We start from the raw sequence: 57,323 nt of genomic DNA, 5'->3' as shown, positions 1-57,323 counted from the left end.
CCAGCTTTCTCACCTTTCCCAAGTACTACATAAAGCGCGGAGGCATCAGCGCCGATGATATAAATAACTTCCCCTCTAAACTTAAACGCACATTGGTGGTCTTGCACAAAATCGGACTAGTACTCCTATTCGTAATGTTTGGAATTGGAGTGATAGCCGAGTTCGATCTTCTCTAAACGACCACCAGACCTTATATAGCGCTCGGCTGCGTTTGAAGGAGCTGAAGGGAAAACAGCCCAATGGGGCTTTTAGCCATGGCTATCGATAATTATGGCAAGCATGTTAATGAGAGGACATTTAGAAAGCTAATAAGAAATAGTCTATGGGCTGGCATCGCTTTATATTTAGTTGCTGCTTTTATTGGTCACAGGGTTAGATAAAAGTTGCTTCATGCTCGCTGCTGCCCAACCCCACAACTTTCCAAGACCTTTCCGACAACGTACTCTGTTGCCGCGCTTCAGCATCGCTCCTATAGTTTGAGCTCGCGGCAAAATCCGCGAATGACCTTGGCCGGTCGAGTGTAGGTAGGCGTCAGCGCTAATAACGTCGTTTCAGAGTCTTTTATCTGAATATCGTTTGCGGTGGCTGTGCGTGGGACACCTTCGGGTGTGCCGGTTCTCCTACCCGGTCGGCCAACCCGCGTACAGCTGCCACCTCTTTCGCTTGGCCGCGAAAGGTGGAAGCTCTTTCAGTAGGAGCTGCACCCATGAACGAACAAGTCATGCCTCGTTATCTCCCCGTCGATACCTACGACTCTGCAACCCCCGTGCTCTTCATCAACACCCACAAAGAACTCAGCGACCTGGCCGCGTGCGCCGCGCACCGGTTCACGGTGGTGCGCGACCTGATGGACACCTTGACCAGCCTGTCCCTCAAAGGCATCTCCGATTGCGACCTGACCCGCGTCACCCGTGGCGTGCATTTGCTCACCCGCGAAGGTTGCGCGGTGCTGGAGGTGATTCAGTTGCGGATGGGGCAGATGGAGGCGGGGTATAAAGCCAAGGGTTAGCGCTTCTGCACCTTCTGGCAAATCCGGCGCACGCTTCATGTGCTCGTGGGATACCGAGGTAGAGCGGGTACGGGAGTTGGCGGCGGATATTCGGGAAGTGATGAGCGCCTGAGCCTGACCCTGTAGGAGCTGCCGAAGGCTGCGATCCTTTGATCTTGAAAAGCAAAGTCAAAAGATCGCAGCCTTCGGCAGCTCCTACGCGGTTATTCGGCAGCTATCAAAGATAGTGGTCGATTCGACCGTGCTAGAACTCGATCCGCACATCCCCCTTCGGCACGCTGCAGCACGACAGGATGTAACCCTCGGCTTCATCTTCTTCGGTGATCCCGCCGTTGTGCTCCATCTCGACCTCCCCGCCCAGCTTCATCACCTTGCACGTTCCGCAGATCCCCATCCCGCAGGCTTTCGGAATCAGCAGACCAAGCTTGGAGGCGGCGGCGTGGACGGTTTCGCCCGGCGCCACGCGGATGCTTTTGCCGGAGGCGGTGAATTCCACCTCATGCAGGTCAGCGGCGTCGATTGCCGGCGCGTCGGCCGCTTGTTCGGCGTGTTCCACGGCGTCGGCGCGAGCCTCGGGTGGCGTGGCACCGAAAGACTCCTCATGGTAGCGCTTCATATTGAAGCCGGCGTTCTCCAGCAAGCGCTTGACCGCGTTCATGTAAGGCGTCGGGCCGCAGCAGAACACTTCGCGCTCAAGGAAGTCCGGGACCATCAGTTCGAGCATCTTGTGGTTCAGGTAACCGCGATACCCGGCCCATGGCTCACCGAAACCATGTTTTTCGCAGATCAGGTGCAGGCTGAAGTTTTCGATCCGCGACGCCATGTGTTCCAGCTCGCGGTGATAGATGATGTCTTTTGGCGAGCGGGCGCTGTGGATGAACGCCATATCGACATTGCCGTTGGTGTCGAAGAACCAGCGGGCCATGGACATGCACGGGGTGATCCCGACGCCACCGCTGAGGTACAGCACTTTCGGGTTCGGGAAGTCGATGGCGTTGAACAGCCCGACCGGCCCGTGCACCGCCAGCTCCTGGCCTTCGTGCAGGGTGTCGTGCAGCCAGTTCGAAACCTTGCCGCCCGGTACGCGCTTGATGGTTACCGAAAAGCTGTAAGGCACCGACGGCGAACTGGAAATGGTGTACGAGCGCATGATCGGCACACCGTCGATTTCCAGCTCCAGGGTGACGAACTGCCCCGGCTTGAAGAAGAACATGATCGGCTGGTCGGCCATAAAGCAGAAGGTCCGCACATCCCAGGTTTCCTGGATGACTTTGACGCAACGGACAATGTGTCGACCATTGGCCCAGGTCTGGGTGGTTACCGGATTCAGGAAACTATTGGACATGCTGATCTCCACGGCCGACTGTCGGCCTTATGTTGCCGATTCTGCGTATAGCGCAGACTGCCCATTTACCTATCTGCGACATTCACATGCTTATCGCGACCAGCCCACAACCACCGGGGGTTGAGCGTCGGGAACAGATTGGGGCATGTCGCCCATGGATAAGGTTCTGGCCCGCGCCGGCCCCACACTCGCCTCAACAGACAAACACTGTTTTCTGCCTTGCGTAGCAACCCTGATTAGCCACTATTCGCCGGCCACACAGATGGCCATGAGGACTTAAACGATGGACGTCACCACTACCCTGAGCTTGGGCGATCCACTGGAACCCGCACGCAAGGCCACCGCGCAAATGCTGCAGGAGCGCGAGCGTACGTTCTCGCTGCCACAGCCGTTCTACTCCGATGAGCGCCTGTTTGATATCGACATGCAGGAGATCTTCCAGAAAGAGTGGTTGATCGCCGGCATGACCTGCGAAATCCCGACCAAGGGCAACTTCCTGACCCTGCAAATCGGCAAGAACCCGATCATCGTGATTCGCGGCGCCGAAGGCGTGGTTCACGCCTTCCATAACGTCTGCCGTCACCGTGGTTCGCGTCTGTGCACCAGCGAAAAAGGCAAGGTCGCCAAACTGGTTTGCCACTATCACCAGTGGACCTACGAGCTTGACGGTCGCCTGCTGTTCGCCGGCAGCGAGATGGGCGACGACTTCGACATGAAGCAATACGGCCTGAAACCGGTGAACGTGAAGACTGCCGGCGGCTACATCTTCGTCAGCCTCGCGGAAAACCCGCCAGCCATCGATGACTTCCTGTCGACACTGAACCATTACATGGAACCGTACGACATGGAGAACACCAAGGTGGCGGTGCAAACCACCTTGATGGAAAAGGCCAACTGGAAACTGGTGCTGGAAAACAACCGCGAGTGCTACCACTGCAATGCGTCGCACCCGGAACTGCTGAAAACCCTGCTGGAATGGGACGACGTGACCGACCCACGTGCCGACCAGGCGTTCAAGGACCACGTCGCCGACTCTGCCGCTGCCTGGGAAGCCGAGAAGATTCCTTACGCTCACGCCAGTTTCGGCCTGCGTAACCGCATCGTGCGCATGCCGCTGCTCAAAGGCACCGTGTCGATGACCCTGGACGGCAAGCAAGGCTGCAAAAAACTCATGGGCCGGATCAAGAACCCGGACCTGGGCTCGATGCGCATCCTGCACCTGCCGCACTCGTGGAACCACTGCATGGGCGATCACATCATTGTGTTCACCGTGTGGCCGATCAGCGCGCAGGAAACCATGGTCACCACCAAATGGCTGGTGCACAAGGACGCCGTCGAAGGCGTGGATTACGACGTCGAGCGCATGCGTCAGGTCTGGGATGCCACCAACGACCAGGACCGTCGTCTGGCCGAAGAGAACCAGCGCGGGATCAACTCCACGGCGTACCAGCCAGGCCCGTACTCCAAGACCTATGAGTTCGGCGTGGTGAACTTTGTCGATTGGTACAGCGAGCGTCTGCTGAACAACCTGGGTGCAGAGCCTGCGCCTTACCTCAAGGGCGTGCCGGTTCACGGCTAACCGCAAAAGCATCGCGAGCAAGCTCGCTCCCACATTGATTGATGTTGTTCGTAGCATTTGTGAACACCACCAATCCCCTGTGGGAGCGAGCTTGCTCCGGGCGGCGTTCCGACGATGGCGGCCTACCTGTCACCACATCCCTCCCCTCGATACTCTCTCTCTCCCAAACTTAGAACTGTACGAAATATGATCTATTACGTTCCAGCCTATAAGGGACGTGGCGTGCAGCCTTCAGCAAACAAGTTATCCACACCTCCACCCACAGCAAATGGGGACAACTGTGGAAAGACTGAACGTTTTCTCCACAGAAACTGAAGAAAATCCGTGACTTATTCAATTGACCGGTTTTCGAGCGCTATTGGCTGTTTTTTGACCAAAAGCCTGTAAGCCGCGTTATTCGTGGCTCGCAGCGGACCGCGAACACCTTATCCACAGAAGCGCCAACAGACTTTGGGGGCAACTGTGCACATTATTCAGTGCGTTGTGGAAAACCGCGTCCAGGCTGCCTATTTCGTGGGTTTGAGCAGTCAATGGAGGGCAAAACCCGGCATTTGGTTATTTATTGAGCAGAAGCTTGAAAGCCACGATCTGTATGGCTTACAGCGGACAGCGAACATCTTATCCACAGAAGCGCCAACAGAGATTGGGGGCAAGTCGTGAACCGCCGATACCCTTATCCACTGAAAAAAGCTCGAAATAACGAGGGGTTAGGCTGGTCGTTTTTCGTACAAAGGCTTGCAGGGCTTGATCTGCATGGGGTGTAGCGAGGGGTGAACATGTTACCCACAGAAGCGCTAACAGGGATTGTGGGTAAATGCATAACAACTGTGGGAGCAGGCTCGCTCCCACAGGGATTTGCTTATGCTTAAGGCCGATACATCAAATAGGCTTCACCCGTGACCCGAATCATCGGGTGGGGCGTGATCTGGCAGGTATCGACGACACGGAAGCCATGTCGCTCATAAAACCGACGGGCACCGGTGTTCGCCGCATAGTCGATCAGGCTCAAGCCGTTGAGCCCCAGCTGGTTGGCACGGTCGTAAGCGTAGGCGAGGAATTGTTGGCCCAAGCCCTGATTGCGCCAGCCCTCATGCAGCGCCAGGCTCGAAATATAGAGGGTGCCGGGGATTTCCATCTTGGCATACGGCGCCAGGACCGGATCGGTTACGGGAGCTGCCAGCGGATCGTATCGCATCGCGTAGCTGTGCAGCATGCCGATGACCTTTCCCTCTGCCTGCGCGATCACACAGTTTTGATAGGAAAAATCCACATTTTCGCGAGCATAGCGACTGGCGCCGACATCCAGCAGGTCCTGGCCGGGCTGCGCCAGTTGGCTCCAGATGTAATCCGCGGCACCTTCTGATGAAATCTGAAACAAGCGGGCAATCTCCCGCGCATCCGCGCGCAGGGCCGAACGAAATTCAACTGCCATTTACCGGGCTCCACAGGAACGTTAGCGAACCACGCCTTCTTCAATCAGCAACTTGAGAATCGCCTCAGCTCCAGCCTCGGCACTCAACCCTTTAAGCACCTGCCCGCCACCGCCGCTGGCCTTGGCCGTGGCGGCTTTCATCCGGTCGGCACCGCTCTTGGCCTTGATCACTTTCAAGCGTTTTGGCCGTGGCTTGGCCGGTTGCAACGTTGCAACCGCCAGCAATTCATCGTCGATAATCTCAACGTCTTCCGCCTGCAACACCCCGCGCCGGGCCGGGCCGAAGGCGCTTTGCCGTGGCTTGGGCGCCGCGTTATCCACCGTGGCGAGAAACGGCAGGCGCACCTTCAAGCGTCGCCGCTGACCACGGGGCAAGGCTTGCAGCACCAGGGCCGAATGGCCGTCGATGGATTCGACCTGCGCCAGCCCGACCACCAGCGGCCAGCCCAGGCTTTCCGCCAGCAGGAACGGCAACATGCCCGAGCCTTCACCGGTTTCCGCCTGACTGCCGGTCAGCACGACCTGCGCCCCGGCATCGCGCAAATAAGCGGTCAACGCTGGCAGCGCATCCGCGCCTTGGGGTTGTTCGAGCACGTGCAGCTGTTCCAGGCCCATGCCCAGATAAGCACGCAGCGCAGGCTCCTCGACATCACCGGCATGCAGCACTTGCAAGTTATCCCCAGCCAGTTGCAGACCGAGTTCAACCGCCCGCGCATCCTGCTCGGCACGGCGTGGCCGGCCCGAAGTCGGGTGGGCGCCGATGGACACCAGGCTGATTACATGAGTACTCATAACCCTTTCCTTCTCTTAAGCCGCATCGCGCTTGGCGTCGTTGCGGTAAGCCTCTACCGCCGCGATCAAGGCCTGAAGAATTTCCGCGCTTTCGCCAATCACCGACAGGTCGGCGCGCTTGATCATGTCGCAGCCAGGGTCGAGGTTGATCGCCACCACCTTGTCGCAGGCACCGATGCCTTGCAGGTGCTGGATCGCCCCGGAAATCCCCACCGCCACGTACACCCGCGCCGTGACCCAGGTGCCAGAGGCGCCGACCTGACGGTCGCGGGCCATGAAACCATCGTCCACCGCGACTCGCGATGCGCCTTCGGTAGCACCCAACGCCGCCGCCGTCCTGTGGAAAAGATTCCAGTCCTTGACCCCGTTGCCGCCCGAGAAAATAAACTCGGCCTCGGCCATGGGAATGGCTGCCGGGTCGACTGCCACCGCGCCCAGGTCTTCGATCCGCGACAGACTGCGCGCAACCGTTGTGGATAACTCCACCGGCAACGCTTCGTGACGGGTTTCGCTGACCGGCTCGGCACATTCCACCGCCGCCAGAATCAACCGTGCGACAGGACGCGCCAAGTCTTGCAGACCAGCACCGGCGCGGCCGATGCACTCTTGGTCCTTGACCTGCCAGACCCGCGTGGCCGGGCGTTCGCCGAGTGCGGCGGCAAAGCGTCGACCCAGTTCACCACCACCGCTGCGGCTGTCCGGCAGCAGCCAGTGACGTGGGCTGAACTGGTTATCCACAGCCCGCAGCCCCTGCACCCGTTGTTCCGGTGCATAACCATCGAATTCCTCGCCATCGAGTACCAGCAGGCGGTCGACGCCGGCAGTGGCGAAAGCGTTTTCCTTGTGTTCGCCAAAAACCACCGCGAGCACCGCACCGTCCTTGCCGGCCAGTTGATGGGCCAAGCCCAGCAGGTCACGGTCGTGACTGCTCAAACGACCACCGACCATGTCCGGCACCACGCTGATGTAGAACGCAGGTGCAGCCACCTGATGCAGCGGCAGTTGTACCTCAACGGCCGCTGTACGCTTGGTCGCCCCGCCCTGTTGTGCACCACTGCGGTCAATCCGCTTGATGCCATTGGGGCCGATGAAACCGATGCCGTGAGGATTCTTGCGAATGATCCCGTTGGGGCCCATCCAACTGTGTTCCACCGGTTGCATGGCGGCGTGCAGCGGATGCAGACGGTTGCGGGCGATCCATTCGGCGCGCGGATCGCGGCGGATAATGTCGCTCATCAGTGGGCCTCCGCAGGTTGACGTTTAGTCGGTGCCGGTGACTTGCTCGGCGCCGCGTCTTCGAGCAGCGCATCGGCCACCAGTTCGGCGATGTCCTTGATCAGCGGCCGTGGTTCGACCACGCCTTCGAGCATCGCGGTGCACTGTGGGCAACCCACGGCCACCAGTTCTGCACCGGTTTCGCGGATGTCGTCCATGCGCATGTCAGGGATCCGTTGCTTGCCCGGAATGTCGGTGATCGGCGCACCGCCGCCACCGCCGCAGCAGCGCGAGCGGAAGCCAGAACGTTGCATTTCCTTGACCTCGATCCCCAGTGCTCGCAGCACTTGGCGCGGCGCCTCGTATTCGCCGTTGTAGCGGCCGAGGTAGCACGGGTCGTGATAGGTCACGCTGTTGCCTTTGTGCTGGCCCAGATTGAGTGCGCCAGCGTCGATGATTTCCGCCATGTAGGTGCTGTGGTGCTGCACCAGGTAGTTGCCATCGAAAGCACCGTATTCGTTCTTCAGCACGTGGAAGCTGTGCGGATCGCAGGTGACGATGCGGTTGAAGCTGTATTTGGCCAGGGTCTGGATGTTGCGTTTGGCCAACAGCTGGAAGGTCGCTTCGTCGCCCAGACGGCGGGCCACGTCGCCGCTGTCACGCTCTTCGAGACCGAGCACGGCAAAGTCGACTTTCGCGGCTTTCAGCACTTTGACGAAGGCGCGCAAGGTACGCTGGTTGCGCATGTCGAAGGCACCGTCACCGACCCAGAACAGCACGTCGGTGGATTTCTTCTCGCTGAGCAGTGTCAGGTTCAGGTCCGCCGCCCAGTTCATCCGCCCGCCCGGCGCGAAACCGCCCGGGTTGTCGGTGGCGATCAGGTTTTCCAGGACTTCGGCGCCCTTGTTCGGGGTCGCGCCTTTTTCCAGCGTCAGGTGACGGCGCATGTCGACGATGGCGTCCACGTGCTCGATCATCATCGGGCACTCTTCAACGCAGGCGCGGCAGGTGGTGCACGACCACAGGGTTTCCGCGTCCACCAGACCGTTGACGATCGGTTGATGCGGATTGCCAGCGTGTTCACCGATGGCTTTGCCTGGATAAGGACTACCCGCGAACTTGGCATCGGTGCCACCGGCCAGGCCGACCACCATGTCCTGAATCAGTTTTTTCGGGTTCAGCGGCTGGCCAGCGGCGTACGCCGGGCACGCCGCTTCGCATTTACCGCACTGCACGCAGGCGTCGAAGCCAAGCAGTTGGTTCCAGGTAAAATCCTTGGGCTTTTCCACGCCCAAGGGGGCTTGCGGGTCGTTCAGGTCAAGCGGTTTAAGACCCGTAGAACGACCACCACCAAAACGTTCGGCGCGACGGTGCCAGGCCAGGTGCAAGGCACCGGCGAAGGCGTGCTTCATCGGCCCGCCCCAGGTCATGCCGAAGAACAATTCGGATACGCCCCACAGCACGCCGACACCGAGGATCCCCGCCACCAGCCAACCGCCGAAGTTTTCCGGGAGGATACCCGCCACCGGCAGGGTCACCAGGAAGAACGACGCCGAGAATGCCAGCAAGCTTTTCGGCAGGCGCATCCACGGACCTTTGGATAAACGGGCCGGCGGGTTGCGCCGACGCAGGTACATAAAGATCGCGCCGACGAACATTACCGCCGTCATCAACAACAGTGCATAACCGAGGAAGCGGTTATGCAGGCCAAAACCGTGAACCAGAATCGCCAGCACGATGGACGCCACCGCACCACCCGCCGTGGCAACGTGGGTGTTGGCGATGTATTTGTCCCGCGCCACCACGTGGTGCAGGTCGACCATGTAGCGTTTGGGCATGGCCAGCAGGCCGCCGATCAGATCGACCTTGGACGCACGGCCCCGGCGCCACATAGCCACCCGCCGCAGCGCGCCCAGGACAGCCAGGCCCAGGGCAGCGAACAGCAGGATTGGAAGAAGGGTGTTCAACATGTGGAGCTCCCAAAGACCTCGGGGTCTTGCAGGCTTAACTACCTGGATGCCTTGCTCGATTCCTGTGGGAGCGAGCTTGCTCGCGATTCAGGCGACGCGGTGCATCAGAGGTTCCGCGTCATCGTTCATCGCGAGCAAGCTCGCTCCCACAGGGGATCCACAAGCTCTTAGAAATCCTTGCAGAGCCGCAACGCGTCGTAGATCGCCGCATGCGTATTGCGCTGGGCCACACAGTCGCCGATGCGGAACAGCAAGTAGCCGTCACCCGTCTGGCTCAACGATGGCTGAGGCTTGATCGCGAACAGGGCTTCGATGTCCATCTGGCCTTTGTTGCGCGAGCCTTCCTTCAGCGCGTAGTAGATTTCTTCGTCCGGCCGCACGCCGTTCTCGACGACCACCTGGTCGACCACCCGCTCCTCCTTGGCGCCGGTGTATTCGTTCTCCAGCACCGCCACCAGCTTGTCGCCTTCGCGGTAGACCTTATCGAGCATCATGTCGCCGGTCATGATCACTTCTTTCGGGTACATGCTGCGGTAGTAAGTCGGGAACGACGTGCCGCCAATCGCCACACCCGGTTTGATGTCGTCGGTGACGATCTCGACCTGGCTGCCTTTGTCGGCGAGGAAGTCCGCTGTCGACATCCCGGTGAACTCGCAAATGGTGTCGTAGACCAACACGTTCTTGCCCGGCGCAACCTTGCCGTCGAGGATGTCCCAACTGCTGACCACCAGGCCTTCAGCCGCACCCCAGTGTTCGTTCTGCTCCAGGAACGGATGACCGCCAACGGCGAGCACCACCACGTCCGGACGCAGGTCGAGAATGGTCGCCGCATCGGCCGCCACGCCCAGGCGCAGGTCGACTTTCAGACGCGCCAGTTCCAGCTGGAACCAGCGGGTGATACCGGCAATCTGATCCCGCTGCGGGGCTTTCGAGGCCGTGGTGATCTGCCCACCAATGAATTCTTTTTTCTCAAACAGGGTTACGTCGTGGCCACGTTCGGCCGACACGCGTGCAGCTTCCATCCCGGCAGGGCCGGCACCGACGACGACAACCTTGCGTTTCACACCGGTCGATTTCTCGATGATGTGCGGCACGCCCATGTATTCACGGGAAGTCGCGGCGTTCTGGATGCACAGCACGTCCAGACCCTGGTACTGACGGTCGATGCAGTAGTTGGCACCCACGCATTGCTTGATCTGGTCGACCTGGCCCATCTTGATCTTGGCGATCAGGTGCGGATCAGCAATGTGCGCGCGGGTCATGCCGACCATGTCGACGTAACCGCCTTCCAGAATGCGTGTCGCCTGGTTCGGGTCCTTGATGTTCTGCGCGTGCAGCACCGGGGCCTTGACCACTTCCTTGATACCGGCCGCCAAATGCAGGAACGGCTCCGGTGGATAACTCATGTTGGGGATAACGTTGGCCAGGGTGTTGTGAGTATCGCACCCCGAGCCCACGACGCCGATGAAGTCGATCATGCCGGTGTCGTCGTAGTACTTGGCGATCTGCTTCATGTCCTCATGGCTCAGGCCATCAGGGTGGAATTCGTCACCGCAGATACGGATGCCGACGCAGAAGTCCGGACCGACTTCCTTGCGCACTGCCTTGATCACTTCCAGGCCGAAACGCATGCGATTCTCGAAGCTGCCGCCCCATTCGTCGGTACGCTTGTTGACGCGCGGGCTCCAGAACTGGTCGATCATGTGCTGGTGCACGGCCGACAGTTCGACGCCGTCCAGGCCACCGGCCTTGGCACGTGCGGCGGCGCTGGCGTAGTTGCCGATCACCCGCCAGATTTCTTCCGGCTCGATGGTTTTGCAGGTCGCGCGGTGCACCGGTTCACGGATACCCGACGGCGACAGCAGGGTCGGCCAATGCTCGCCATCCCAACGGGAACGACGGCCCATGTGGGTAATCTGAATCATGATCTTGGCGCCATGCTTGTGCATGGCATCGGCCAGGTTCTGGAAGTGCGGAATGATCCGGTCGTCGGCCAGGTTGACCGACTTCCACCAGCCTTGCGGGCTGTCGATGGCCACGCTGGAGGAGCCGCCGCAAATCGCCAGGCCGATCCCGCCCTTGGCTTTCTCTTCGTAATACTTGATGTACCGATCGGTGGTCATGCCGCCGTCGGTGGCGTAGACCTCGGCGTGCGCGGTGCTGAGCACGCGGTTGCGGATGGTCAGTTTGCCGATTTGAATCGGTTGAAACATTGCTTCGAAAGCCATGGCGGGTTCCTCGACTTACAACGGCTTGACGGTGAACAAGCCGTCGTCGTGGCCTTCTTCGGAGCCACCGTAAACCTGTTCGGCGACGGTGCGAATCTTGCTGCCGCGCGCTTGCAGGATCTGGTCCATGGCACCGGCAAACCAGCCAGTGAACATGTAGTCGACCTTGCGTCCGACCTTGCCGTAGACGTAGACGAACGCCGAGTGTTCGAGCTTGACGCTGGCGGTGCCTTTGTCGAGGTCGATGTCCTGGATCTTGAACAGGCCCCAGCCACGTTGCGACAGGCGCTTCATGTAGTGCTCGAACACCGCAACGCCTTCCAGGCCGTGGCATTCAGCTTCTTTTTCACACCAGTGCCAGGCGGATTTGTAGCCGGCCTTGTAAAGGATCTCGGCATAGGCGTCAGCGCCCAGCACTTCCTCGATGCCCATGTGGTTGTTGACGAAGAAGTGACGTGGCACATACAGCATCGGCAGGGCGTCAGAGGTCCAGACACCGGTTTCGCTGTCGACTTCGATTGGCAATTGCGGGGCGATTTTGGCCATGGAAACTTAACTCCGGAAAATTTGTTGTGTTGCCCGCTGCACGGACGGCAGCGGGAAAGAATTCAGAGGTGCGGCGGCTTATTCGCCCCAGACGTCCTTGAGGACGTTCACCCAGTTTTCGCCCATGATCTTGCGCACTACGTGCTCAGGATGGCCGCGCTTGAGCAGCGTCTCGGTCAGGTTCGGGAACTCGCCCACGGTGCGGATGCCCAGCGGGTTGATGATCTTGCCGAAGCTGGTCAGACGACGGGCGTAGCCCTTGTCGTGGGTCAGCATTTCGAAGAAATCCTGGCCATGGCCCTGGGTGAAGTCGGTGCCGATACCGATCGCGTCTTCACCAACGATATTCATGGTGTATTCGATCGCTTCGGCGTAGTCGTCGATGGTCGAATCGATGCCTTTGGCGAGGAACGGCGCGAACATGGTCACGCCGACAAAACCGCCGTGGTCGGCAATGAACTTCAGTTCTTCATCGGACTTGTTGCGCGGGTGCTCTTTGAGGCCCGACGGCAGGCAGTGGGAATAGCACACCGGTTTTTTCGATTCGAGGATGACTTCTTCAGACGTTTTGGAGCCGACGTGGGACAGGTCGCACATGATGCCGGCGCGGTTCATTTCCGCGACGATTTCACGGCCAAACCCGGACAGTCCGCCATCACGCTCGTAGCAACCGGTACCCACCAGGTTCTGGGTGTTGTAGCACATCTGTACCACGCCAACCCCGAGCTGCTTGAAGATCTCGACGTAGCCGATCTGGTCTTCAAACGCATGGGCGTTCTGGAAGCCGAAGATGATCCCGGTCTTGCCCTGTTCTTTGGCGAGACGGATGTCGGCAGTGGTCTTGACCGGAATCACCAGGTCGCTGTTCTCGCGAATCAGCTTCTGGCTGGCGGCAATGTTGTTGATGGTCGCCTGGAACCCCTCCCACACCGAAACGGTGCAGTTGGCCGCGGTCAAACCGCCCTTGCGCATGTCTTCAAACAGCTCGCGGTTCCACTTGGCAATGATCAGCCCGTCGATAACGATGCTGTCGGCGTGCAATTCGGCTGGGCTCATCAGGCTGTCCCCTTGTTAGCGATTCATGCGCCGAATCGTCTGCCGGCGCTTTGGGTCAGCATATGCTTGAGGGACGGGGCAGCCGGGTGCAAAAACGACAGGGGAATTGCCGAAAGCGTCAATACGCGACAAAGGGTCTCACCAAGGGCGGTTTGCCCACCTGTTCTTTAGTTCGCGCTTGGGCCAGAATTCGCCGCATCACTGGATGCTTCACTGGAACAAGAGGGCGGCGACGCAATGAAATCGATCTTCCTGGCTTTGGCACTGATAGCGACTGGCGTACAGGCGGCTGAAGAAGCCGACAAGAACCCGTGCGATGCGGTCGAAAACGACGTCCAGACCCTGGAGTGCTCGGCCTATAGCAAAAACACCGCCGAACAACTGCTCAAAGACAACTTCCAGGGTTTGCTGGAGCGGATGAAAACCCAATACGCGAACAACAAGGCGCAGTTGGCAGACATCACCGGCAAACTCCAGACCGCCGAGCAGCTCTGGATGAAGTCGCGGGATGCCGATTGCGCGATTGCGCCGTTCCCCGCAGCGGTGGGCAGCAAGGCCTACACCATCGACCTGAACGATTGTCTGGCGAGCAAAAGCGACGAGCGGTCGGAGTTTTTGGAGTCGATCGGGCAGGAGTAAGGCGCTAGAACGTTTTCCATATCGACTCGAGCGCCATCAGCAGCTTCTGGCTTTGCGCCTTGTCGACGTCCAGCTCAGCGCAACGGGCAGTCCAGCCGGCGAAGGCATCCAGCGTCTGCTCGATGTACCGCTCTGGTTTGAGGAAACTGAAGGCCTTGCAGACCTCAACGATTGCCTTGCGCGAGGGATTGCCTCTACCTGCGAATGCCGTGGTGTGCTCATTGCCTCGCCCGCCCGTGCTGGAAAACGTCAGGTCGTAGGCCGGTGCCATTTTCCACCCGGCCAGTCCACCAAAGAACGAGAAGTTTTTGGCGTGGTCGTCACGATTGTGAGCCAGGGCATTGAAGACCATCAATCGGGCCATTTTCTCGACTTCGACCGCATCTTTGGTCATCGCCCAGGTCGCCCGCAGCAAGTCTGCGTAATCAAGGCTAGGCACGCGAAAGTCCGCATACAGAATGGCCGAAGCGCTCAGCATGTGGCGCTTGGCATTTGATTCACGATCAAAACGTTTCGTCGCGAAAAACCGTTCGACACCCTTGGCGGTTTCGACCTGGAACAGCTCCGATTCGGAAATCTCGACACCTGCTTTGCGCGCCATCAGCGCATACACCTGCTCGATGGCACCGCTGTCCCGGTGCTCGTCTTCGTTGCGGAACTTGATCAGCCAGTGCTCGTATCCCTCAGGCATGTCACCGAATGACGACACCGCACGACGCTTGTCCGGGGACAACCCGATCACCGCTTTGGGCCGTGCCCCGCCGGGGGAACCGCCGGCCAGACGCAAGGACGTGATGACCTCGTCGGTGCTGCCGGACAGTATCGTCTGCGATGCTTCATAGAGGGCCGCCAGGTCGAGGTCTTCCGAAGTCTCTATCGTTTCGAACATCGGCACGTATTCCAACGCGCCCATACTCCGGTCACCCATGTAGGCCAGGCGATCCAGCGGTCCGATAGCGTGGCGCTCAGTGCTCAACTCGCTTCGAAAGAAGCGATCCATGAGCAGCAATCCCCAGCCATCCGGCAACGAGTCGCTAAAGGCGCCATGCAAGCCGCTGAACAGCTGCGGGTCGGCGGCCCTCTGGGGATTCACCGAGAAGTCCATGTGAAACGGCGCAAGGTTGAACCCACTCGCCAACCAGCCCGGGTCATAGGAGAAAAACAGGCCCTGGCGAGGAATCGCGACCAGCTCGCCGACTCTTGCCCCCTGAAGCCTGACGCTGAGTGCGGTGACAGACTTCATGGACGACCTCGAGATCTGCCGTAGTTTTTAAGCTCCTGAAGACTCAGCGACGGCGGCGACATGAACAATCCGGTCAGGGGTTCTTCCACCCCAAGGCAAATAGCGATCAACAACAAGCCGTCGAGGGAAATCTTCCCGGTGGTTTCAAAGCGTTTGATATTTGACTCAGGCACGCCTGACTTCAGGGCGAGCGCTCGACGTGAGAAATTCTTGCTCAGCCTCAGCCTCTTGGCGTTTTCGGCGATCTGCAGTGCGATCTCGCCGGGCGAGTAAAGGACATGAGTAAGCGCCATGATTCGACCTCAGGGTGAATGCTGGCAAGTGTAGCAGCGAGACAACGCCACAAGAAATAACGGGCAATATATGGCCAAAAAACGACTTATTTTCCGCTTAACGGACAATATATTGTCTTTTATATATCAATAATTTTATTCCCATCACGTCATTGGATACCCAGCCGAACCGAACGCATCCAACAATCGTCAGCCCATCAGCTTTGACCGCTTGCGCCAGGTGCGCGACCATCACCCGCCACTCAATGCATCCCTCCAAGGCGAGTCCATGAAAATCTGCGGCATCGAAATCAAAGGCAGCGAAGCGATCATCGCCGTCGCTTCCCTCGACAATCAGGCGCTGAACCACATCGCCCTGAACACCAGGAAAATCGCCCTCGACGACGATGACGAAGCCGCCAACGTCAAAGCCTTCGCTGCGCAGGTCAGCGCGTTTGTTCGCGATAACGGCATCGAGCGCATCGCAATCAAGAAGCGCAGCAAAAAAGGCGAGTTCGCCGGCGGCCCGACCACGTTCAAGATCGAAGGGGTTTTCCAGTTGCTGGACAACTGCGACGTCACCCTGCTCTCACCGCAGACCATTAATGCGCAGAACAAAAAACACGATTTCGCCCTGCCGACCACGCTGAACAAGTATCAGCATGAGGCGTACAAGACGGCGTGTTCGGGGCTGATGAAGAAGTAACCCAGTCATCCAGACAAAGAGAATCCAATGTGGGAGCGAGCTTGCTCGCGATGGCGGCGTGTCAGTCAACATCAATGTCGAATGCGCCGGCCCCATCGCGAGCAAGCTCGCTCCCACAGGGGCTCTGCGGTGCTGTCGGCTCCTGCGTTCAAACCACCTCCCGCCCATCCCCCAACCGCCGTCGATCCTCCCGCGGACACTGCGCAAACCGCGTCCGATAACTGCGGGTGAAATACGACGGCGACTCAAACCCGCAGGCAATGCTCACTTCCAGCACGCTCATGTCGGTCTGGCGCAGCAGTTGCCGGGCCTTCTCCAACCTCAGCCCCAGGTAGAAATTGCTCGGCGTGTCGTTGAGGTGCAAGCGGAACAGGCGCTCCAGCTGACGTCGCGTCACCTTGATCGATTCCGCCAGTTCCAGGGTGCTGAGCGGTGGTTCGCTGTGCTGTTCCATTTCACCAATCACCTGCACCAGTTTCTTGTTGCTGATGCCGTAGCGCGTGGCGATCTGCATGCGTTGGTGGTCTTTGCGCGGGCGAATGCGCCCGAGCACAAACTGCTCGCTGACCTGGATCGCCAGTTCCGGGCCGTGGGCCTGAGCAATCAGATCGAGCATCAAGTCGATGGAGGCGGTACCCCCCGCCGAGGTGATGCGGCGGCGGTCGATTTCGAACAGTTCCTGGGTGACGCTGAGCTGTGGATAAGACTCCTTGAAGGCGTCGATGGCTTCCCAGTGCAGCGTCACGCGGTGGCCGTCGAGCAGGCCCGCTTCGGCGAGTACGAAACTGCCGGTGTCGATGCCGCCGAGGGTCACGCCGTCGTGATCGAGTCGGCGCAGCCAGTGCTCCAGTGTCGGATTGACGAACTTCAGCGGTTCGAAACCGGCGACCACCAGCAAGGTCGCACCCTTTTTCAGCGGTTCCAGCGCTGCATCAGCGTTGAGCGACATGCCGTTGCTCGCCAATACCGGGCCGCCGTCGGCGCTCAACACATGCCAGCGGTACAGCTCGCCGCGAAAGCGGTTGGCCACCCGCAGCGGTTCGATCGCCGAGATGAAACCGATGGCCGAGAAACCCGGCATCAACAAAAAGTAGAAATCCTGGGACATGGAACGCACTCGGATGGCGGGCAGCGTGTGGACGTTGATACGCCACTTGCAAGCGACAGACAAGAGCACAGGTCGCTGCAGTGCAAGAGCTGGTCGCCGCTGTGCGTTTTCTGCCCTGTTCAGCTGCGTAACGTGACATCACCGGCGCACAGAGACGCCGGACCCCACAATAATGACCTGCCGAGGATCCCACCATGAAACGACTGATCAGCAGCTGCGTTCTCGCACTCAGTGGTACCGCTTTCTTGAGTTCCGGCGCGATGGCTGCCGACCCCGCCGCGTGCCAGAACGTGCGCATGGGTGTGGTGAACTGGACCGACGTGATCGCCACCAGCACCATGACCCAGGTTCTGCTCGATGGCCTCGGCTACAAGACCAAACAAACCAGTGCTTCCCAGCAAATCATCTTCGCCGGCATCCGCGACCAGCGCCTGGACATGTTCCTCGGCTACTGGAACCCGTTGATGACCCAGACCATCACCCCGTTCGTCGCCGGCAAACAAGTCACCGTCCTCGGTGAGCCGAGCCTCAAAGACGCCCGCGCCACCCTGGCCGTGCCGACTTACCTGGCCGACAAGGGCCTGAAAACGTTCGCTGACATCGCCAGGTTCGAAAAAGAACTGGGCGGCAAGATCTACGGCATCGAACCAGGTTCGGGCGCCAACACCCAGATCAAGGAAATGATCGCCAAGAACCAGTTCGGCCTGGGCAAATTCCAGCTGGTCGAATCCAGTGAAGCCGGCATGCTCGCGGCGGTGGATCGCGCCGTACGACGCAACGAAGCCGTGGTGTTCTTCGGCTGGGCGCCGCACCCGATGAACGTCAACGTGAAAATGACTTACCTCACCGGCAGCCAGGACGCCCTGGGCCCGAACGAAGGTTCGGCCACCGTCTGGACCGTGACCGCCCCGAACTACGCCAGCCAGTGCCCGAACGTCAGCCGCTTGCTCAGCAACCTGACCTTCACCGCCGAAGACGAGAGCCGGATGATGCAACCGCTGCTCGATCACAAGGACGCCTTCGAGTCGGCCAAGCAGTGGCTCAAGGATCACCCGCAAGACAAGCAGCGCTGGCTTGAAGGCGTGACCACCTTCGACGGCAAACCGGCCGCCGAGAACCTGCAACTGACCAGTCAATAACACCGAAATGCCCCCCCTCTTCGCAGCCGGTTTCGGCTGCGAGCGGGATCGCTACGCCCAAAACTACGCCCCAAAACCACGCCCAGAAAATCAGGCCTGAAGGAAAACCCCACCATGAACCACGACGTCATCATCACCTGCGCACTCACCGGTGCTGGCGACACGACCGCCAAGAGCCCACACGTGCCGGTCACCCCAAAACAGATCGCCGCCGCCGCGGTAGAAGCCGCCAAAGCCGGGGCCACCGTGGTCCACTGCCATGTGCGCAACCCTGAAACCGGCAAGTTCAGCCGCGACGTGGCGCTGTATCGCGAAGTGATGGAGCGCATTCGCGAAGCGGACGTCGACATCATCGTCAACCTGACCGCCGGCATGGGCGGCGACCTGGAAATCGGCGCCGGCGAGAACCCGATGGAGTTCGGCCCGAACACTGATCTGGTCGGCCCGCTGACCCGTCTGGCCCACGTCGAAGAACTGCTGCCGGAAATCTGCACCCTCGATTGCGGCACCCTGAACTTCGGCGACGGCGACACCATTTACGTTTCCACCCCGGCGCAACTGCGGGCTGGCGCCAAACGCATTCAAGAGCTGGGCGTGAAAGCCGAGCTGGAAATCTTCGACACCGGTCACCTGTGGTTCGCCAAACAGCTGATCAAGGAAGGCCTGCTCGACGATCCGCTGTTCCAGCTGTGCCTGGGCATTCCATGGGGCGCACCCGCCGACACCACCACCATGAAAGCCATGGTCGACAACCTGCCGGCCAATGCGGTCTGGGCCGGCTTCGGCATCGGTCGCATGCAAATGCCGATGGCGGCCCAAGCGGTGCTGCTGGGCGGCAACGTGCGGGTCGGGCTGGAAGACAACATCTGGCTGGATCGTGGAGTCCTGGCGACCAACGGCCAACTGGTCGAACGCGCCAGCGAAATCCTCAGCCGCCTCGGCGCCCGCGTTCTGACCCCAGCCGAAGGCCGGGCGAAGATGGGCCTGACCAAGCGCGGCTGACCCCACACACAAAAACCTGTAGGAGCTGCCGCAGGCTGCGATCTTTTGATGTTGCTCTTAAAAAACAAGATCAAAAGATCGCAGCCTGCGGCAGCTCCTACGGGGATAACCGAATCTTTCAGGAAGTTGTCATGACCTTTATCACCGAAATCAAAACATTCGCCGCGCTGGGCAGTGGTGTCATCGGCAGCGGTTGGGTATCCCGCGCCCTCGCCCATGGCCTGGATGTGGTGGCCTGGGACCCGGCGCCTGGTGCCGAAGCCGCTCTGCGCAAACGCGTCGCCAATGCCTGGGGCGCGCTGGAAAAACAGGGCCTGGCACCCGGCGCGTCACAGGATCGTCTGCGCTTTGTCGCGACCATCGAAGAATGCGTGCGGGATGCCGATTTCATCCAGGAAAGCGCCCCGGAACGCCTTGAACTGAAGCTCGAACTGCACAGCAAAATCAGCGCGGCGGCCAAGCCCGACGCACTGATCGGCTCCAGCACCTCGGGGCTGTTGCCGAGCGAGTTCTACGAGGGCTCGACCCACCCGGAACGTTGCGTGGTCGGGCATCCGTTCAACCCGGTGTACCTGCTGCCCTTGGTGGAAGTGGTCGGCGGCAAGAACACCGCACCAGAAGCCGTACAGGCAGCGATGAAGGTCTACGAATCGCTGGGCATGCGCCCGCTGCATGTCCGCAAGGAAGTGCCGGGCTTTATCGCTGACCGTCTGCTCGAAGCGCTGTGGCGCGAGGCGCTGCACCTGGTGAACGACGGCGTGGCGACCACCGGCGAAATCGACGATGCGATCCGGTTTGGCGCAGGGCTGCGCTGGTCGTTCATGGGTACTTTCCTGACTTACACCCTGGCCGGCGGCGATGCGGGTATGCGGCACTTCATGGCGCAATTCGGTCCGGCACTGCAATTGCCATGGACTTACCTGCCGGCGCCGGAACTGACGGACAAGCTGATCGACGATGTGGTCGACGGCACCAGCGATCAACTGGGCAAACACAGCATTTCGGCGCTGGAACGCTATCGTGATGACTGCCTGCTGGCCGTGCTGGAGGCGGTGAAGACCACCAAGGCCAAACACGGCATGACCTTCAGCGAATAACTCGCCAACAGGTCCGCCCCCATCGCGAGCAAGCTCGCTCCCACAGGTAACCGAGTTCTATCAGAGGCATGCGGTTAAATGTGGGAGCGAGCTTGCTCGCGATAGCGTCAGTCCAGTCACCATCAATGTCGGAACACACATCATGCCCGCCCTCACCACTTACACCACCACCATCGCCCCCGACTGGGTCGACTACAACGGCCATCTGCGCGATGCGTTCTACCTGCTGATTTTCAGCTACGCCACCGATGCGCTGATGGATCAACTGGGCATGGACAGCAACAACCGCGAAGCCAGCGGCAACTCGCTGTTCACCCTCGAACTGCACCTCAACTATCTGCACGAAGTGAAGCTCGGCGCCGAGGTCGAGGTGCACACCCAGATCATCGGTCACGACCGTAAACGCCTGCACCTCTACCACAGCCTGCACCTGGTGGGCGGTGAAAAAGAGTTGGCGGGCAACGAGCAAATGCTGCTGCACGTCGACCTCGCAGGACCACGTTCGGCACCGTTCAGCGAACCGGTACTGAACAAACTGCTGGCCATGACCGCACTGCAAGCGGACTTGCCCACACCGGCCTACATCGGCCGAGTGATCGCACTACCGCCGGAAAAATAACAATCAAGACAAGGAGCTCGCATGAACACCGCCGCCGCTGTTGCCGACTTCCGCAGTTACCCCTTGATCAGCGCATTGACCGCCGTGCAAACCCTGGCGGATCACGTGCAGGTGAGGTGGGCCGATGGCCGGGTCAGCCCCTTTCATCACCAATGGTTGCGCGACAACTGTCCGTGCCCGGTTTGCGTGTATAGCGTGACCCGCGAGCAGGTGCTGGAAATCGTCGATGTCGCTGAAGACCTGTCCCCCTCCGTGACGCGGATTGATACCGAAGGCTGTCTGTCTATCGACTGGCTGGACGGCCATACCAGCCGCTTCGATCCCGGCTGGTTGCGCGCTCACGCCTATGACGATGAATCCCGTGCCGAGCGCAGCGTCGGCAAACCGAAAAGCCAGTTGTGGAACAGCCAACTGAAGCTGCCGGTGTTCGAGTATCCAGCGCTGATGGACGATCAAAAAGCCCTGCTGCAATGGCTTTTGGCACTGCGCGATATCGGCCTGACCCAAGTGCGTGGCATCCCCACCGAACCCGGCTCGCTGACGCACATCGCCAAACGGATTTCATTCATCCGTGAAAGCAATTTTGGCGTGCTGTTCAACGTGCAGTCCAAAGCCGATGCCGACAGCAATGCTTACACCGCATTCAACCTGCCGCTGCACAGCGATCTGCCGACCCGCGAGTTGCAACCGGGGCTGCAATTCCTGCATTGCCTGGTCAATGACGCGGACGGAGGCGAGAGCATTTTTGTCGACGGTTTTGCCATTGCCGACGCCTTGCGCCAGGAAGACCCCGAAGCCTTCCGTGCGCTGTGCGAAATCCCCGTGGAGTTTCGCAACAAGGACCGCCACAGCGACTATCGCTGCCTGGCACCAATCATCGCCCTCGATCCGCTGGGGCAAGTGTCGGAAATCCGCATGGCGAACTTCCTGCGGGGGCCGTTCGATGCATCGGTCGAGCAGATGCCCAAGTTGTACCGGGCCTATCGACGGTTTATCGCCATGACCCGCGAAGCGCGTTTCAGGCTCATCACCCGGCTCAATCCGGGTGAAATGTGGTGCTTCGATAACCGCCGAACCCTGCACGCCCGTAACGCTTTCGACCCCGCCAGCGGCGCCCGGCATTTCCAGGGCTGCTACATCGATCGCGATGAGTTGTTGTCGCGCATTTTGGTGTTGCAGCGGTAGACCAGACACCCATAACGACCTGATTCACAAGCAAAAAAAAGCCCCGATCAAGCCGTGACAGGATCGGGGCAGAATTTACTGTTGAGGAGCTGTTGCCCGAGGGTGACCAAACCTTCGCGAAGCCAGCTGAATCCAGTGTGCCCACTCCTCTCTCCCGCAAGTTAGCCGAAAACGACCTGTTCATAGGTATAGCGGCCATTGCGACAAATCGTCCTTGCCCCACCCCATCACCCCTACCAGAATCGAACCACGACACCGTTCCCTGAAGAAGGATTGCGTCATGATGTACGCCGATTTGATTGACCAGGAAGACCTGTTGGGCCAGCTCAAAGCTCTGGGGTTTGAAGTCCCGAGTGGTGCCACTGCCGAGCAGGCCTGTGAATGCGCAGTACGCGGTTTGAACGATGTGCGGGCCTCGACCCTGAGGACCATGGTCAAGCAGATGTACACCAGCAGCGCGACGATTCTACCCGCCGTGCGCCAGGCGATAGACAAACAGCTGTTGCCAGCATTGGCGGACTACCAGCAAAGCCGCCGCGCCTGATAAAACGCCATCACGAGCAGGCTCGCTCCCACAGGATTTACGCTGTCCTTGTGGGAGCGAGCCTGCTCGCGATGAAGGCGCTGCGGTTTACAGCCTTACGCTGGCAAACGTCGACTCATTACGCGCCTGACTCAACGCCGACATCGGCCCGGACAACGGTGCCAACACCAGCGCTTGCGGGATCGGCATCATCGCCACCTGTTGAGTGGTGTTGGAACCGACGCGCTCGTCACGCGGTGGAATGCCGAAGTATTCGCGGTAGCACTTGGAGAAGTGCGGGGTCGACACGAAGCCGCACACCGAGGCCACTTCGATGATCGACATCGGCGTTTGCTTGAGCAATTGCCGCGCGCGGATCAGGCGCAGCTTGAGGTAGTAACGCGACGGCGAGCAGTGCAGATACTTCTGGAACAACCGCTCCAGCTGGCGACGTGACACGGCGACGTATACCGCCAGTTCATCGAGGTCGATCGGCTCTTCAAGGTTGGCTTCCATCAGCGCGACAATTTCCTGCAACTTCGGCTGATTGGTGCCCAGCATGTGTTTGAGCGGCACGCGCTGGTGATCCTGTTCGTTACGAATGCGCTCGTAGACAAACATTTCCGAAATCGCCGCCGACAGTTCACGGCCGTGATCACGGCTGATCAGGTGCAGCATCATGTCCAGTGGTGCGGTGCCGCCGGAGCTGGTGAAACGGTTGCGATCGAGGGTGAACAGGCGAGTGCTCATGGCCACACGCGGGAAGGCTTCCTGCATCGACGCCAGACATTCCCAGTGCACGCTGCAATCGAAACCGTCCAGCAAACCGGCACAAGCCAAAGCCCAACTGCCAGTGCAGACAGCGCCGAGACGGCGCGACTGACGGGCCTGGCTTTGCAGCCACGACACGTGTTCACGGGTCACCGTGCGTTGAATGCCGATGCCGCCGCAGACAATCACGGTGTCCAGGGCGGGGGCTTTGTGCATGGAGGCGTCGGGGGTGATTTGCAGACCGTCACTGGCCCAGACCTGACCGCCATCGACGGTGAGGGTGCTCCAGCGATACAGTTCGCGACCGGACAATTGGTTGGCCATGCGCAGGGGTTCTACTGCGGAGGCCAGAGAAATCAGCGTGAAATTGTCCAGCAGCAAAAAGCCGATGGATTGAGGCGCACGGTTCTGGGGTTGAGCCCCGGAGTTGAACGACGTCATCGCGGTATCTCCTCACACAAAGCGGGTGATGGCCTCAGGCGGAGGCTCTTGTTATGGCCATCGTTCTCTTGCGTGAGACGGGGCTTTGTTATGACAGAGCAATTGCCATGCCTAAAGTTGAATGCACATTCAATAACTCCTGAAAACGACGTCGCGATGTGTCTATATGTGTCTATAGAGCTCAGTCGACGAGTCAGGGTTATCTGGCCGGCAGGCGCCCTGCCCCGCGGGGTGTGAGCAAATCGGTAGCACTTTTGGGAAGCGCATCAAAAGTGCCGGGAAAGAGTGTCACCCCAGGCACAGGTGACGAGCGGTCAGAGCCCAGAATGACGTCCGACCGTCGGGGGTATTTGTTGCCTGATTGCGACGCGCTAAAAGGTGGCGTTCATTTGGATCAGTGTTCACTTAGCGCGCAGTTTTGACTGGTCCGTCCTCATCGCGAGCAAGCTCGCTCCCACACTGGTTCTGCGTCGTTCACAAATCCAATGTGGGAGCGAGCCTGCTCGCGATGAGGTCTACGCGGTCTCAGCACTCAACCGCGCTGACCGCCAACCCGCCGCGCGAGGTCTCTTTATATTTGTCGTGCATGTCGGCGCCGGTATCGCGCATGGTGCGGATTACCCGGTCCAGCGAAATGAAGTGCTGGCCGTCGCCGCGCAAGGCCATTTGCGCAGCATTGATAGCCTTCACCGCGGCAATCGCGTTGCGCTCGATGCACGGCACCTGCACCAGCCCGCCGACCGGGTCGCACGTCAGGCCAAGGTTGTGCTCCAGGCCGATTTCCGCCGCGTTGCACAGTTGCTCCGGCGTCGCGCCAAGAATCTCCGCCAGCCCGGCCGCCGCCATCGCGCAGGCCGAACCGACTTCGCCCTGGCAGCCGACTTCGGCGCCGGAAATCGAGGCGTTCTTTTTACACAGAATCCCGACCGCCGCCGCACCGAGGAAATAGTCGACGACGTTGGCGTCCGTCACCACTTCGCTGAATTTCATGAAGTAGTGCAACACTGCCGGGATGATCCCTGCCGCGCCATTGGTCGGTGCCGTGACCATCCGCCCGCCCGCCGCGTTTTCTTCGTTGACCGCGAGGGCGAACAGGTTGACCCACTCCATGGCGCTCAAGGTCGAACCGATCACGTTAGGCTTGTTCAGCTCTTGCAGGCTGCGATGCAACCTGGCGGCGCGGCGGCGCACGTTCAGCCCGCCAGGCAGGATGCCTTCGTGCTTGAGGCCCTGTTCGACGCAGTCCTGCATGGCGCACCAGAGTTTCATCAGGCCGCTGCGGATTTCCTCTTCCGAACGCCAGACCTTCTCGTTCGCCAGCATCAGCTCGGCGACACGCAGGTTGTGCTTCTGGCACAGGGCAAGCAGCTCCTCTGCACTGGAAAAATCGTAAGGCAACACGGTGCGATCCAGATCGACCACGCCGCTTGAGGCCTGTGCTTCATCAACGACAAAACCGCCGCCGACTGAATAGTAAGTGTCACGATGCAACTCACCGTGCTCACCTTCAGCCACCAGGGTCATCGCATTGGGATGGAACGGCAGGTTCTCATCGATCAGACGCATGTCCCGCGCCCAAATGAAGGGCACCGGCAAGCGACCGTCGAGCAACAGTGTGTGGGTTTCACGCAAGGTGTCGATGCGCACGCCGATTTGCGACGGGTCGATCGCGTCCGGCCATTCGCCCATCAGGCCCATGATCACCGCGTTGTCGCTGCCGTGACCGATACCGGTGGCCGACAACGAACCGAACAGCTGGACCTCGATCCGCTGCACCTGCTCCAGCAGCACCTTCTCGCGCAACGACTCGACGAACAACGCCGCAGCGCGCATAGGCCCCACAGTGTGCGAACTAGAGGGGCCAATGCCGATTTTGAACAGGTCGAAAACACTGATAGCCATGACGTGCGAGACTCCTCGGTGAGCATATTCCAGACGCCAAAACGCCCGGTGGCGGAGCTGCTACGCTCAAGCTGCAATCCGCCGAGATGAGCGCATCATCGGGCTTTTGCGATGTCGCTCGACGTCTCACACCGACGTACCCATGCCCACCAACGCCGCCGGCCGCAGACGCTACGTTTTGGCCGTTTTTTTGCGGTTCAGAGGACTAAAAAGCGCTGAATAAAGCTGTAAACGACCTCACCGACACTGGATGCGACCATCCCTGTACTGGATACGACGCACCCTGTAGGCGTCAGAATTTCACTGGTCCATGATCAGTCTCGACTCGATTGCACGGCGCCGTGGTAGAGCAGTCTTCACACGCCCACCAACCGCAACACCCATAAGTGCGGTCAGAACACCGCCAAAAAAAACACTCAGGAGTCCACCCATGAAAATAGGTTCCCCGTCGTTGTTGTTGGCCGCCATGCTGAGTCTGCCGCTTCTGGCTCACGCCACAGAACCGGCACAGTGCAGCACCGTAAACTTCTCCGATGTCGGCTGGACCGACATCACCGCTACAACGGCGACCACCAGCGTCGTGCTCGACGCGTTGGGCTACAAGACCAAGACCACCATGATTTCCGTACCGGTGACCTACAAGTCCCTGGCCGACGGCAAGAACATGGATGTGTTCCTCGGCAACTGGATGCCGACCATGGAAAACGATATCAAGGCCTACCGCGATGCCGGCACCGTGGAAACCGTGCGGACCAACCTCAAAGGCGCCAAGTACACCCTGGCGGTGCCACAAGCGCTTTACGACAAAGGGCTGCATGACTTCAACGACATTGCCAAGTTCAAGAAAGAACTCGACGGCAAGATCTACGGCATCGAGCCGGGTAACGACGGTAACCGCCTGATCCAGAGTATGATCGACAAGAACGCCTTCGGCCTCAAAGACGCTGGCTTCAAAGTGGTCGAGTCCAGCGAAGCCGGCATGCTCTCGCAAGTCGACCGCGCTCAGAAGCGCGATACTGCTGTGGTGTTCCTGGGCTGGGCACCGCACCCGATGAACAAGCGCTTCAAGATCCAGTACCTCACCGGTGGCGACGATTATTTCGGCCCGGATTTCGGTGCGGCGACCGTCCTGACCAACACCCGCAAGGGCTACACCCAGGAATGCAGCAACGTTGGCCAGTTGCTGAAAAATCTGGAGTTCACCGTCGACATGGAAAGCTCGCTGATGGGCAACATCCTGGACGACAAGATGAAGCCTGAAGCGGCCGCCAAGGCCTGGCTGAAAAAGAATCCAAAGGTACTCGATACCTGGCTCGCTGGCGTGACCACCATTGACGGTAAACCAGGCCTGGAAGCCGTGAAAGCCAAGCTTGCACAGTAATCGTTGACGCCGGGCGAGTTCGCTCGCCCGGGCTGTTTTTTTCCTTGCATGCGGACGTTCACTACCATGCTGATTGATCAGAAAATCCCTTTAGGCCAGTACATCGCTGCCTTCGTAGAATGGCTGACGAAACACGGCGCCAGCACATTCGATGCGATCGCCACGACACTGGAAACGATGATCCACGGCGTGACGTTTGCGCTGACCTGGTTCAACCCGCTGGCACTGATCGGATTGATCGCATTGCTGGCCCACTTCATTCAACGCAAATGGGGCCTGACCGCTTTTGTCATCGCCTCCTTCCTGCTGATCCTCAACCTGGGTTACTGGCAGGAAACCATGGAAACCCTCGCCCAGGTGCTATTCGCCACCTTCGTCTGCGTGATAATAGGCGTGCCGTTGGGCATCGTCGCCGCGCACAAACCAATGTTCTACACGCTGATGCGTCCGGTGCTCGATCTGATGCAGACCGTACCGACGTTCGTGTACCTCATTCCTACCCTGACCCTGTTCGGTCTGGGTGTGGTCCCGGGTCTGATTTCAACGGTAGTGTTTGCGATTGCCGCGCCTATCCGTCTGACCTACCTGGGCATCCGCGATGTGCCGCAAGAACTGATGGACGCCGGCAAGGCCTTTGGCTGCTCGCGCCGCCAGCTGCTCTCCCGTATTGAACTGCCCCACGCGATGCCGAGCATCGCAGCCGGTATCACCCAGTGCATCATGCTGTCGTTGTCGATGGTGGTGATCGCGGCACTGGTGGGCGCCGATGGCCTGGGCAAACCCGTGGTCAACGCACTGAACACTGCTGATATCGCCCTGGGCTTCGAAGCCGGGTTGGCGATCGTACTGCTGGCGATCATGCTCGACCGTATCTGCAAACAACCCGACGCCAAAGTAGGGGGTGACGCATGAGCATAATCCGCTTCGATCAGGTCGACGTGGTCTTCTCCAAGGACCCGCGTGAAGCCCTGAAACTGCTCGACCAGGGCATGACCCGTGACCAGATCCTGAAAAAAACCGGGCAAATCGTTGGTGTTGAAAAAGCCAGCCTGGACATCGAGAAAGGCGAAATCTGTGTACTGATGGGCCTTTCCGGCTCCGGCAAATCCAGCCTGCTGCGCTGCATCAACGGCTTGAACACGGTCAGCCGTGGCAAGCTGTTCGTCGAGCATGAAGGCCGGCAGATCGACATCGCCTCTTGCACCCCGGCAGAACTGAAAATGATGCGTACCAAGCGCATCGCCATGGTGTTCCAGAAGTTCGCCCTGATGCCTTGGCTGACGGTGCGCGAGAACATCAGCTTCGGCCTCGAAATGCAGGGTCGTCCCGAGAAGGAACGCCACAAACTGGTCGACGAGAAGCTCGAACTGGTCGGCCTGTCCCAATGGCGTAACAAGAAACCCGACGAACTCTCTGGCGGCATGCAGCAACGTGTGGGTCTGGCCCGCGCGCTGGCAATGGACGCCGACATTCTGCTGATGGACGAACCCTTCTCGGCCCTCGACCCGCTGATTCGCCAGGGCCTGCAAGACGAACTGTTGGAACTGCAACGCAAGCTGCACAAGACCATCGTGTTCGTGAGCCACGACCTCGATGAAGCGCTGAAGCTTGGCAGCCGTATCGCGATCATGAAAGACGGCCGGATCATCCAGTACAGCAAGCCGGAAGAAATCGTCCTCAACCCGGCCGATGACTATGTGCGGACCTTCGTGGCGCACACCAACCCGCTGAACGTACTGTGCGGTCGCAGCCTGATGCGCACGCTGGACAACTGCAAACGCATCAACGGTTCTGTATGCCTGGATCCGGGCGGCGACTCCTGGCTGGACCTGGCAGAAGGCAACACCATCAAGGGCGCACGCCAGAACGGCGCGAGCCTGGACCTGCAGAACTGGGTACCGGGGCAGGCGGTTGAAGGTCTGGGCCGTCGACCAACGCTGGTGGACTCGAACATCGGCATGCGCGACGCGTTGCAGATTCGTTATCAGACCGGCAACAAGCTGGTGCTGCACGACAACAACCATGTGGTGGGGATTCTCGGCGACAGCGAGCTGTACCACGCGCTGCTCGGCAAGAACCTGGGGTAAGACAGCAGACACAAAAACGCCGCGAGAGGATCGCGGCGTTTTTGTGAGTACACAGAACCTGTGGGAGCGAGCCTGCTCGCGATGAGGGCCTTACATTCAACATCAATGTTGACTGACCCACTGCTATCGCGAGCAGGCTCGCACAGCGTTGAAAACCGACCTCGAAGATCTCACGCGCGTACGTAACGACGACTTGTCGCAGACTTTATTTTTTGTTGATTGAACGTTCAATAAAAACAAAATAGACTGATCCTCAATCCGGTAACCCTTTTTCGTCCACCGGAAGGCCCAAGGAGAAGTGCAAGATGCCCAAGGTCGGTATGCAACCCATCCGCCGTCAGCAGTTGATCAAAGCCACATTGCAGGCCGTCGATCAGGTTGGAATGGGGGACGCCAGCATTGCGCTGATCGCCCGTTTGGCCGGTGTCTCGAATGGCATCATCAGTCACTATTTTCAGGACAAGAATGGCCTGATCGCCGCCACGATGGGGTATCTGATGAGCGTCCTCAACGAGAACATCACCGCGCGCCGCCAGGCGCTGGGAGATAACAGCCCACGGGCTCATCTTCAGGTGATTATCGAAGGCAACTTCGACGCCAGCCAGGTCAATGGCCCGGCAATGAAAACCTGGTTGGCCTTCTGGGCCACCAGCATGCACCAACCGTCGTTACACAGGTTGCAGCGGATCAACGACCACCGTCTGTATTCCAACCTGTGCTGCGAGTTCCGCCGAGTGCTGCCGCTTGATCAAGCACGCAGTGCGGCACGCGGGCTGGCAGCCCTGATTGACGGTTTGTGGTTGCGCGGCGCGCTGTCGGGAGACGCTTTCGACACCGAGCAGGCGCAATGGATCGCTTACGAATATATGGATATCCAACTGGCTAAGCAGGAGCTGCTGGAGCACACATAACCGCTCGGCCCCTGAACGGCTACTGATCAGCGATGCCCACGCTTTACGGCACGTCCAGTGGTTAACGCCAACAACTCATGCACTTGCGAGGACACTATGGCCCGTTTCGAACTGCAAAAACTTTACATCGACGGCGGTTACTCCGACGCCAGCGGCGACGCCACCTTCGAAGCCATCAACCCGGCTAACGGTGAAGTTCTCGCCACAGTGCAACGTGCAACCTTCGCCGACGTCGAACGCGCTGTCGTCAGCGCCGAAAAGGGTCAGAAAATCTGGGCCGCGATGACCGCCATGGAGCGTTCGCGCATCCTGCGCCGTGCCGTTGATATCCTGCGCGAGCGCAACGATGAACTGGCCGCACTGGAAACCCTGGACACCGGCAAGGCGTACTCCGAAACCCGCTACGTCGACATCGTCACCGGCGCTGACGTACTGGAATACTACGCAGGCCTGGTGCCAGCCATCGAAGGCGAGCAAATCCCGCTGCGCACCACGTCGTTCGTTTACACCCGTCGCGAGCCACTGGGCATCGTGGCCGGTATCGGCGCGTGGAACTACCCGATCCAGATCGCTCTGTGGAAATCCGCTCCAGCCCTGGCGGCCGGTAACGCGATGATCTTCAAGCCCAGCGAAGTCACTTCCCTGACCACCCTGAAACTGGCTGAGATCTACACCGAAGCGGGTCTGCCAGCGGGCGTGTTCAACGTTCTGACCGGTAGCGGCCGTGAAGTCGGCACCTGGCTGACCGAGCACCCACGCATTGAAAAAGTCTCCTTCACCGGCGGCACCGACACCGGCAAGAAGGTCATGGCCAGCGCTTCCGGCTCGTCCTTGAAAGACGTGACCATGGAACTGGGCGGCAAATCCCCGCTGATCATTTTCGACGACGCCGACCTCGATCGCGCCGCCGACACTGCGATGATGGCCAACTTCTACAGCTCCGGTCAGGTCTGCACCAACGGCACTCGCGTGTTCGTACCGAGCCACCTGAAAGCGGCTTTCGAAGCCAAGATCGTGGAACGCGTTGCGCGCATTCGCGTCGGTAACCCGCAAGACGAAAACACCAACTTCGGCCCACTGGTCAGCTTCGCCCACATGGAAAGCGTGCTGGGCTACATCGCCAAAGGTAAGGAAGAAGGCGCTCGCCTGCTGTGCGGCGGCGATCGTCTGACCGAAGGCGAATTCGCCAAAGGTGCATTCGTGGCGCCGACCGTGTTCACCGACTGCACCGACGAGATGACCATCGTTCGCGAAGAAATCTTTGGCCCGGTGATGAGCATCCTCACCTATGAAACCGAAGAAGAAGTGATCCGCCGCGCCAACGACACCGAGTTCGGTCTGGCCGCTGGCGTCGTCACCAAGGATCTGAACCGCGCTCACCGCGTGATTCATCAGCTGGAAGCCGGTATCTGCTGGATCAACGCCTGGGGCGAGTCCGACGCCAAGATGCCGGTCGGCGGCTACAAGCAGTCGGGTGTTGGCCGCGAGAACGGCATCAGCTCGCTGAACAACTTCACCCGCATCAAATCGGTACAGGTCGAGCTGGGCGATTACGCCTCGGTTTTCTAAGGCGGCATCTGCTTCGCCTGCGAGGCCGCCATCGCGAGCAAGCCCGCTCCCACAGGAGTCCTCATTCCAATGTGGGAGCGAGCTTGCTCGCGATCGAGTGCGCAGCACTCGCCATGGCCTGACCTGACCAACTTCAACGAGGGTGCATTCAATGTCCCAGGAATACGACTACATCATCATCGGGGCCGGCTCGGCCGGTAACACCCTGGCGACCCGTCTGACTGAAGACGCAGGCGTCACCGTCCTGCTGCTCGAAGCCGGCGGCCCGGACTACCGTTTCGACTTCCGCACGCAAATGCCTGCAGCACTGGCGTTCCCACTGCAAGGCCGTCGCTACAACTGGGCCTACGAGACCGATCCAGAACCACACATGGACGGCCGCCGGATGGAATGCGGTCGCGGCAAAGGCCTCGGCGGTTCTTCGCTGATCAACGGCATGTGCTACATCCGCGGTAACGCCATGGACTACGACGGCTGGGCGAAAAACCCTGGCCTGGAAGACTGGAGCTACCTGGACTGCCTGCCGTATTTCCGCAAAGCTGAAACCCGTGACATCGGCCCGAACGACTATCACGGTGGCGAAGGCCCGGTCAGCGTGACCACGCCTAAAGCCGGCAACAACCCGCTGTTCCACGCGATGGTTGAAGCAGGCGTGCAGGCCGGTTACCCGCGTACCGAAGACTTGAACGGCTACCAGCAGGAAGGTTTCGGTCCGATGGACCGTACCGTGACGCCTAAAGGCCGTCGTTCAAGCACCGCGCGCGGCTACCTGGACATCGCCAAAAAGCGTTCGACCCTGAACATCGTCACCCACGCCCTGACCGACAAGATTCTGTTCGAAGGCAAGCGTGCGGTCGGCGTCCGTTACCTGGTGGGCAGCGCCGAAGAGCCCGTTGAAGCCCGCGCACGCAAAGAAGTGTTGCTGTGCAGCGGCGCGATCGCTTCGCCGCAGATCCTGCAACGCTCCGGCGTCGGCTCGGCGAAGCTGCTCAAAAGCCTGGACATCCCCGTGGTTCACGACCTGCCAGGCGTCGGCGAGAACCTGCAGGACCACCTGGAGCTGTACCTGCAATACGCGTGCACCCAACCGGTTTCGCTGTACCCGTCGCTGCTCTGGTACAACCAGCCGGCCATTGGCGCCGAGTGGTTGTTCAACGGCACCGGTATCGGCGCCAGCAACCAGTTCGAAGCCGGCGGTTTTATCCGTACGCGTCCGGACTTCGAATGGCCGAACATTCAGTATCACTTCCTGCCGGTGGCGATTAACTACAACGGCAGCAACGGCGTGAAAGAGCACGGCTTCCAGGCGCACATGGGTTCCATGCGTTCGCCAAGCCGCGGCCGCATCCAGGTTAAATCCAAGGATCCGCGCCAGTACCCGAGCATCCTGTTCAACTACATGGCCACCGAGCAAGACTGGCAGGAATTCCGCGACGGCATCCGCCTGACCCGTGAAATCATGCAACAGCCGGCACTCGACGCGTTCCGTGGTCGCGAGCTGAGCCCAGGCATCGAGGTGCAAACTGACGAGCAACTCGACAAGTTCATCCGTGAACACGCCGAAACCGCGTTCCACCCGTCCTGCTCGTGCAAAATGGGCACCGACGAAATGGCCGTGGTCGATGGCCAGGGTCGCGTCCACGGGATGCAGGGCCTGCGTGTGGTCGATGCCTCGATCATGCCGCTGATCACCACCGGTAACCTGAACGCGCCAACGATCATGATCGCCGAGAAAATCGCCGACAAGATCCGTGGTCGTCAGCCATTGCCTCGCAGCAAGGCCAAGTACTACGTGGCGGGCGACGCCCCGGTGCGTGGCAAGCCGTTGCGTGACGTGAGCCCTGCCGCGCAGTAATCGCCCAACCGCAGCCGTACAAAAAAACCCGCCGCCTTGTAAAAGGTTGGCGGGTTTTTTATTTCCTTCCAAACAAGTTCATTACGGACACTCCCATATCACACGACATACCTGCCCCCAATAAAACAACTAACAAAACTTGCAACACTTATATAAACCCAAACATCCAAAAAACCACTAGAGTTCATTCAACCCATAACAACAGCCACTCAAGGACCGAGATGAAAGAGCACAAAATCCACAACACAAACACAAACACAAACACAAACACAAACACAAACACAACACTCACCGTGGACTTTTTCCGACAAGAGATCGCCAAGGAAAAGACCATTTACCTAGACCTCAGCTATTTAACCGGCACCATCGAATCATGGTGGAAAAAAACAACAGTCAAGACATCCATACTTTAAAAACACAATTAGTCAGCCTATTCCAAACTTACCTACACGCCGAAGATATATTCCACTTCGACAAGATCGGCCTGATCAATGAACATGTCGCTGCCGCCTGTGTAAAAAATATATTTACGCTTGACTCCCCAAAGCTGGCGTTAACCGTGCACGAGGCGCTCGCTGACTTGTTTCACCTGACCGACATCAAATATGAGTACGAAGAACACAAAGCCTTATATCTAAAGCCCTCTGCAGAACAGCACCGAGAGTGGGGTAACGGACATGGCGATATCACCCCGCACTCAGACGACCTGTATGAAGATTTGAATGTCGACTACCTGGCGTTAACGGTGTGTCGCGACACGACAAAAACGCCCACCGCTTATTATTATCCAAACGACTTGCTCAGCCACCTGTCGGATGAAGACATACAGACCTTGCTCAGGATGAAAGCCGTATTTATATCGGGTAAAAACGTCAACGGACGCAAAGAGCGAATCCGTCATGTCGTCAATTATTCAGAAACCTACGGCTTTCAGTTCTCGCTGGACTTTCGCATCGATGTGAATAGTGGAGAACGAATGCGCGCACTCAAGGGTGGCCAAGCCGTGCTGGACAAAATACGGGAGGGTCTGCAGAGCGCGAAACATAGCGTCTCAACGGCCGAGACGGGAACGTTCCTGATAATGGCCAACCACAAAATACTGCATGCGCGTCCAACGCTGAATATCAGCGCAGACGAGGTCAGGGAAAAAGCGAACACCTCGACGTTTGCCACGACTCCGCGCCTGTTGTTTCGTAGCAAAGGGCCTAGAAGACAGTACTACTCGATGGATGAGTCTGGATGCACCAGGACTGCCGACAGATGATCACCTGCAAACCGAACGTTCACTCCTCGGCGGCAAATGTGTTCAATGAAGGTTCACGCGACGCCGTTGCATTTGGAGTCGCGTTCATCTTTCTCTATTTGTCGATTGGTATTTTGGGGGCAACACAATCGCTGTCGCTCGGTCAGACGTTAGCGACAACGTTGTTGATTTTTTCCACGCCGTTGCAGTTTTTGCTGTTACAAAATCACAACGAAGGATGGTTATTGATTCCCATCATCCTGACACTCAACGCCCGCTTTATATTGCTCTCAGCGACATTGGCGCCGCATATAAAAAATACCGCCATGGTTAAAATAATGGCATCGTCAATTCTAATTACGCCCTCAATATTTACGGCTTGTATTACGCGTTTCAAATATCACACAGACCATCCGTTTGCCTACTTGGTCGGTGTTGGGCTACCCATACTCTTGGCATCGACCATCTGCACTTACATCGGCTTCGTCGCTGGAGTAAACCTTACTTCAACGGTCGTATATGCAACGATGACAATCTTGCTGCCTCTGCAATTTACCGCACTGGCCGGCAAGCATTGGCCTCATTACGCCGATGTATCCAGCTATTGGTTGGGCTTTATCGGGGCACCGCTGCTTGTCTATGTATTCAAGGATTACAACTTGCTACTCAGCCCCTTTGCGATCGGTGGACTGGTCGTGCTGATTGAAAACTACCGCACGCAACCAAGAGAATCCCTCTCATGACGCTATGGTTTCTAATAGGCTTTGCCGCCCTGACAGCATTTGTTTTTCGCACCCTGCCGTTTGTATTTAAAAACAGCACAGCACTCACCAACACCCAAGGTTCATTTTATCGATTTATCAGCTACAGCGCACAAGCTATGCTGGGTGTCATTATTTACGACACCGCCTTCAACAAACTGGATGCGCTGAGCTTACTGCAACAATTTAAACTGCTGGATGCGCTGAAATTGGCCCTATTAGCGGGCACATTTATTGTCGTCGCTAAAACAAAGAGAATAGCGCCCAGTTTTCTTGCAAGCTTATTGATTTATCTGGGGGCACTTGTCTATCTACAGGGTTGGAACTAGTACCCTGGATGGTCATTCGGTTATTGATTCGGGCCTATTGCGGGCAAGCCACGACAAGGCTTGCCCGCTTGAGCCTCGCGACAGATCAGAACCTCTGCTTTCCTCACATTGCTTCACCCTTGATCCCACCCCCCGCGCAGGCCTAATCTAGTCACCGCGCAAACGTTTCACCCCCCGCCCCCATCGACAAGCCGCCACCTGGCTGGCCACGAGGCTTACTCATGTTTGATGTCGTGTCTTCGAGCAAATGGCCCACCGGCTACCTGATCAACCCAAACGTAGAACCCCTCGATCCACAGTGGCTTCAGGCATTCAGCAAGATCCCCGCCGCCGCCGTCAGCGACTGCCTGGGTCGCAACGTCGGTGGTCTGGGTTTGAAAGCCTTCCACGGCAATGCGCCGATGCTGGGCAGTGCGCTGACGGTTCGTGTGCGTCCCGGCGACAACCTGATGATCCTCAAAGCCATGCAGATGGCCCGCCCGGGCGACGTGCTGGTGATCGACGGTAGCGCCGACCTGACCCGCGCCGTGTTCGGCGGCATCATGCGCGCCATGGCCCTCAAGGCCGGGATCGTCGGCGTGGTGATCAACGGCGCCCTGCGTGACCTCGACGAGTGGCAAACCGGTGAGCTGCCGGCCTACGCCATCGGCGGCGTGCACCGTGGTCCGAGCACCGACGGTGGCGGCGAAATCAACGTACCGATCTCCTGCGCCGGCATGCTGGTTGCCCCCGGCGACCTGATGATTGGCGACGGTGACGGCGTAGTCGCTGCATCGCGCAGCGAACTGCCGGAACTGCTGGTGCGATGCCACGACCTGCTGGCACGGGAAAAGGCTACGCTGGCGGCTATCGAAGCCGGAACGCTGGACCCGGATCGGTTTGACGCCATCCTGCGCGCCAAGGGTTGCCCGGTTTAAACAGCCCGTAGGAGCTGCCGAAGGCTGCGATCTCTTGACGGTTTCAAACACGCAGAACATCAAGATCAAAAGATCGCAGCCTGCGGCAGCTCCTACAAATGCGAAAGCAGCCTCAAGGTCGCCGCCACTCACAAGGAGGTTCTCCAATGTTCGATTTCCACCCCCGGCTCAAGCAGCGTTTCGCTGCCCTGCGCACGGGCGCTGAATTCTTTTCGCTGCGCTATGTGCGCGAGTCGGGTCAGTATCTGTCGGTACGCAAGAACGTTGCCGAGCCGCCACACCTGAGCCGTGACGAAGGCGCGATGCTGACCGCACGGGTCAATGGCGTCGAAGCCTACGCCGCGACCAACGACCTTTCGCCATCAGGCCTGCAAGCCGCCCTCGACCGCGCCGAACAACAGGCCCGCTCGATCGCTGCCCACGCCCTGCTCGACCTGCGCCAACAAACGGTTTCCAGCGAGCGCGACGATTACCTTTCACCGAATCTTGCACAACCGTTCCCGTCCCTCAGCGATTGCTACCAACTGCTCGGCGCCGAATCCGCCGCCGTGCCCAAGGACGAACGGCTGGTGAACTGGCAGGTCAGCATCGGCATCACGCACGTCGAGCAGATCTACCTCAACAGCGCCGGCGCCGAACTGCGTCAGGCGCAACGCTTCGTTTACCCAGGGCTGGATGTCACCGCCTACGACGGCAACGACAGCCAGACCCGTAGCCTGGGCCGTGAGAACTTCGGTCAGCAAGGCGGCGCGGACGTGATCAGCCGCTGCGGACTGATCGGCGCCGGTCCGACCGTTGCCGATCAGGCGCTGCAATTACTGCTGGCGCCGAACACCCCGCAAGGCAAACGCGACCTGCTGCTGATGCCGGACCAGATGATGCTGCAGATCCACGAATCCATCGGCCACCCGCTGGAACTGGACCGCATTCTCGGCGACGAGCGCAACTACGCCGGCACCAGCTTTGTCAAAACCAGCGACTTCGGCAGCCTGCAATACGGCTCCACACTGCTCAACGTGACCTTCGACCCGGACATTCCCGAGCAGCTCGCCAGCTACGGCCATGACGACGACGGCACGGCTGCAAGCAAACAATTTCTGATCCGCGAAGGCTTGCTGATCCGTCCGTTGGGCGGCGCGCTGTCGCAGTTCCGCGCAGGCCTCGACGGCGTCGCCAACAGCCGCGCCTGCGGCTGGAACCGTCCACCCATCGACCGCATGGCCAACCTCAATATCGAGCCTGGCGACCAGTCGCTGGAACAGTTGATCGGAGGCATTGAACACGGCGTGCTGATGTCGACTAACCGCTCATGGTCAATTGACGACGCACGGAATAAATTCCAGTTCGGCTGCGAATGGGGTCAGTTGATTGAAAACGGCGAACTCAAAGGCGTGGTGAAGAATCCGAACTACCGGGGCATCTCCGCGCAATTCTGGCGCAACCTCAGTGCCGTTGGCGACGTCAGCACCTTCAAGGTGCTCGGCACGCCGAACTGCGGCAAGGGCGAGCCGAATCAGGTGATCCGCGTCGGCCACGCCTCGCCGGCCTGCGTGTTCAGCAACATTGATGTGTTTGGAGGAGACGCCTGATGAGTACGACGTTGAGTCAGGTCGAGCAATTCAAAGGACTGGTGGCATGGTTGCGCGGTGCGGTGCGCGAGCCTGAACAATTCACCTTGAGCTACGCCGCCGAATCGTCGGCGTTTGTGCGCTTCAACCACGGCAAAGTGCGTCAGGCTGGCCAGGTTCAGCAGGCCAGCCTCGGTTTCAAACTGATCAATGACGGTCGGCACGCGGACCTGAGCATCACCTTGGCCGGTGATCCCGAGGTCGACCTTCAGCGCTTGGCCGAAGGCCTGCAACAGCTGCGCGAGACCCTACCGTTGTTGCCGCAGGATCCGTATCTGCTGCTCAACCACACGAGCTGGCAGAGCAAGAACGTGCAGGACCATCCGCTGCCGGATACCGAACAGGTGATCGCCGAAATCGCCCGCGCCGCCGAAGGGCTCGATCTGGTCGGTTTCTACGCGGCCGGGCCCATCAGCCGGGGCTTCGCCAGTTCGTCCGGTGCTTTCGGCTGGCATCAAGCCAACAGCTTCAACTTCGATTTCAGCCTGTTCCATGCCAACGGCCAAGCGGTGAAAGCCAGCTACGCCGGGCACGACTGGAACAGCGAAGGTTTCGCCAAACGCTTCCAGCAGGCCCGCGAGCAACTGGAGTTTTTGGGGCGGCCACTGCGCACGTTGGCGCCGGGTCAGTACCGCGCGTATCTGGCGCCGGCGGCGCTGGAAGAAATCGTCGGCATGCTCTGCTGGGGTGGTTTCTCGGCGCAGTCGATTGCCAGCAAAAGCAGTCCGTTGCAAAAGCTCTACGCGGGCGATAGTGCGTTCAGCCCACTGCTCGCGCTGGATGAAAAAGTCAGTGGTTCCCTGAGCCCGGCATTTTCCAACGAAGGTTACCCGCGTAGCGATCTCGGCTTGATCGTGGCGGGCAAGGCTGGCGAACGGTTGGTGGGCTCGCGCAGCGCCGCCGAATACGGCCTGACCGCCAACGGCGCCAGCGGCGGTGAGTCGCCAACGGCCTTGAATATGGCAGCGGGTGCATTGCCTGAAGCCGAAATCCTCAAGCAGCTCGGCACCGGCTTGTACATCAGCAACCTGTGGTACCTGAACTACTCGGATCAACCCGCCGCGCGCCTGACCGGCATGACCCGTTTCGCGACCTTCTGGGTCGAGAACGGCGAGATTCAGGCGCCGGTCAGCACCATGCGCTTTGATGACAGCGCCTACAGCCTGCTCGGTTCGCAGCTGGAAGCACTGACGAGTGAACGCGAACTGATTCTGTCGGCCAGCACTTACAGCCAACGGGCCACGGCTTCGGCGTTGTTGCCGGGGGCGTTGGTCAGCCGGTTGACCTTGACCTTGTGACAGCGCAAAAGATCGCAGCCTTCGGCAGCTCCTACAGGTGTATGCGCTCGGCGTAGGAGCTGCCGCAGGCTGCGATCTTTTCGGGTACACACAAAACAACAAACTCTCTCTCACACGAGGTCCCATGCCCAACCGCCCCACTCTTGATGCAACAACCGCCCGTTGGGTCCCCTGGGTGGTGGCGATTGCGTTCTTCATGCAGTCCCTCGACGGGACCATCCTCAACACCGCCCTCCCCGCCATGGCCCGCGACCTGGCCGAAGACCCGCTGCGCATGCAGGGTGTGATCATCGCCTACATGCTTACGGTCGCCTTGCTGATCCCGGCGTCGGGCTGGATCGCCGACCGCTTCGGCACCAAGAAAATCTTCTTTGGCGCGATCCTGTTGTTCAGCCTCGGCTCCTTGCTCTGCGCGCTCTCCAGCACCTTGAGCCTGCTGGTCGGTGCCCGGGTGATTCAGGGGCTGGGCGGCGCGTTGATGCTACCGGTCGGGCGACTGGTGGTACTGCGCGCGTATCCGCGCTCGGAACTGGTACGGATCATGGGCTTCATCACCATTCCCGGCCTGCTCGGACCGTTGATCGGCCCGACCATGGGCGGCTGGATGGTGCAATACCTGACCTGGCACTGGATCTTCCTGATCAACCTGCCGGTCGGGCTGGTCGGCTGCTACGCGGTCTGGAAGTTCATCCCGGATCTGCGCGGCTCTGAGCGCACGCGCTTCGATGGCTTGGGTTTCCTGCTGTTCGGCGCGGCGATGGTGCTGATCACCATTGCCATGGAAGGCCTGGGCGAGTTGCACCTGCCACATTTGCGGGTGATGTTGCTGCTGTTTGGCGGTATGGCGTGCCTGGCGGCATATTGGCTGCGGGCCGGGCACATTGAGAATCCGCTGTTCGCACCAGCACTGTTCAAGACCCGGACCTTTGCCGTGGGGATTCTCGGCAACCTGTTCGCCCGGCTCGGCAGCGGCGCCCTGCCGTTTCTGGTGCCGTTGCTGCTACAGATCGCCTTGGGCTACTCGCCGTCCCAGGCCGGGATGAGCATGTTGCCACTGGCGGCAGCGGCAATGTTTGCCAAGTCGATCGCGCGACCGCTGATCGAGCGCCTGGGTTATCGCATCGTGCTTACCGGCAACACCCTGGCGCTGGGGATCATGCTGGCGAGCATGGGCCTGGTCAGCGAGCAGACGCCTTATTGGTTGCTGCTGGTGCAGCTGGCGATACTCGGGGCAATCAACTCCTTGCAGTTCACGGCGATGAACACCGTGACCCTGATCGACCTCGACGACGCCAGCGCCAGCAGCGGCAACAGCCTGCTGTCAGTGGTCGCGCAGTTGTCGCTGAGTCTCGGCGTTGCCTGCGCCGGCGCCCTGCTGGGCGGCTTCACGGCAGAGGTCGGCAATGATGGCGTGGACACGGTGTTGGGCGCGTTCCAGCTGACCTTTGTGACCGTCGGCATCATGGCAATGCTCGCCGCGACGATCTTCTCGCAACTGTCGAGAGAAGACGGACGGCGCGTCAAGCGTCCGGAATCGCACATCGAGCCTTAGGGCGAATGGCCACAGGGCTGGTACACTGCGCGACATTTTGTTTTGCAGGCCAGTCCCGTGACCACCATCGCCACCGCTTTTAATACTTTGCCGCTGTCCGCCGCCATGCTGGCTAACCTCGACTCCCTCGGTTATGCCCAGATGACGCCGATCCAGGCGCAAAGCTTGCCGGTGATCCTCAAGGGGATGGACCTGATCGCCCAGGCCAAGACCGGCAGCGGCAAAACCGCCGCCTTCGGTATCGGCCTGCTGAACCCGATCAATCCGCGCTTCTTCGGCTGCCAGGCGCTGGTTATCTGCCCGACCCGTGAGCTGGCTGACCAGGTCGCCAAGGAAATCCGTCGTCTGGCCCGTGCCGAAGACAACATCAAGGTGCTGACCCTGTGTGGCGGCGTGTCGTTCGGCCCGCAGATCGGCTCGCTGGAACACGGCGCGCACATCATCGTCGGCACGCCGGGGCGCATCCAGCAACACCTGCGCAAGGGCTCGCTGGTTCTCCATGGCCTGAACACCCTGATCCTCGACGAAGCCGATCGCATGCTCGACATGGGTTTCTACGACTCCATCGAAGAAATCATCGCCCAGTCCCCGGAGCGTCGCCAGACCCTGCTGTTCTCCGCCACGTATCCGGTGGGCATCAAGCAGTTGGCGTCGAAGTTCATGCGCAACCCGCAGCAAGTGAAGGCCGAGGCGTTCCACGACGACACGCAGATCGAGCAGCGTTTCTTCGAGATTTCGCCGGAAGAGCGTATGGACGCCGTGGTCAAGGTCCTCGCGCATTTCCGCCCGCAATCCACGGTGGCTTTCTGCTTCACCAAGCAGCAAGTGCAGGAAACCGTCGACCACCTGACCGCCAAAGGCATCTCGGCCGTTGGCCTGCACGGTGACCTGGAACAGCGCGATCGCGACCAGGTCCTGGCGATGTTCGCCAACCGCAGTACCTCGGTACTGGTCGCCACCGACGTCGCCGCCCGTGGTCTGGACATCGATGCGCTGGACATGGTGGTCAACGTCGAACTGGCCCGCGACTCGGAAATCCACATTCACCGCGTTGGCCGTACCGGTCGCGCCGGTGAAAAAGGCATCGCCATCAGCCTGGTAGCGCCGTCCGAAGCCCATCGCGCCCAAGCCATCGAGCAGTTACAGAAGTCGCCGCTGAGCTGGGATCAACTGGACAACCTGACCTCCCAGGGCGGCGCCCCACTGCTGCCGGCCATGAGCACCCTGTGCATCGGCGCTGGCCGTAAAGATAAGGTTCGCCCGGGCGACATCCTTGGCGCACTGACCGGCGATGCCGGTGTTCCAGGCGCCCAGGTCGGCAAGATCGCGATCTTCGACTATCAGGCCTATGTCGCCGTGGAACGCGGGATCGCCAAGCAAGCGGTGCAGCGCTTGAGCGACGGCAAGATCAAAGGCCGCTCGCTGCGCGTACGCATTTTGTAAGAACACCGCATATCCAACGTAGGAGCTGCCGCAGGCTGCGATCCTTTGATCTTGCTTGTTTGCGGCAGTTAAATCGCCGGAAGATCAAAAGATCGCAGCCTGCGGCAGCTCCTACGGGCAGTTTATTTTGAGGACACCGTTTTGCGTTCTACCGAAGTCGTGATCATTGGCGCTGGCGCCGCTGGGTTGATGTGTGCACTGACCGCCGCCGGGCGCGGGCGCAAGGTGATGTTGCTCGACCACGCAAACAAGGCCGGCAAGAAAATCCTCATGTCCGGCGGTGGCCGCTGCAATTTCACCAACATGTACACCGAACCAGGCAATTTCCTCTCGCAAAACGCCCACTTCTGCAAATCCGCGCTGGCGCGCTACACCCAGTGGGATTTCATCGGGATGGTGGCCAAGCACGGCGTGCCGTACCACGAGAAAAAGCTCGGCCAGCTGTTTTGCGATAACAAATCCAGCGACATCCTCGGCATGCTCCTCGACGAGTGCGATCAGGTCGGCGTCAGCCTGCACCTGGATACCTCGATCCAGCAGATCGAGAAACTCGAAAGCGGTTACCTGCTGGAAACCACGTTGGGCCAGTTGACCTGCGAATCGCTGGTGATTGCCACGGGCGGCCTGTCGATTCCAACCCTGGGCGCCACCGGATTTGGTTATCAGGTGGCCAAGCAGTTCGGCCATCAGTTGCTGCCTACCCGCGCCGGCCTGGTGCCGTTCACCATCACCGACCAGCTCAAAGAGCTGTGCACCGAGCTGTCCGGCACATCGGTGGATTGCCTGGTGAGCTGCAACGATCAGAGCTTTCGCGAGAACATCCTGTTCACCCACCGCGGCCTCAGCGGTCCGGCGATTTTGCAGATCTCGTCATTCTGGCAATCCGGTGACGCGGTCGAAATCAATCTGATGCCCGACCACGACGTGCCGAGCTGGCTGCAACAGCAGCAAGTCGAGCGCCCGAACAGCGAACTGAAAACCCTGCTCGGCGAGATCTTCACCAAGAAGATGGCCAACCTGCTGGCCGACAGCTGGTTCGTCTCCAAGCCGATGAAGCAGTACACCCACGCTGAGCTGGCCGATATCGCCGCAAAACTGGCGAGCTGGACACTGGTCCCGGCCGGCACCGAAGGCTATCGCACCGCCGAAGTCACGCTCGGTGGCGTCGACACCCATGAAGTCTCGTCCAAAACCATGGAATCACTGAAAAGCCCCGGCCTGTACTTCATCGGTGAAGTACTGGATGTCACCGGACATCTGGGCGGTTTCAACTTCCAATGGGCCTGGGCTTCCGGCTACGCGGCGGCGCAGTACGTCTGACACAGAGTCCCTCTAGCGTAGGAGCTGCCGCAGGCTGCGATCTTTTGATCTTCCGGCGATTTAACCGCCGCTAAAACCAAGATCAAAAGATCGCAGCCTGCGGCAGCTCCTACGGGGTGTGCTTCAACACCGTAATGTGGTGTCCCCACGCGCCGCGATCCAAGGAAGGAACACTTTTTGCTGTCAGATGTGATCGGCGCCATTGCGTCGTCGTCATTACTGGCTCAATTTAGCTGCATTGCCCCGGAAGGCCTCCGCACTTCATGCCATCGACCTCGTTTCGTCAGTCTCTACGTCGCCTTTGGGCGCTGGATAAGTTCAGCTACAGCGTGCGGGTGTTCATCGCCCTGACCGGCACCATGGTGCTGTGTTGGTACCAGAATGAAATGGGCCTGCTGATCCCGCTGTTCCTGGGGATTATCGCCAGCGCCCTGGCCGAAACCGACGACAGTTGGCAGGGCCGTCTCAATGCGCTGGCCGTGACGCTGGTGTGCTTCAGCGTTGCCGCATTCTCGGTCGAGCTGCTTTTCCCCTACCCGTACATCTTCGTGTTCGCCCTGGCACTGGCCAGTTTCGGCCTGACCATGCTCGGCGCCCTGGGTGAACGCTATGGCGCGATTGCCTCGGCGACGCTGATTCTGTCCGTGTACACGATGATTGGTGTGGATCAGCGCGGCGGCGCGGTTACCGATTTCTGGCACGAACCGGTGTTGCTGGTGGCTGGCGCAGCCTGGTACGGCTTGCTCTCGGTGCTGTGGCAGGCGCTGTTCTCCAACCAACCGGTGCAGCAGAGCCTGGCGCGGTTATTCCGCGAGCTGGGGTTTTACCTGAAGCTCAAATCGTCGCTGTTCGAGCCGATCCGCCAGATGGACGTCGAGGCCCGACGGCTGGAACTGGCGCAGCAGAATGGCCGGGTGGTCGCTGCGCTCAACGCCGCCAAGGAAATCATCCTGCACCGGGTCGGCAACGGTCGGCCGGGGTCGAAAGTCAGTCGTTACCTGAAACTGTACTTCCTTGCCCAGGACATCCACGAACGCGCCAGTTCTTCGCACTATCCGTACAACGCCCTGGCTGAAGCCTTCTTCCACAGCGACGTGTTGTTCCGCTGCCAACGCTTGTTGCGCCAGCAAGGCAAAGCCTGTCGGGCGCTGGCCGAGTCGATCCAGATGCGTCAGCCGTTCGTCTACGACGCCAGCTTCGCCGAGGCCCTGAGCGACCTGCACGCCTCCCTCGAACACCTGCGCATCCAGAGCAACCCGGCCTGGCGCGGTTTGCTGCGCTCGTTGCGCGCGCTGGCGGCCAACCTCGGCACGCTTGACCGCTTGCTCAGCGACGCGAGCAACCCCGACAGCCTGGCCGACGCTACCGATAGCAGCCTGCTCGACCGTTCTCCGCGCAACCTCAAGGACGTCTGGACACGCCTGCGTACGCAGCTGACACCGACCTCGTTGCTGTTTCGGCATGCCCTGCGCCTGCCCCTGGCGCTGACCGTCGGCTACGGCATGGTGCATTTGATTCACCCGTCGCAAGGCTACTGGATCATCCTCACCACACTGTTTGTCTGCCAACCGAACTATGGCGCCACACGGCGCAAACTCGGTCAGCGGATCCTCGGCACGGCGATTGGTCTTACCATGGCCTGGGCGTTGTTCGATCTGTTCCCCAACCCGCTGGTGCAATCGTGTTTCGCGATTGCCGCCGGGGTGGTGTTCTTTATCAACCGCACCACCCGCTACACCCTGGCGACAGCGGCGATCACCTTGATGATCCTGTTCTGCTTCAACCAGGTCGGCGATGGCTACGGGCTGTTCCTGCCAAGGTTGCTCGATACCCTGCTGGGCGGCCTGATTGCGGGGCTGGCGGTGTTTCTGTTCCTGCCGGACTGGCAAGGCCGCAGCCTGAACAAGGTGCTGGCCAACACCCTGACCTGCAACAGCATTTACCTGCGACAAATCATGCAGCAATACGCCGCCGGTAAACGTGATGACCTGGCCTATCGGCTGGCTCGACGTAATGCACATAACGCCGATGCGGCGCTGTCGACCACCCTGGCCAACATGCTCATGGAGCCGGGGCATTTCCGTAAGGAAGCCGATGTGGGTTTCCGCTTCCTGGTGCTTTCCCACACGTTGCTCAGCTACCTCTCGGGCCTCGGCGCACACCGCGAAACCCAGCTACCCGCCGATGTTCGTGCACAGTTGATCGACGGTGCCGGCGTCAGCCTGGCGGCCAGCATCGACGAAATCGCCCAAGGGCTGGCGAGCAAACTGTCGATTGCGATTCAGAGTGACGAAGAAGAAACCCTGGCCGCCGCGCTGGAACAAATGCCCGACGAGATCGACGAAGGTCAGCGTCTGGTGCAGACCCAACTGGCGTTGATCTGCCGGCAATTGGGACCGTTGCGCACGCTGGCGGCGCATTTGATCAAGGATACGAGCGAGGATTGAGATCTTCAGTGCCTGCCAGGCCCTCTTCGCGAGCAAGCTCGCTCCCACAGGGGATCTTCGTCGTGTCGCAGATCAGTGTGGGAGCGAGCTTGCTCCGGGCGGCGATCCGACGATGAGGTCATCCGCCACACCACGCAACCCGGATTCTCACATTCCATGCTGCTTGAGCAGTTGCTCATAGCTGCCATCAGCCTTCATCGCTGCAATCTCGCGGTCGAATCCGGCGACAATCTTTTCATGGTCGGGATTCTTCAGGCTGACCAGAATATGCAGACTATTTTCGCTCAGAGGATTGGGCAGGAACTCCACGGCATTGCGCACCTTGGATGACTCGTGCGCCAGGTAATAGCGGGCGACAAACTCATCTTCCAGGGTCAGCTTCACGCGGTCAGCAGCGAGCATGCGCACCGCCATGGCGAAGTTGTGGACCTGCACCTTCTGCAAGGCGGCGTCGCCGTCAAACTCGGGTGAATAGGCGTAGCCACGCACCACGGCAATCGGATAGGTGTGCAGTTCCTGCAAGTTGTTGTATTCGATCGGCGTATCTTTACGCTTGATGAAACGTATCCGGTTGAGCAGATACTCGCTGGAAAACTGCCCGATGTGGGTGCGTTCTTCGTTGAACCAGGCACTGACCAGCACGTCATAACGCCCTTCGCCCACACCCAATAAGGCTCTGGCCCAAGGCACCTGTACGAAATCACTGGTATAACCCGCCCGCGCCAGCGCGGTACTGACAATGTCAGTCGCCACCCCGCCATTGACCAGCGTGGCATCGGTAAACGGTGGCCAGGAATCGGCTACCAAGCGCAGTTTTTCTGCTGTAGCGCTCTGAGTCAACAACAGCAATCCAATCAAAACAACGGCTCGATGCAAACGCGGCATGCTAAAAAATCCTTAGCGGGCGGACTGCCCAGCGTGTTTTTAGCCAAAACTCGAAGGCCGGCGTGCCGAATCACGGCCACAACCCCAGGCCCTAACAGTAGCTCATTGAAGCCACAACAAACCGCTACAAAGCAGATTACACAAAGAAGACAACGCCGCGAGAAATGAATGATGGCATTTTGGCCTTCGTCACACATTTTCTGCCGCAAGACATCCAGCGGCAGGACGCTTAGTATCGAAGCGACGTTGTTCAAGGAGTGTGAAGATGACAATTGATTGGGTCTGCAAACACCACAGCGATCTGGGTAAAGAGCAGCTGTACACCATTTTGCAGTTGCGTGCAGAGGTGTTCGTTGTTGAGCAGAAATGTGTTTATCAGGATATCGATGGTCAGGATCTGGACGGCGATACTTGCCATTTGATGGCCTGGGACGGGGACCGGTTGGTGGCTTACCTGAGATTGCTCGACCCGATTTCACAGGGCGGTGACGTGGTGATCGGCCGGGTGGTTACTGCGCCAGAAGCTCGCGGCAAAGGCCTGGGCCACGAGTTGCTGAGTCAGGCTTTGATACAGGCCGAAAAATATTGGCCTGAAGTGCCGATCTATCTGTCGGCCCAGGCGCATTTGCAGGGGTATTACGGGCGGTACGGATTTGTCGTGGTGGGTGAGGAATATCTGGAGGATGACATTCCGCATATCGGGATGCGCCGTTCTTGAGGGCCCTATCGCGAGCAAGCTCGCTCCCACAGGGGATCTTCGTCGTGTCGCAGATCAGTGTGGGAGCGAGCTTGCTCCGGGCGGCGATCCGACGAAGGCGTCAGCGGCAAAAACGCAAAAGTTCAGGGATACTCCAGCACCGCTTTGATCTGCGACAAATGCTGCTCGATCCAGCGCGGATCAATCGCCCCCCAGCTCAGAATCCGATAGCGCCCGGCATGGTTTCGGGCTCCATCCTGTTGCTCGAACTCACACACAATATCCAGATCCGCCAACGCGGCGATGGTGTCCTGGGCCGTGCGCCGTGGCATGCCGGTCACGTCGGTGAGTGCCGGGATGTTGCTGGCCTGACCACTATCGATCAGATAGGCCACATACAGGCGGCGGTAGAAACTGCTCTTGGTCTTGCTGACGTCCATTCCCACACTCCCGGTGTCCGATGTTTACTGCATATCCCGCCACGTCAGGTACACCCGCAAGTCGAATTCCAGCTGGTGATAACCCGGCAGCATATGCTCGCACAGCTTGTAGAAAGCCTTGTTGTGGTCCGACTCTTTGAAGTGCGCGAGCTCATGCACCACGATCATTTTCAGGAACTGCGGCGCGGCGTCCTTGAACAACGACGCGATGCGAATTTCTTTCTTGGCCTTGAGCTTGCCGCCCTGCACCCGCGAGATCGCTGTGTGCAGGCCGAGGGCACGGTGGGTCAGGTCGAGGCGGTTGTCGAACAGCACTTTGTCGATGGCCGGCGCATTGCGCAGGTATTCCTGTTTCAACTCCAACGCGTAGCTATAAAGCGCCTTGTCACTCTGCACTGCGTGCTTGTCCGGGTAACGTTGGCTCAGGTAGTCGCCCAGCCGATCCTGATCGATCAACTGGCGCACTTGCTCTTGCAAGGCAGCGGGATAAGCCTGGAGGTACTTGAGCGCAGTCATGGGCCAACAACAGAGTGACGAAAGGCCGCCAGTGTAGCGAATTCAGGCCGTCAGCGCGCTCCAGTCAAACGGCTGCGCAAAGCCACCGGCATCCTCGGCCATCAGCGGCCGGGCCACCAGGAAGCCTTGCACATACTGGCAACCGTTAGCCTCAAGCCATTGATACTGCGCAACGGTCTCCACGCCTTCGGCGATCACCAACATCCCGAATTGCTTGCACAACTCGATGACACTGCGAGTCAGCGCCGCATCCCGTGGAGAATCGAGTATCCGGGCAATCAGGTGGCGGTCGAGCTTGAGCGTGTCCAGTTCCAGATCGCGCAGATGGGCCAACGAGCACGGCCCCGAGCCGAAGTCATCAAGCGCTACCCGTACGCCAAGGTTACGCAGCAGACGCAGCTGTTTGCGCGACTCATCAACATTTTGTATCAAGGCCTCTTCGGTGATTTCGACTTCCAGCTGATAGGGCTGCAAGTCGTGGCGCTCCAGCACCTGACGCAACTCGGTGACCAGGTTGGTCATACCGAACTGGGTGCTGCTCAAACTCACACCCAGCACCAGGTCCTCGGCAAACAGGTTTTCCCAGGTCTTTCGCTGCTCGGCACTGTGATGGTAAATCCAGCTGCCGAGACGACTGATCAGCCGCGCCTCTTCCAGCAACGGTAAAAACAACCCCGGCGGGACATCACCGACACTCGGATGCTGCCAGCGCAGCAAGGCTTCAAACCCGCGTATGCGACCGTCGGCAATCGCCACCTGGGGTTGATACACCAGGTTGAAATCCTTGTTTTCGATGGCCGTGCGCACGCTTTCTTCGAGCATCAGCCGCGAGCGCGCGCGACCATTCATTTCATGATCGTAAAAGCGATACTGCTGACGCCCTGCGCGCTTGGCCTCGTACATCGCGATGTCGGACGCGCGCATCAAGCCGTCGAGGTTGGAGCCGCAATCGGGGTAAGTCGCGATACCGATGCTCGCTCCCAGCGCCACATCCAGTCCTTCAACCTGCTGACAGATCGATATCCGCTCGATCAGCTTTTCGGCAATCTTCGCCGCTTGTTCGGGGAACTCCAGATCAAGCAACGCGGTGAACTCATCGCCGCCCATGCGCGCCAGAATGTCAAACGGCCGCAGGCAGGCCTTCAACTGCTCGGACACCCAACGCAGTACCCGGTCACCGGCATCGTGGCCCAAGGAATCGTTGACCCGCTTGAACCCATCGAGGTCCAGGTACAACAAGACCCACGTGCTGTCGGAACGCTCGCCACGCAACAGCAGGTTTTCGACAGTCTGGTAGAAGCCACGACGATTGAGCAACCCGGTCAGAGGGTCCGTGACCGCCTGGAACTCCAGCTGCTGATGCAGATGGCGCACCACCGACATGTCGAGAACAGTCACCACCATGGCCTTCTGTTCAGACGGCAATGGCGCGCAGGACAGCGCCACCGGCACTTGCTGACCGGGTGCGGTGCGCAGGAGTGCGTCGTGCACGCGCCAGGTTTCACCCCGTTGATAGCCGGCATAAATGTCCGAATCGGCCCACACCGGCACGTGCGGTTTTTGCAGGAAGTCCACAAACTCCGCACCCTGCAACTCAGTCACTGTCGCATTGAGCAGGCGGGACATGGCCGGGTTGGCGAAGCGGATCAGACCGTCCTCGCCCACCACCAGAATCCCTTCGGCGGCGTTATCCAGCACCGAGGCATTGAAGGCGCGCGCGGCTTCCAGTTCATGACTCAACTGCTGCAAGGCCCGGCGATTGCGCTGATGTTCAAGCAGAGCCTGGACTTTGGGTTTGAGGATGTGTGGGTCAACCGGTTTGAACAGGTAATCCACCGCGCCACAGGCATAGCCCTTGATCACAGCATCCTGGGACTGTTCGTTGGCGGTAAGGAAAATGATCGGAGTCAAACGAGTGCGCTGGCTACCGCGCATCAAACGCGCCACTTCAAAACCGTCCATCCCTGGCATCTGCACATCCAGCAGCACCAGGTCGATTTCATGTTCGAGTAACAGACTCAAGGCTTCAAAGCCGGAAGCCGCGGTCATCACCTGCCAGTCCTGGCGCTGTAACAACGCACGCATGCTGATCAGGTTTTCAGGGTAATCATCCACGATTAAAAGAACTGAGCTGCATTCACCTGGCTTCGGTTGCGCGCATTCCATGCTGCTTCTCTTGTTGTGACGTCAGGCCGGTACCGTCGAAAAAAACCGGACAAATAATGCGACTTCACTCTAGACCGGATCTGCAAAAGCAGTAGGTGTCATCGCGCCATCACCGAGCCAAAGCTCCAGACTCCGACTAACGGTCAACTCTAGAGGCACCGAAGAGCGGAAAGGCGGCCATTCGACAGAGAGTTGACGCCAGTTATCCGCCAGACGGACGTTAACAAAGAACCCTTCTACGATTATAAAGACCGCCCTCTAGCGCGCGGGCTAGAGCTTCTGACACGCGCGTGCCGCTAGATTTCGTGGAAGCTTTGACTATGATCGATCTCGCAACCGGGAACCTCAGTGTTCCTGTCGGCAACCCGCCGTACACCGTTGACACTTCAAAACTGGTGAACGGTTTCAAGGATCAACACTTCCATTCCGACACCGACAACTTGCTGCACGCGACCCTGGCGGTGAACCAGGTGCCGAGTCCGGGCAAGATCGTCATCGGCCAGATCCACGCCTACAACAGCCAAAAGCCGCCGGTGAAAGTCGAGTACCCGTACAAAACCAGTACCTCGACCGGCAACATCGTCGCCAAGGTTCGTATGCACCTTTCTGACTGACACCGACGAAAAAACACCTCCTGCACTTGAGAAGTCTTTACAAATAAGAAATATTTATTACACTTCATTACAGGGAAATTTCTTGTCATGGCGAATATAATAGTGAGCCTATAAGTATTTTTTCAATCTAAATACCCGCACTGCCTCAGGGGAACTGAGTTCCATGAACACTCGAGTCATCCGCAAGAAAGCAGTCTCGGCAATCACCATTCTCGGTATTGCAGCCATTATTTATTGCTTTCCCGTCGCCACCCTCTGGTTTCTGATTCTACTGGTTGCATGCGGAGCGTATGACTTTCTGCGCAATGGGATATTCGATAAAAACATCATCAAGAAGTACTTCCTAGGCGGCGGCCGAAACACTTGGTTATTGGCGCCCTTGAACTCTTTTTTCGATTTACTGTGCAAGCCAAATCGCTACACTTATAAGTTGAACGATCTCCCTGATGCTTATCAGCGCGACATCAACTACGTAATCGATAGCGCCATGGCTCACAAGGAAGAGATCATTCAGTTCCTCGACGCGCGCATGGCTCAGAAGAAAAGAGGCATGTTGTTCTTCCAGTGGTATGGCCGCAAGATCGACACTGAACTCGACATTCCAGCCCTTCAGAAAAAACTACCTTACATCAAAACAGTCGGCGTATCGGTCTTTAATGAAAACCAGTCAACCTCCTTTCACTTCGGGCCGCTACGCCTGATGTATCGGGTGCTATACAACATCATGCCAGCCGCTCACCATGACGGTGTCTATATCCAGGTCAGAAACCAAAAACACTATTGGCACGACGACCCGCTGTTCATTTTTGATGACACACTGCTGCATGCATCATTCAACAAAAACGACGCCAAACGTTACTGCCTGTTCATCGATATCATGCGCCCCTCTTATGCTCCTTTTATTCTAAACGGGATCATTTCTGCATTTTCGGGAGCCGCTTTTACACTACGCCGGTTCTTTTACAAGAACTGGAAGCTTATTCAGTAAAAGCGATAAACAGGGAAGATCTGCGCCCCATTACTTTCCCTCAATAAAAAACCCGCCTCTCGGCGGGTTTTTTATTAATGCTATTAAACGTTCAGGCCTTAGTTAACCTTGGCGTTCAACTCACCTTTCAGATAACGCTGGAACATCGCTTCCAACGAGATCGGTTTGATCTTCGAAGCATTGCCCGCCGTACCGAACGCTTCATAACGAGCGATACACACATCACGCATCGCCGTCACGGTGGCGCCGAAGAATTTACGTGGGTCGAATTCGCTCGGATTGGTGGCCATCAGGCGACGCATTGCACCGGTGGAGGCCAGACGCAGGTCAGTGTCGATGTTGACCTTGCGCACGCCGTGCTTGATGCCTTCGACGATTTCTTCAACCGGTACGCCGTAGGTTTCTTTGATGTCGCCGCCGTACTGGTTGATGATCGCCAGCCACTCTTGCGGAACCGAAGAAGAACCGTGCATCACCAGGTGGGTGTTCGGGATGCGTTTGTGGATTTCTTTGATGCGGTCGATGGCCAGCACGTCGCCGGTCGGTGGCTTGGTGAACTTGTAGGCGCCGTGGCTGGTGCCGATGGCGATGGCCAGGGCGTCGACCTGAGTGCGTTTGACGAAGTCAGCGGCTTCTTCCGGGTCGGTGAGCATTTGGCTGTGATCGAGCACGCCTTCTGCGCCGATACCGTCTTCTTCACCGGCCATGCCGGTTTCCAGCGAACCCAGGCAACCCAGCTCGCCTTCTACCGATACGCCGCAGGCGTGAGCCATGGCCACGGTTTGTTGGGTAACGCGCACGTTGTAGTCGTAGTCGGTCGGGGTCTTGCCGTCTTCGCCCAGGGAGCCGTCCATCATTACCGAGCTGAAGCCCAGTTGGATGGAACGCTGGCAGACGTCAGGGCTGGTGCCGTGGTCCTGGTGCATGCACACCGGGATGTGCGGGAATTCTTCGATTGCAGCCAGGATCAGGTGACGCAGGAATGGCGCGCCAGCGTATTTGCGGGCGCCGGCCGAAGCCTGGACGATCACCGGGGAGTCAGTCTTGTCAGCGGCTTCCATGATGGCGCGCATCTGCTCAAGGTTGTTGACGTTGAAGGCTGGAACGCCGTAGCCGAACTCGGCTGCGTGGTCCAGCATCTGGCGCATGCTGATAAGTGCCATTGTGTGTGTCTCTCCCGGTTGAGGGTCGTTAATCGTGCAAGCCTGCCGTAGCGGCGGCTGCTATTCAAGTTATTGCAGATCGGGGGTCAGGCCGGGCTGCGAATTCGGTGTTGCCAAAATCTCGTGCACTGACACAGAACCACTGTGGGGGCGAGCTTGCTCGCGATGAGGGCCTGGCCGCCAACAGTGCAGTGACTGTCAGACCGCTATCGCGAGCAAGCCCGCTCCCACATTTGGTTCTGCTTCCACAATGGATCTGTGGTGTATCAATTTCGTGTGCTTACTGCGCTTTACAGCCGCGGCCGATCAAATCGTTGGTGGCGACCCAGTACACCAGGCCTTCCTCACCTTTTACGTGAAACGCCAGCTGGTCGTCGCTGTACAGCGAACCTGAACCCGCAGGCTCAAGCTTCAAGCGATGAACCTGATCGTCCCTAAGCCGCACATCCACGGTGTTGTGCGTGGTGTCGGTGTAGCGCCAGTGCACGGGTGCCTGGCTGTCGCAAACCCAGTTCGTCCAGTTATCGGACCCGGCGGGCGAGGCGAACGGGTTCATAGTGGCGCAACCGGCAAGCACTGCCAGTGACGCCACGGCTATCAAGCCTTTCATCAACGTTCCTCGGCTGGCGGCGCACGCCACCAGCACTGGGAGTTAGTAAGTCAGACCGGTCAAGGGCAACCATGTTCCTTGGCCGGGGTCCGTGTCTCGTATTTATCCAGGCCATCCGGCCCGGAACGCTTGTTGAGCACCGGGTTGGTTTCCGCTTGCCAGTCGGCCTGGTAACAGCCCTTGTCTGGCGCGCCGGCTTGCGGTTCCGGCGCGGCTTTCGGGGTACTCCCGCAGCCGGCCAGTACACCCGCCGCGATCAACGTCGCTAACGTCTTGACCATGTCAACACTCCTTTGCCTGGCCAATGGATGGCCCTTAGGCCTTTGCCCGGCTTTCCAGGACTTCAACGGCCGGCAGCACTTTGCCTTCGACGAATTCGAGGAACGCGCCACCGCCGGTAGAAATGTAGGAGATTTGCCCGGCAACGCCATATTTATCGATGGCTGCCAGGGTGTCGCCGCCGCCCGCGATGGAGAACGCCGAGCTGTCGGCGATGGCCTGAGCCAGGACTTTGGTGCCGTTACCGAACTGGTCGAATTCGAACACGCCGACCGGGCCGTTCCACAGAATGGTTTTCGACGACTTCAGCAGCTCAGCGAAGTGCGCTGCGGTCTGTGGGCCGATGTCCAGAATCATGTCGTCTGCTGCCACGTCAGCGATCAGCTTGACGGTCGCGGTAGCGCTTTCAGCGAATTCCTTGGCAACCACCACGTCGACCGGCAATGGCACGCTGACTTTGGCAGCGATGGCGCGGGCGGTGTCCAGCAGGTCTGGCTCGTACAGCGACTTGCCGACCGGGTGACCGGCAGCGGCCAGGAAGGTGTTGGCGATGCCGCCACCGACGATCAACTGGTCGCAGATCTGGCTCAGGCTGTTCAGCACGTCGAGTTTGGTCGAGACCTTGGAGCCGGCGACGATGGCCGCCATTGGCTGGGCCGGAGCGCCCAGGGCTTTGCCCAGTGCGTCCAGCTCGGCAGCCAGCAACGGGCCAGCGGCGGCGACTTTGGCAAACTTGGCCACGCCGTGGGTCGAACCCTCGGCACGGTGAGCGGTGCCGAAGGCGTCCATCACGAACACGTCGCACAGGGCAGCGTATTGCTGGGCCAGTTCGTCAGCGTTCTTTTTCTCGCCCTTGTTGAAGCGCACGTTCTCGAACAGCACGATGTCGCCCGCCTTGACGTCAACGCCGCCCAGGTAGTCGGACACCAGCGGCACTTCGCGGCCCAGGGCCTTGCTTAGGTAGTCGGCAACTGGCTTGAGGCTGTTCTCGGCCGAGAACTCGCCTTCGGTCGGACGGCCCAGGTGCGAGCAGACCATCACGGCCGCGCCTTTTTCCAGGGCCAGCTTGATGGTCGGCAGCGAGGCCAGGATTCGCGCATCGCTGGTGACAACACCGTCCTTGACTGGGACGTTGAGGTCTTCGCGGATCAATACGCGCTTACCTTGCAGATCGAGGTCGGTCATCTTCAACACGGTCATGGGTCGCATTTCCTGGGTTACTGATTTTGAGAGGCAGAGAGCTTAATAGCTGTTTGCAGATAGTGTTCTGCAACATCCAGCATTCGGTTGGCAAAACCCCATTCGTTGTCGAACCAGGCCAGCACGTTCACCAGCCTTGGGCCGGAAACGCGGGTCTGACTGGCATCGACGATCGCCGAATGTGGGTCATGGTTGAAATCACAACTGGCGTGAGGCAATTCGGTGTAAGCCAACAGCCCCTTGAGCGGGCCGCTGGTGGCGGCCTCGCGCAGGATCCGGTTGACCTCGCTGGCGTCAGTGTCGGTCACGGTTTGCATCGTGATGTCGAGGCAAGACACGTTGACCGTCGGCACGCGTACGGCTTTGGCCTGAATTCGCCCGGCAAGTTCCGGCAGCAGGCGTTCTATGCCGCGCGCCAGGCCGGTGGACACCGGGATCACCGACTGGAACGCCGAACGGGTGCGGCGCAGGTCTTCGTGGTGGTAGGCATCGATCACCGGCTGATCGTTCATCGCCGAGTGAATCGTGGTGATCGATACGTAATCCAGACCAAAGGCCTGATCCAGCAGACGCAACAGCGGCACACCGCAGTTGGTGGTGCAGGACGCGTTGGACACCAGCCGTTCATCGCCGGTCAGGCAATCCTGATTAACGCCGTAGACGATGGTGGCGTCGACATCCGCTTCGCTGGCCATCGGCTGGGAAAACAGCACACGCGGCGCGCCGGCGTCGAGGAAACGCTGGCCGTCTGCGCGGGTGTGGTAAGCGCCGGAGCACTCCAGCACCAGATCGACGTCCAGCGACGCCCAATCGATGCCTTCGGGGGTGGCACTGCGCAGGACCTTCACGCAGTTGCCCTTAATATGCAGACAATCGCCGTCGACCTTCACCTCACCGGGAAAACGCCCGTGGGTGGAGTCGAAGCGTGTCAGGTATTCGATGCTGGCCATGTCGGCCAAATCGTTGATCGCGACAATTTCAAACCCGGCCGCCGCCCCTCGCTCGAACAAAGCACGCAAGACGCAACGACCAATCCGGCCGTAGCCGTTGAGTGCAACTTTGTAAGGACGCGGTTGAGGCATGGGGTTCTCGATAATGCGCAGCCAGACGGAATCTTGTTAACAACACAATCCCCCGTAGGAGCTGCCGCAGGCTGCGATCTTTTGATCTTAATAACCGAAGATCAAAAGATCGCAGCCTGCGGC

General features: G+C 59.3%; 51 protein-coding genes and 2 pseudogenes (1 of these 53 running past the window's edge). 31 read left to right on the top strand and 22 right to left on the bottom strand.

From position 1 onward, the window contains the following. The 3 genes and pseudogenes from AC1RPZ_RS18375 to AC1RPZ_RS18365 form a co-directional block, all read left to right on the top strand. On the top strand, positions 1-176 hold the 3' end of the coding sequence (locus tag AC1RPZ_RS18375; RefSeq protein ID WP_493138378.1) for a hypothetical protein. The gene continues 211 nt to the left of window position 1, outside the view; only the last 176 of its 387 coding nucleotides appear in the window; the start codon falls outside the window, past its left edge; the stop codon is at positions 174-176. A gap of 530 nt (positions 177-706) precedes the next feature. Beyond that, positions 707-1,009, top strand: a complete 303-nt coding sequence (locus AC1RPZ_RS18370; RefSeq protein ID WP_493138377.1) for a hypothetical protein — start codon at positions 707-709, stop codon at positions 1,007-1,009. Positions 1,010-1,025: 16 nt separating this feature from the next. Then, a pseudogene (locus AC1RPZ_RS18365) lies at positions 1,026-1,121 on the top strand (hypothetical protein); the annotation flags it as partial. A gap of 132 nt (positions 1,122-1,253) precedes the next feature. Here the strand turns inward: AC1RPZ_RS18365 and gbcB are convergent. Continuing rightward, positions 1,254-2,354, bottom strand: a complete 1,101-nt coding sequence (gene gbcB / locus AC1RPZ_RS18360; RefSeq protein WP_493138376.1) for a glycine betaine monooxygenase reductase subunit — start codon at positions 2,352-2,354, stop codon at positions 1,254-1,256. 283 nt (positions 2,355-2,637) lie between these two features. On the opposite strand from gbcB, the gene gbca reads away from it, so the two are divergent. After that, on the top strand, positions 2,638-3,933 hold the full coding sequence (gene gbca / locus AC1RPZ_RS18355) for a glycine betaine monooxygenase oxygenase subunit (RefSeq protein WP_493138375.1): 1,296 nt from the start codon (positions 2,638-2,640) through the stop codon (positions 3,931-3,933). Between the two features lie 865 nt (positions 3,934-4,798). Here gbca and AC1RPZ_RS18350 read toward each other — a convergent pair. The 7 genes from AC1RPZ_RS18350 to AC1RPZ_RS18320 form a co-directional block, all read right to left on the bottom strand. Beyond that, positions 4,799-5,365, bottom strand: coding sequence for a GNAT family N-acetyltransferase (locus tag AC1RPZ_RS18350; RefSeq protein ID WP_493138374.1), 567 nt, complete (start codon positions 5,363-5,365; stop codon positions 4,799-4,801). Between the two features lie 21 nt (positions 5,366-5,386). After that, positions 5,387-6,157, bottom strand: a complete 771-nt coding sequence (gene etfB, locus AC1RPZ_RS18345) for an electron transfer flavoprotein subunit beta (RefSeq protein ID WP_493138373.1) — start codon at positions 6,155-6,157, stop codon at positions 5,387-5,389. 15 nt (positions 6,158-6,172) lie between these two features. Continuing rightward, on the bottom strand, positions 6,173-7,393 hold the full coding sequence (gene etfA / locus AC1RPZ_RS18340; protein WP_493138372.1) for an electron transfer flavoprotein subunit alpha: 1,221 nt from the start codon (positions 7,391-7,393) through the stop codon (positions 6,173-6,175). After that, entirely contained in the window at positions 7,393-9,342 is a 1,950-nt protein-coding gene (dgcB, locus tag AC1RPZ_RS18335) for a dimethylglycine demethylation protein DgcB (RefSeq protein WP_493138371.1), read from the bottom strand. Before dgcB ends, etfA begins: the two co-directional genes overlap by 1 nt. A 167-nt stretch (positions 9,343-9,509) precedes the next feature. Beyond that, entirely contained in the window at positions 9,510-11,570 is a 2,061-nt protein-coding gene (gene dgcA, locus AC1RPZ_RS18330) for a dimethylglycine demethylation protein DgcA (protein ID WP_493138370.1), read from the bottom strand. Between the two features lie 15 nt (positions 11,571-11,585). After that, the gene (locus tag AC1RPZ_RS18325) at positions 11,586-12,116 is read right to left on the bottom strand and encodes a DUF5943 domain-containing protein (RefSeq protein ID WP_008033249.1); all 531 of its coding nucleotides are present in this window, start codon (positions 12,114-12,116) and stop codon (positions 11,586-11,588) included. Positions 12,117-12,194: 78 nt separating this feature from the next. Next, positions 12,195-13,172: a dipeptidase gene (locus AC1RPZ_RS18320; protein WP_493138369.1), complete on the bottom strand. Its 978-nt coding sequence runs from the start codon at positions 13,170-13,172 to the stop codon at positions 12,195-12,197. 237 nt (positions 13,173-13,409) lie between these two features. On the opposite strand from AC1RPZ_RS18320, the gene AC1RPZ_RS18315 reads away from it, so the two are divergent. Next, on the top strand, positions 13,410-13,811 hold the full coding sequence (locus AC1RPZ_RS18315; protein WP_493138368.1) for a lysozyme inhibitor LprI family protein: 402 nt from the start codon (positions 13,410-13,412) through the stop codon (positions 13,809-13,811). A 4-nt stretch (positions 13,812-13,815) separates the two neighbouring features. On the opposite strand, the gene AC1RPZ_RS18310 is transcribed toward AC1RPZ_RS18315, so the two are convergent. Together AC1RPZ_RS18310 and AC1RPZ_RS18305 are read right to left on the bottom strand one after the other, a co-directional pair. Further along, positions 13,816-15,054 carry a type II toxin-antitoxin system HipA family toxin gene (locus tag AC1RPZ_RS18310; RefSeq protein WP_493138367.1) on the bottom strand — a complete coding sequence of 413 codons (1,239 nt, stop codon included), beginning with the start codon at positions 15,052-15,054 and terminating at the stop codon, positions 13,816-13,818. Continuing rightward, positions 15,051-15,347 carry a helix-turn-helix domain-containing protein gene (locus tag AC1RPZ_RS18305; protein WP_071553013.1) on the bottom strand — a complete coding sequence of 99 codons (297 nt, stop codon included), beginning with the start codon at positions 15,345-15,347 and terminating at the stop codon, positions 15,051-15,053. The genes AC1RPZ_RS18310 and AC1RPZ_RS18305 overlap by 4 nt, the downstream gene beginning before the upstream one ends. A 268-nt stretch (positions 15,348-15,615) precedes the next feature. Between AC1RPZ_RS18305 and AC1RPZ_RS18300 the strand changes: the two genes are divergently transcribed. After that, positions 15,616-16,032, top strand: coding sequence for a DUF3010 family protein (locus AC1RPZ_RS18300; protein WP_493138366.1), 417 nt, complete (start codon positions 15,616-15,618; stop codon positions 16,030-16,032). Between the two features lie 148 nt (positions 16,033-16,180). Here the strand turns inward: AC1RPZ_RS18300 and AC1RPZ_RS18295 are convergent, their stop codons facing one another. Continuing rightward, on the bottom strand, positions 16,181-17,140 hold the full coding sequence (locus AC1RPZ_RS18295) for a GlxA family transcriptional regulator (RefSeq protein ID WP_493138365.1): 960 nt from the start codon (positions 17,138-17,140) through the stop codon (positions 16,181-16,183). Positions 17,141-17,334: 194 nt separating this feature from the next. Between AC1RPZ_RS18295 and choX the strand changes: the two genes are divergently transcribed. From choX to AC1RPZ_RS18265, 6 genes are all read left to right on the top strand, one after another. Further along, positions 17,335-18,279 carry a choline ABC transporter substrate-binding protein gene (gene choX, locus AC1RPZ_RS18290; protein WP_493138364.1) on the top strand — a complete coding sequence of 315 codons (945 nt, stop codon included), beginning with the start codon at positions 17,335-17,337 and terminating at the stop codon, positions 18,277-18,279. A gap of 114 nt (positions 18,280-18,393) precedes the next feature. Beyond that, complete coding sequence (gene cdhC / locus AC1RPZ_RS18285) at positions 18,394-19,281, top strand: 3-dehydrocarnitine:acetyl-CoA trimethylamine transferase CdhC (RefSeq protein ID WP_019694008.1); 888 nt, start codon at positions 18,394-18,396, stop codon at positions 19,279-19,281. A 131-nt stretch (positions 19,282-19,412) separates the two neighbouring features. After that, positions 19,413-20,378 (top strand): L-carnitine dehydrogenase, encoded by a 966-nt coding sequence (locus AC1RPZ_RS18280; RefSeq protein WP_493138363.1) that lies wholly within the window; start codon positions 19,413-19,415, stop codon positions 20,376-20,378. 142 nt (positions 20,379-20,520) lie between these two features. Next, positions 20,521-20,997, top strand: coding sequence for a thioesterase family protein (locus AC1RPZ_RS18275; RefSeq protein WP_493138362.1), 477 nt, complete (start codon positions 20,521-20,523; stop codon positions 20,995-20,997). Positions 20,998-21,018: 21 nt separating this feature from the next. Continuing rightward, the gene (locus tag AC1RPZ_RS18270; RefSeq protein WP_493138361.1) at positions 21,019-22,182 is read left to right on the top strand and encodes a gamma-butyrobetaine dioxygenase; all 1,164 of its coding nucleotides are present in this window, start codon (positions 21,019-21,021) and stop codon (positions 22,180-22,182) included. Between the two features lie 280 nt (positions 22,183-22,462). Beyond that, positions 22,463-22,726 carry a hypothetical protein gene (locus AC1RPZ_RS18265; protein ID WP_493138360.1) on the top strand — a complete coding sequence of 88 codons (264 nt, stop codon included), beginning with the start codon at positions 22,463-22,465 and terminating at the stop codon, positions 22,724-22,726. Positions 22,727-22,813: 87 nt separating this feature from the next. Here AC1RPZ_RS18265 and gbdR read toward each other — a convergent pair whose 3' ends face one another. Further along, entirely contained in the window at positions 22,814-23,917 is a 1,104-nt protein-coding gene (gene gbdR, locus AC1RPZ_RS18260) for a choline metabolism transcriptional regulator GbdR (protein ID WP_071553003.1), read from the bottom strand. A gap of 525 nt (positions 23,918-24,442) precedes the next feature. Continuing rightward, positions 24,443-25,819: an L-serine ammonia-lyase gene (locus AC1RPZ_RS18255; RefSeq protein ID WP_493138359.1), complete on the bottom strand. Its 1,377-nt coding sequence runs from the start codon at positions 25,817-25,819 to the stop codon at positions 24,443-24,445. A gap of 430 nt (positions 25,820-26,249) precedes the next feature. Here AC1RPZ_RS18255 and AC1RPZ_RS18250 point away from each other — a divergent pair, with 430 nt between their 5' ends. From AC1RPZ_RS18250 to yccS, 16 genes are all read left to right on the top strand, one after another. After that, on the top strand, positions 26,250-27,200 hold the full coding sequence (locus tag AC1RPZ_RS18250; RefSeq protein WP_493138358.1) for a choline ABC transporter substrate-binding protein: 951 nt from the start codon (positions 26,250-26,252) through the stop codon (positions 27,198-27,200). Between the two features lie 66 nt (positions 27,201-27,266). Continuing rightward, positions 27,267-28,112: a choline ABC transporter permease subunit gene (gene choW, locus AC1RPZ_RS18245; RefSeq protein ID WP_123426562.1), complete on the top strand. Its 846-nt coding sequence runs from the start codon at positions 27,267-27,269 to the stop codon at positions 28,110-28,112. After that, a complete protein-coding gene (choV, locus tag AC1RPZ_RS18240) occupies positions 28,109-29,287 on the top strand; it encodes a choline ABC transporter ATP-binding protein (protein ID WP_123426493.1) in 1,179 nt (392 codons plus the stop codon). The genes choW and choV overlap by 4 nt, the downstream gene beginning before the upstream one ends. 305 nt (positions 29,288-29,592) lie before the next feature. Next, on the top strand, positions 29,593-30,198 hold the full coding sequence (gene betI, locus AC1RPZ_RS18235) for a transcriptional regulator BetI (RefSeq protein WP_493138357.1): 606 nt from the start codon (positions 29,593-29,595) through the stop codon (positions 30,196-30,198). A gap of 96 nt (positions 30,199-30,294) precedes the next feature. Next, positions 30,295-31,767 carry a betaine-aldehyde dehydrogenase gene (gene betB, locus AC1RPZ_RS18230; RefSeq protein ID WP_493138356.1) on the top strand — a complete coding sequence of 491 codons (1,473 nt, stop codon included), beginning with the start codon at positions 30,295-30,297 and terminating at the stop codon, positions 31,765-31,767. A gap of 151 nt (positions 31,768-31,918) precedes the next feature. After that, complete coding sequence (gene betA / locus AC1RPZ_RS18225; protein WP_493138355.1) at positions 31,919-33,622, top strand: choline dehydrogenase; 1,704 nt, start codon at positions 31,919-31,921, stop codon at positions 33,620-33,622. 373 nt (positions 33,623-33,995) lie between these two features. Next, positions 33,996-34,886, top strand: coding sequence for a hypothetical protein (locus AC1RPZ_RS18220; RefSeq protein WP_493138354.1), 891 nt, complete (start codon positions 33,996-33,998; stop codon positions 34,884-34,886). Then, positions 34,883-35,608, top strand: a complete 726-nt coding sequence (locus AC1RPZ_RS18215; protein ID WP_493138353.1) for an AzlC family ABC transporter permease — start codon at positions 34,883-34,885, stop codon at positions 35,606-35,608. Before AC1RPZ_RS18220 ends, AC1RPZ_RS18215 begins: the two co-directional genes overlap by 4 nt. Further along, positions 35,605-35,955, top strand: coding sequence for an AzlD domain-containing protein (locus tag AC1RPZ_RS18210; protein WP_493138352.1), 351 nt, complete (start codon positions 35,605-35,607; stop codon positions 35,953-35,955). The genes AC1RPZ_RS18215 and AC1RPZ_RS18210 overlap by 4 nt, the downstream gene beginning before the upstream one ends. Positions 35,956-36,176: 221 nt before the next feature. After that, on the top strand, positions 36,177-36,872 hold the full coding sequence (locus AC1RPZ_RS18205) for an RraA family protein (protein WP_493138351.1): 696 nt from the start codon (positions 36,177-36,179) through the stop codon (positions 36,870-36,872). A 146-nt stretch (positions 36,873-37,018) separates the two neighbouring features. Next, on the top strand, positions 37,019-38,461 hold the full coding sequence (locus tag AC1RPZ_RS18200; RefSeq protein WP_493138350.1) for a TldD/PmbA family protein: 1,443 nt from the start codon (positions 37,019-37,021) through the stop codon (positions 38,459-38,461). Next, positions 38,461-39,798 (top strand): TldD/PmbA family protein, encoded by a 1,338-nt coding sequence (locus tag AC1RPZ_RS18195; RefSeq protein ID WP_493138349.1) that lies wholly within the window; start codon positions 38,461-38,463, stop codon positions 39,796-39,798. Before AC1RPZ_RS18200 ends, AC1RPZ_RS18195 begins: the two co-directional genes overlap by 1 nt. 124 nt (positions 39,799-39,922) lie before the next feature. Next, complete coding sequence (mdtD, locus tag AC1RPZ_RS18190) at positions 39,923-41,350, top strand: multidrug transporter subunit MdtD (protein WP_493138348.1); 1,428 nt, start codon at positions 39,923-39,925, stop codon at positions 41,348-41,350. Between the two features lie 105 nt (positions 41,351-41,455). Continuing rightward, positions 41,456-42,793 carry an ATP-dependent RNA helicase DbpA gene (gene dbpA / locus AC1RPZ_RS18185; protein ID WP_493138463.1) on the top strand — a complete coding sequence of 446 codons (1,338 nt, stop codon included), beginning with the start codon at positions 41,456-41,458 and terminating at the stop codon, positions 42,791-42,793. A 141-nt stretch (positions 42,794-42,934) separates the two neighbouring features. Further along, positions 42,935-44,113, top strand: coding sequence for a BaiN/RdsA family NAD(P)/FAD-dependent oxidoreductase (locus AC1RPZ_RS18180; protein ID WP_493138347.1), 1,179 nt, complete (start codon positions 42,935-42,937; stop codon positions 44,111-44,113). 263 nt (positions 44,114-44,376) lie between these two features. Continuing rightward, positions 44,377-46,560, top strand: a complete 2,184-nt coding sequence (yccS, locus tag AC1RPZ_RS18175; RefSeq protein ID WP_493138346.1) for a YccS family putative transporter — start codon at positions 44,377-44,379, stop codon at positions 46,558-46,560. Positions 46,561-46,707: 147 nt separating this feature from the next. On the opposite strand, the gene AC1RPZ_RS18170 is transcribed toward yccS, so the two are convergent. Continuing rightward, positions 46,708-47,445: a substrate-binding periplasmic protein gene (locus tag AC1RPZ_RS18170; protein ID WP_493138345.1), complete on the bottom strand. Its 738-nt coding sequence runs from the start codon at positions 47,443-47,445 to the stop codon at positions 46,708-46,710. Positions 47,446-47,710: 265 nt separating this feature from the next. Between AC1RPZ_RS18170 and AC1RPZ_RS18165 the strand changes: the two genes are divergently transcribed. Further along, positions 47,711-48,163, top strand: coding sequence for a GNAT family N-acetyltransferase (locus AC1RPZ_RS18165; RefSeq protein ID WP_493138344.1), 453 nt, complete (start codon positions 47,711-47,713; stop codon positions 48,161-48,163). Positions 48,164-48,285: 122 nt separating this feature from the next. Here the strand turns inward: AC1RPZ_RS18165 and AC1RPZ_RS18160 are convergent, their stop codons facing one another. The 3 genes from AC1RPZ_RS18160 to AC1RPZ_RS18150 are packed head-to-tail and all read right to left on the bottom strand — an operon-like array spanning position 48,286 to position 51,264. After that, positions 48,286-48,582: a winged helix-turn-helix domain-containing protein gene (locus AC1RPZ_RS18160; protein ID WP_493138343.1), complete on the bottom strand. Its 297-nt coding sequence runs from the start codon at positions 48,580-48,582 to the stop codon at positions 48,286-48,288. Positions 48,583-48,606: 24 nt separating this feature from the next. After that, a complete protein-coding gene (locus tag AC1RPZ_RS18155; protein ID WP_493138342.1) occupies positions 48,607-49,098 on the bottom strand; it encodes a M48 metallopeptidase family protein in 492 nt (163 codons plus the stop codon). Between the two features lie 42 nt (positions 49,099-49,140). Continuing rightward, on the bottom strand, positions 49,141-51,264 hold the full coding sequence (locus AC1RPZ_RS18150; RefSeq protein WP_493138341.1) for a putative bifunctional diguanylate cyclase/phosphodiesterase: 2,124 nt from the start codon (positions 51,262-51,264) through the stop codon (positions 49,141-49,143). 320 nt (positions 51,265-51,584) lie between these two features. Here AC1RPZ_RS18150 and AC1RPZ_RS18145 point away from each other — a divergent pair. Continuing rightward, positions 51,585-51,875, top strand: a pseudogene (locus AC1RPZ_RS18145) (polysaccharide lyase family 7 protein); the annotation flags it as partial. Positions 51,876-52,041: 166 nt separating this feature from the next. Further along, positions 52,042-52,866: an aspartyl/asparaginyl beta-hydroxylase domain-containing protein gene (locus AC1RPZ_RS18140; protein WP_493138340.1), complete on the top strand. Its 825-nt coding sequence runs from the start codon at positions 52,042-52,044 to the stop codon at positions 52,864-52,866. Between the two features lie 98 nt (positions 52,867-52,964). On the opposite strand, the gene fba is transcribed toward AC1RPZ_RS18140, so the two are convergent. From fba to epd, 5 genes are all read right to left on the bottom strand, one after another. Then, positions 52,965-54,029, bottom strand: a complete 1,065-nt coding sequence (gene fba, locus AC1RPZ_RS18135) for a class II fructose-bisphosphate aldolase (protein WP_019694035.1) — start codon at positions 54,027-54,029, stop codon at positions 52,965-52,967. 280 nt (positions 54,030-54,309) lie between these two features. Continuing rightward, a complete protein-coding gene (locus tag AC1RPZ_RS18130) occupies positions 54,310-54,639 on the bottom strand; it encodes an MliC family protein (protein WP_493138339.1) in 330 nt (109 codons plus the stop codon). Between the two features lie 59 nt (positions 54,640-54,698). Continuing rightward, positions 54,699-54,920, bottom strand: a complete 222-nt coding sequence (locus tag AC1RPZ_RS18125) for a hypothetical protein (protein ID WP_493138338.1) — start codon at positions 54,918-54,920, stop codon at positions 54,699-54,701. Positions 54,921-54,954: 34 nt separating this feature from the next. After that, positions 54,955-56,118 carry a phosphoglycerate kinase gene (locus tag AC1RPZ_RS18120; RefSeq protein ID WP_493138337.1) on the bottom strand — a complete coding sequence of 388 codons (1,164 nt, stop codon included), beginning with the start codon at positions 56,116-56,118 and terminating at the stop codon, positions 54,955-54,957. A 17-nt stretch (positions 56,119-56,135) separates the two neighbouring features. After that, positions 56,136-57,200, bottom strand: a complete 1,065-nt coding sequence (gene epd, locus AC1RPZ_RS18115) for an erythrose-4-phosphate dehydrogenase (protein WP_493138336.1) — start codon at positions 57,198-57,200, stop codon at positions 56,136-56,138. Positions 57,201-57,323 lie beyond the last annotated feature (123 nt).

The organism is Pseudomonas sp. GW822-FHT02D10, assembly GCF_058802345.1.
This window is presented reverse-complemented; position numbering and strand designations above follow the sequence as displayed.

Bases quoted from the DNA above. Each gene is read 5' to 3' on its own strand.
- AC1RPZ_RS18370 (WP_493138377.1), top strand. From the start codon at position 707: ATGAACGAACAAGTCATGCCTCGTTATCTCCCCGTCGATACCTACGAC.
- gbcB (WP_493138376.1), bottom strand. From the start codon at position 2,354: ATGTCCAATAGTTTCCTGAATCCGGTAACCACCCAGACCTGGGCCAAT.
- gbca (WP_493138375.1), top strand. From the start codon at position 2,638: ATGGACGTCACCACTACCCTGAGCTTGGGCGATCCACTGGAACCCGCA.
- AC1RPZ_RS18350 (WP_493138374.1), bottom strand. From the start codon at position 5,365: ATGGCAGTTGAATTTCGTTCGGCCCTGCGCGCGGATGCGCGGGAGATT.
- etfB (WP_493138373.1), bottom strand. From the start codon at position 6,157: ATGAGTACTCATGTAATCAGCCTGGTGTCCATCGGCGCCCACCCGACT.
- etfA (WP_493138372.1), bottom strand. From the start codon at position 7,393: ATGAGCGACATTATCCGCCGCGATCCGCGCGCCGAATGGATCGCCCGC.
- dgcB (WP_493138371.1), bottom strand. From the start codon at position 9,342: ATGTTGAACACCCTTCTTCCAATCCTGCTGTTCGCTGCCCTGGGCCTG.
- dgcA (WP_493138370.1), bottom strand. From the start codon at position 11,570: ATGGCTTTCGAAGCAATGTTTCAACCGATTCAAATCGGCAAACTGACC.
- AC1RPZ_RS18325 (WP_008033249.1), bottom strand. From the start codon at position 12,116: ATGGCCAAAATCGCCCCGCAATTGCCAATCGAAGTCGACAGCGAAACC.
- AC1RPZ_RS18320 (WP_493138369.1), bottom strand. From the start codon at position 13,172: ATGAGCCCAGCCGAATTGCACGCCGACAGCATCGTTATCGACGGGCTG.
- AC1RPZ_RS18315 (WP_493138368.1), top strand. From the start codon at position 13,410: ATGAAATCGATCTTCCTGGCTTTGGCACTGATAGCGACTGGCGTACAG.
- AC1RPZ_RS18310 (WP_493138367.1), bottom strand. From the start codon at position 15,054: ATGAAGTCTGTCACCGCACTCAGCGTCAGGCTTCAGGGGGCAAGAGTC.
- AC1RPZ_RS18305 (WP_071553013.1), bottom strand. From the start codon at position 15,347: ATGGCGCTTACTCATGTCCTTTACTCGCCCGGCGAGATCGCACTGCAG.
- AC1RPZ_RS18300 (WP_493138366.1), top strand. From the start codon at position 15,616: ATGAAAATCTGCGGCATCGAAATCAAAGGCAGCGAAGCGATCATCGCC.
- AC1RPZ_RS18295 (WP_493138365.1), bottom strand. From the start codon at position 17,140: ATGTCCCAGGATTTCTACTTTTTGTTGATGCCGGGTTTCTCGGCCATC.
- choX (WP_493138364.1), top strand. From the start codon at position 17,335: ATGAAACGACTGATCAGCAGCTGCGTTCTCGCACTCAGTGGTACCGCT.
- cdhC (WP_019694008.1), top strand. From the start codon at position 18,394: ATGAACCACGACGTCATCATCACCTGCGCACTCACCGGTGCTGGCGAC.
- AC1RPZ_RS18280 (WP_493138363.1), top strand. From the start codon at position 19,413: ATGACCTTTATCACCGAAATCAAAACATTCGCCGCGCTGGGCAGTGGT.
- AC1RPZ_RS18275 (WP_493138362.1), top strand. From the start codon at position 20,521: ATGCCCGCCCTCACCACTTACACCACCACCATCGCCCCCGACTGGGTC.
- AC1RPZ_RS18270 (WP_493138361.1), top strand. From the start codon at position 21,019: ATGAACACCGCCGCCGCTGTTGCCGACTTCCGCAGTTACCCCTTGATC.
- AC1RPZ_RS18265 (WP_493138360.1), top strand. From the start codon at position 22,463: ATGATGTACGCCGATTTGATTGACCAGGAAGACCTGTTGGGCCAGCTC.
- gbdR (WP_071553003.1), bottom strand. From the start codon at position 23,917: ATGACGTCGTTCAACTCCGGGGCTCAACCCCAGAACCGTGCGCCTCAA.
- AC1RPZ_RS18255 (WP_493138359.1), bottom strand. From the start codon at position 25,819: ATGGCTATCAGTGTTTTCGACCTGTTCAAAATCGGCATTGGCCCCTCT.
- AC1RPZ_RS18250 (WP_493138358.1), top strand. From the start codon at position 26,250: ATGAAAATAGGTTCCCCGTCGTTGTTGTTGGCCGCCATGCTGAGTCTG.
- choW (WP_123426562.1), top strand. From the start codon at position 27,267: ATGCTGATTGATCAGAAAATCCCTTTAGGCCAGTACATCGCTGCCTTC.
- choV (WP_123426493.1), top strand. From the start codon at position 28,109: ATGAGCATAATCCGCTTCGATCAGGTCGACGTGGTCTTCTCCAAGGAC.
- betI (WP_493138357.1), top strand. From the start codon at position 29,593: ATGCCCAAGGTCGGTATGCAACCCATCCGCCGTCAGCAGTTGATCAAA.
- betB (WP_493138356.1), top strand. From the start codon at position 30,295: ATGGCCCGTTTCGAACTGCAAAAACTTTACATCGACGGCGGTTACTCC.
- betA (WP_493138355.1), top strand. From the start codon at position 31,919: ATGTCCCAGGAATACGACTACATCATCATCGGGGCCGGCTCGGCCGGT.
- AC1RPZ_RS18220 (WP_493138354.1), top strand. From the start codon at position 33,996: ATGGTGGAAAAAAACAACAGTCAAGACATCCATACTTTAAAAACACAA.
- AC1RPZ_RS18215 (WP_493138353.1), top strand. From the start codon at position 34,883: ATGATCACCTGCAAACCGAACGTTCACTCCTCGGCGGCAAATGTGTTC.
- AC1RPZ_RS18210 (WP_493138352.1), top strand. From the start codon at position 35,605: ATGACGCTATGGTTTCTAATAGGCTTTGCCGCCCTGACAGCATTTGTT.
- AC1RPZ_RS18205 (WP_493138351.1), top strand. From the start codon at position 36,177: ATGTTTGATGTCGTGTCTTCGAGCAAATGGCCCACCGGCTACCTGATC.
- AC1RPZ_RS18200 (WP_493138350.1), top strand. From the start codon at position 37,019: ATGTTCGATTTCCACCCCCGGCTCAAGCAGCGTTTCGCTGCCCTGCGC.
- AC1RPZ_RS18195 (WP_493138349.1), top strand. From the start codon at position 38,461: ATGAGTACGACGTTGAGTCAGGTCGAGCAATTCAAAGGACTGGTGGCA.
- mdtD (WP_493138348.1), top strand. From the start codon at position 39,923: ATGCCCAACCGCCCCACTCTTGATGCAACAACCGCCCGTTGGGTCCCC.
- dbpA (WP_493138463.1), top strand. From the start codon at position 41,456: ATGCTGGCTAACCTCGACTCCCTCGGTTATGCCCAGATGACGCCGATC.
- yccS (WP_493138346.1), top strand. From the start codon at position 44,377: ATGCCATCGACCTCGTTTCGTCAGTCTCTACGTCGCCTTTGGGCGCTG.
- AC1RPZ_RS18170 (WP_493138345.1), bottom strand. From the start codon at position 47,445: ATGCCGCGTTTGCATCGAGCCGTTGTTTTGATTGGATTGCTGTTGTTG.
- AC1RPZ_RS18165 (WP_493138344.1), top strand. From the start codon at position 47,711: ATGACAATTGATTGGGTCTGCAAACACCACAGCGATCTGGGTAAAGAG.
- AC1RPZ_RS18160 (WP_493138343.1), bottom strand. From the start codon at position 48,582: ATGGACGTCAGCAAGACCAAGAGCAGTTTCTACCGCCGCCTGTATGTG.
- AC1RPZ_RS18155 (WP_493138342.1), bottom strand. From the start codon at position 49,098: ATGACTGCGCTCAAGTACCTCCAGGCTTATCCCGCTGCCTTGCAAGAG.
- AC1RPZ_RS18150 (WP_493138341.1), bottom strand. From the start codon at position 51,264: ATGGAATGCGCGCAACCGAAGCCAGGTGAATGCAGCTCAGTTCTTTTA.
- AC1RPZ_RS18140 (WP_493138340.1), top strand. From the start codon at position 52,042: ATGAACACTCGAGTCATCCGCAAGAAAGCAGTCTCGGCAATCACCATT.
- fba (WP_019694035.1), bottom strand. From the start codon at position 54,029: ATGGCACTTATCAGCATGCGCCAGATGCTGGACCACGCAGCCGAGTTC.
- AC1RPZ_RS18130 (WP_493138339.1), bottom strand. From the start codon at position 54,639: ATGAAAGGCTTGATAGCCGTGGCGTCACTGGCAGTGCTTGCCGGTTGC.
- AC1RPZ_RS18125 (WP_493138338.1), bottom strand. From the start codon at position 54,920: ATGGTCAAGACGTTAGCGACGTTGATCGCGGCGGGTGTACTGGCCGGC.
- AC1RPZ_RS18120 (WP_493138337.1), bottom strand. From the start codon at position 56,118: ATGACCGTGTTGAAGATGACCGACCTCGATCTGCAAGGTAAGCGCGTA.
- epd (WP_493138336.1), bottom strand. From the start codon at position 57,200: ATGCCTCAACCGCGTCCTTACAAAGTTGCACTCAACGGCTACGGCCGG.